This window comes from Streptomyces sp. HUAS 15-9 (assembly GCF_025642155.1).
Classification (GTDB): domain Bacteria; phylum Actinomycetota; class Actinomycetes; order Streptomycetales; family Streptomycetaceae; genus Streptomyces.
In genome coordinates this window covers 620177-674274 of the sequence record NZ_CP106798.1, presented here as the reverse complement: position 1 = coordinate 674274, position 54098 = coordinate 620177, and the positions used below count along the sequence as shown (strand labels likewise).

The 54098-nt window shown below is 69.8% G+C and carries 58 protein-coding genes and 1 pseudogene (2 of these 59 running past the window's edge); 26 read left to right on the top strand and 33 right to left on the bottom strand.

Annotated elements, in window-relative coordinates; genetic code table 11:
• A protein-coding gene (locus N8I87_RS03015) for a GAP family protein (RefSeq protein WP_263205164.1) crosses the window boundary here: on the bottom strand, nt 1-315 show its 5' portion. Its footprint begins 381 nt before the window's first position; only the first 315 of its 696 coding nucleotides appear in the window; it begins with the start codon at nt 313-315; the stop codon falls past the left edge of the window.
• A gap of 199 nt (nt 316-514) precedes the next feature.
• On the opposite strand from N8I87_RS03015, the gene N8I87_RS03010 reads away from it, so the two are divergent.
• From N8I87_RS03010 to N8I87_RS02985, 6 genes are all read left to right on the top strand, one after another.
• The gene (locus N8I87_RS03010; protein WP_263205163.1) at nt 515-1273 is read left to right on the top strand and encodes a hypothetical protein; all 759 of its coding nucleotides are present in this window, start codon (nt 515-517) and stop codon (nt 1271-1273) included.
• 161 nt (nt 1274-1434) lie between these two features.
• On the top strand, nt 1435-2331 hold the full coding sequence (locus N8I87_RS03005) for a serine hydrolase (RefSeq protein WP_411577188.1): 897 nt from the start codon (nt 1435-1437) through the stop codon (nt 2329-2331).
• Nucleotides 2332-2525: 194 nt separating this feature from the next.
• On the top strand, nt 2526-2957 hold the full coding sequence (locus N8I87_RS03000) for a tautomerase family protein (protein WP_263205161.1): 432 nt from the start codon (nt 2526-2528) through the stop codon (nt 2955-2957).
• The gene (locus tag N8I87_RS02995) at nt 2950-3960 is read left to right on the top strand and encodes a zinc-dependent alcohol dehydrogenase (protein WP_263205160.1); all 1011 of its coding nucleotides are present in this window, start codon (nt 2950-2952) and stop codon (nt 3958-3960) included. Before N8I87_RS03000 ends, N8I87_RS02995 begins: the two co-directional genes overlap by 8 nt.
• 417 nt (nt 3961-4377) lie before the next feature.
• Nucleotides 4378-4662: a PaaI family thioesterase gene (locus N8I87_RS02990; RefSeq protein WP_263205159.1), complete on the top strand. Its 285-nt coding sequence runs from the start codon at nt 4378-4380 to the stop codon at nt 4660-4662.
• A gap of 29 nt (nt 4663-4691) precedes the next feature.
• Entirely contained in the window at nt 4692-5384 is a 693-nt protein-coding gene (locus N8I87_RS02985) for a formylglycine-generating enzyme family protein (protein ID WP_263205158.1), read from the top strand.
• 12 nt (nt 5385-5396) lie between these two features.
• On the opposite strand, the gene N8I87_RS02980 is transcribed toward N8I87_RS02985, so the two are convergent.
• From N8I87_RS02980 to N8I87_RS02950, 7 genes are all read right to left on the bottom strand, one after another.
• The gene (locus N8I87_RS02980) at nt 5397-6674 is read right to left on the bottom strand and encodes an MFS transporter (RefSeq protein ID WP_263205157.1); all 1278 of its coding nucleotides are present in this window, start codon (nt 6672-6674) and stop codon (nt 5397-5399) included.
• Nucleotides 6675-6828: 154 nt separating this feature from the next.
• Complete coding sequence (locus N8I87_RS02975; RefSeq protein WP_263205156.1) at nt 6829-7605, bottom strand: polysaccharide deacetylase family protein; 777 nt, start codon at nt 7603-7605, stop codon at nt 6829-6831.
• 175 nt (nt 7606-7780) lie between these two features.
• On the bottom strand, nt 7781-8581 hold the full coding sequence (locus N8I87_RS02970; protein WP_263205155.1) for a TIGR03943 family putative permease subunit: 801 nt from the start codon (nt 8579-8581) through the stop codon (nt 7781-7783).
• The gene (locus tag N8I87_RS02965; RefSeq protein WP_263205153.1) at nt 8578-9609 is read right to left on the bottom strand and encodes a permease; all 1032 of its coding nucleotides are present in this window, start codon (nt 9607-9609) and stop codon (nt 8578-8580) included. Before N8I87_RS02965 ends, N8I87_RS02970 begins: the two co-directional genes overlap by 4 nt.
• An 84-nt stretch (nt 9610-9693) precedes the next feature.
• Nucleotides 9694-10536 (bottom strand): CAP domain-containing protein, encoded by an 843-nt coding sequence (locus tag N8I87_RS02960; RefSeq protein WP_263205151.1) that lies wholly within the window; start codon nt 10534-10536, stop codon nt 9694-9696.
• Between the two features lie 448 nt (nt 10537-10984).
• Nucleotides 10985-12190 (bottom strand): glycosyltransferase family 39 protein, encoded by a 1206-nt coding sequence (locus N8I87_RS02955; protein ID WP_263205149.1) that lies wholly within the window; start codon nt 12188-12190, stop codon nt 10985-10987.
• 197 nt (nt 12191-12387) lie between these two features.
• Complete coding sequence (locus tag N8I87_RS02950) at nt 12388-13050, bottom strand: BlaI/MecI/CopY family transcriptional regulator (RefSeq protein ID WP_263205148.1); 663 nt, start codon at nt 13048-13050, stop codon at nt 12388-12390.
• A gap of 841 nt (nt 13051-13891) precedes the next feature.
• Here N8I87_RS02950 and N8I87_RS02940 point away from each other — a divergent pair.
• Nucleotides 13892-14899, top strand: a complete 1008-nt coding sequence (locus tag N8I87_RS02940) for a phosphotransferase (protein WP_263205145.1) — start codon at nt 13892-13894, stop codon at nt 14897-14899.
• A gap of 35 nt (nt 14900-14934) precedes the next feature.
• Here N8I87_RS02940 and N8I87_RS02935 read toward each other — a convergent pair whose 3' ends face one another.
• Together N8I87_RS02935 and N8I87_RS02930 are read right to left on the bottom strand one after the other, a co-directional pair.
• Complete coding sequence (locus tag N8I87_RS02935; RefSeq protein WP_411577187.1) at nt 14935-16485, bottom strand: N,N-dimethylformamidase beta subunit family domain-containing protein; 1551 nt, start codon at nt 16483-16485, stop codon at nt 14935-14937.
• A gap of 151 nt (nt 16486-16636) precedes the next feature.
• Entirely contained in the window at nt 16637-17863 is a 1227-nt protein-coding gene (locus N8I87_RS02930) for an esterase/lipase family protein (RefSeq protein WP_263216285.1), read from the bottom strand.
• A gap of 596 nt (nt 17864-18459) precedes the next feature.
• Here N8I87_RS02930 and N8I87_RS02920 point away from each other — a divergent pair.
• Nucleotides 18460-18999: a CYTH domain-containing protein gene (locus N8I87_RS02920; protein ID WP_263205143.1), complete on the top strand. Its 540-nt coding sequence runs from the start codon at nt 18460-18462 to the stop codon at nt 18997-18999.
• 64 nt (nt 19000-19063) lie between these two features.
• Here the strand turns inward: N8I87_RS02920 and N8I87_RS02915 are convergent, their stop codons facing one another.
• Nucleotides 19064-19555: a peptidylprolyl isomerase gene (locus N8I87_RS02915; RefSeq protein WP_263205142.1), complete on the bottom strand. Its 492-nt coding sequence runs from the start codon at nt 19553-19555 to the stop codon at nt 19064-19066.
• 204 nt (nt 19556-19759) lie between these two features.
• On the opposite strand from N8I87_RS02915, the gene N8I87_RS02910 reads away from it, so the two are divergent.
• On the top strand, nt 19760-20851 hold the full coding sequence (locus N8I87_RS02910) for an acyltransferase family protein (RefSeq protein ID WP_411577186.1): 1092 nt from the start codon (nt 19760-19762) through the stop codon (nt 20849-20851).
• Nucleotides 20852-20861: 10 nt separating this feature from the next.
• On the opposite strand, the gene N8I87_RS02905 is transcribed toward N8I87_RS02910, so the two are convergent.
• Nucleotides 20862-21290 carry a TSUP family transporter gene (locus N8I87_RS02905; RefSeq protein WP_263205140.1) on the bottom strand — a complete coding sequence of 143 codons (429 nt, stop codon included), beginning with the start codon at nt 21288-21290 and terminating at the stop codon, nt 20862-20864.
• Complete coding sequence (locus N8I87_RS02900; RefSeq protein WP_263205139.1) at nt 21287-21766, bottom strand: sulfite exporter TauE/SafE family protein; 480 nt, start codon at nt 21764-21766, stop codon at nt 21287-21289. The genes N8I87_RS02905 and N8I87_RS02900 overlap by 4 nt, the downstream gene beginning before the upstream one ends.
• 186 nt (nt 21767-21952) lie before the next feature.
• Here N8I87_RS02900 and N8I87_RS02895 point away from each other — a divergent pair, with 186 nt between their 5' ends.
• The 4 genes from N8I87_RS02895 to N8I87_RS02880 all read left to right on the top strand — a co-directional run bounded on the left by N8I87_RS02895 (nt 21953) and on the right by N8I87_RS02880 (nt 26447).
• Nucleotides 21953-22867, top strand: a complete 915-nt coding sequence (locus N8I87_RS02895) for a cyclase family protein (protein WP_263205138.1) — start codon at nt 21953-21955, stop codon at nt 22865-22867.
• A gap of 189 nt (nt 22868-23056) precedes the next feature.
• Nucleotides 23057-23896: an SDR family oxidoreductase gene (locus N8I87_RS02890; RefSeq protein ID WP_263205137.1), complete on the top strand. Its 840-nt coding sequence runs from the start codon at nt 23057-23059 to the stop codon at nt 23894-23896.
• Between the two features lie 47 nt (nt 23897-23943).
• Nucleotides 23944-25407 (top strand): cytochrome ubiquinol oxidase subunit I, encoded by a 1464-nt coding sequence (locus N8I87_RS02885; RefSeq protein ID WP_263205136.1) that lies wholly within the window; start codon nt 23944-23946, stop codon nt 25405-25407.
• On the top strand, nt 25404-26447 hold the full coding sequence (locus tag N8I87_RS02880) for a cytochrome d ubiquinol oxidase subunit II (protein WP_263205134.1): 1044 nt from the start codon (nt 25404-25406) through the stop codon (nt 26445-26447). Before N8I87_RS02885 ends, N8I87_RS02880 begins: the two co-directional genes overlap by 4 nt.
• A 26-nt stretch (nt 26448-26473) precedes the next feature.
• Here N8I87_RS02880 and N8I87_RS02875 read toward each other — a convergent pair whose 3' ends face one another.
• The 3 genes from N8I87_RS02875 to N8I87_RS02865 form a co-directional block, all read right to left on the bottom strand.
• On the bottom strand, nt 26474-28309 hold the full coding sequence (locus N8I87_RS02875; RefSeq protein ID WP_263205133.1) for a glycoside hydrolase family 15 protein: 1836 nt from the start codon (nt 28307-28309) through the stop codon (nt 26474-26476).
• Between the two features lie 110 nt (nt 28310-28419).
• Complete coding sequence (locus tag N8I87_RS02870; protein ID WP_263205132.1) at nt 28420-29358, bottom strand: CorA family divalent cation transporter; 939 nt, start codon at nt 29356-29358, stop codon at nt 28420-28422.
• Nucleotides 29359-29569: 211 nt separating this feature from the next.
• Nucleotides 29570-31048 carry a glutamate-cysteine ligase family protein gene (locus N8I87_RS02865; RefSeq protein WP_263205130.1) on the bottom strand — a complete coding sequence of 493 codons (1479 nt, stop codon included), beginning with the start codon at nt 31046-31048 and terminating at the stop codon, nt 29570-29572.
• Between the two features lie 203 nt (nt 31049-31251).
• Between N8I87_RS02865 and N8I87_RS02860 the strand changes: the two genes are divergently transcribed.
• From N8I87_RS02860 to N8I87_RS02845, 4 genes are all read left to right on the top strand, one after another.
• Nucleotides 31252-32064: a maleylpyruvate isomerase family mycothiol-dependent enzyme gene (locus tag N8I87_RS02860; RefSeq protein ID WP_263205129.1), complete on the top strand. Its 813-nt coding sequence runs from the start codon at nt 31252-31254 to the stop codon at nt 32062-32064.
• A gap of 345 nt (nt 32065-32409) precedes the next feature.
• Nucleotides 32410-32871 (top strand): hypothetical protein, encoded by a 462-nt coding sequence (locus N8I87_RS02855; protein ID WP_263205128.1) that lies wholly within the window; start codon nt 32410-32412, stop codon nt 32869-32871.
• Between the two features lie 368 nt (nt 32872-33239).
• Nucleotides 33240-35114, top strand: coding sequence for an ABC transporter ATP-binding protein (locus N8I87_RS02850; RefSeq protein ID WP_263205127.1), 1875 nt, complete (start codon nt 33240-33242; stop codon nt 35112-35114).
• Nucleotides 35111-35959: a serine/threonine-protein kinase gene (locus N8I87_RS02845; protein WP_263205126.1), complete on the top strand. Its 849-nt coding sequence runs from the start codon at nt 35111-35113 to the stop codon at nt 35957-35959. The genes N8I87_RS02850 and N8I87_RS02845 overlap by 4 nt, the downstream gene beginning before the upstream one ends.
• A gap of 287 nt (nt 35960-36246) precedes the next feature.
• Here N8I87_RS02845 and N8I87_RS02840 read toward each other — a convergent pair whose 3' ends face one another.
• Nucleotides 36247-36999, bottom strand: coding sequence for a hypothetical protein (locus N8I87_RS02840; protein ID WP_263205125.1), 753 nt, complete (start codon nt 36997-36999; stop codon nt 36247-36249).
• Nucleotides 36989-37576, bottom strand: coding sequence for an RNA polymerase sigma factor (locus N8I87_RS02835; protein ID WP_263205124.1), 588 nt, complete (start codon nt 37574-37576; stop codon nt 36989-36991). Before N8I87_RS02835 ends, N8I87_RS02840 begins: the two co-directional genes overlap by 11 nt.
• A gap of 204 nt (nt 37577-37780) precedes the next feature.
• Here N8I87_RS02835 and N8I87_RS02830 point away from each other — a divergent pair, with 204 nt between their 5' ends.
• Complete coding sequence (locus tag N8I87_RS02830; RefSeq protein ID WP_263205123.1) at nt 37781-37990, top strand: ferredoxin; 210 nt, start codon at nt 37781-37783, stop codon at nt 37988-37990.
• Nucleotides 37980-38126 (top strand): annotated as a pseudogene (locus N8I87_RS44260) (FAD-dependent oxidoreductase); the annotation flags it as partial. The gene N8I87_RS02830 and the pseudogene N8I87_RS44260, both read left to right, overlap by 11 nt.
• 113 nt (nt 38127-38239) lie before the next feature.
• On the opposite strand, the gene N8I87_RS02825 reads toward N8I87_RS44260, so the two are convergent.
• The gene (locus N8I87_RS02825; protein WP_263205122.1) at nt 38240-40903 is read right to left on the bottom strand and encodes a type 1 periplasmic-binding domain-containing protein; all 2664 of its coding nucleotides are present in this window, start codon (nt 40901-40903) and stop codon (nt 38240-38242) included.
• Nucleotides 40904-41208: 305 nt separating this feature from the next.
• Nucleotides 41209-41448: a chaplin gene (locus tag N8I87_RS02820; protein WP_263205121.1), complete on the bottom strand. Its 240-nt coding sequence runs from the start codon at nt 41446-41448 to the stop codon at nt 41209-41211.
• 185 nt (nt 41449-41633) lie between these two features.
• On the opposite strand from N8I87_RS02820, the gene N8I87_RS02815 reads away from it, so the two are divergent.
• Both N8I87_RS02815 and N8I87_RS02810 read left to right on the top strand, forming a co-directional pair.
• Entirely contained in the window at nt 41634-42212 is a 579-nt protein-coding gene (locus N8I87_RS02815; RefSeq protein ID WP_263205120.1) for a TetR/AcrR family transcriptional regulator, read from the top strand.
• Between the two features lie 67 nt (nt 42213-42279).
• Nucleotides 42280-42951: an enoyl-CoA hydratase-related protein gene (locus N8I87_RS02810; protein WP_263205119.1), complete on the top strand. Its 672-nt coding sequence runs from the start codon at nt 42280-42282 to the stop codon at nt 42949-42951.
• 21 nt (nt 42952-42972) lie between these two features.
• On the opposite strand, the gene N8I87_RS02805 is transcribed toward N8I87_RS02810, so the two are convergent.
• The gene (locus N8I87_RS02805) at nt 42973-43128 is read right to left on the bottom strand and encodes a hypothetical protein (RefSeq protein WP_263205118.1); all 156 of its coding nucleotides are present in this window, start codon (nt 43126-43128) and stop codon (nt 42973-42975) included.
• A 12-nt stretch (nt 43129-43140) separates the two neighbouring features.
• Here N8I87_RS02805 and N8I87_RS02800 point away from each other — a divergent pair, with 12 nt between their 5' ends.
• Nucleotides 43141-44097, top strand: coding sequence for a DMT family transporter (locus N8I87_RS02800; RefSeq protein ID WP_263205117.1), 957 nt, complete (start codon nt 43141-43143; stop codon nt 44095-44097).
• On the opposite strand, the gene N8I87_RS02795 is transcribed toward N8I87_RS02800, so the two are convergent.
• From N8I87_RS02795 to N8I87_RS02785, 3 genes are all read right to left on the bottom strand, one after another.
• The gene (locus N8I87_RS02795) at nt 44075-44404 is read right to left on the bottom strand and encodes a DUF8825 domain-containing protein (RefSeq protein WP_263205116.1); all 330 of its coding nucleotides are present in this window, start codon (nt 44402-44404) and stop codon (nt 44075-44077) included. The two genes, N8I87_RS02800 and N8I87_RS02795, sit on opposite strands and share 23 nt — an antisense overlap.
• A gap of 69 nt (nt 44405-44473) precedes the next feature.
• A complete protein-coding gene (locus N8I87_RS02790; protein ID WP_263205115.1) occupies nt 44474-44899 on the bottom strand; it encodes a hypothetical protein in 426 nt (141 codons plus the stop codon).
• A gap of 166 nt (nt 44900-45065) precedes the next feature.
• A complete protein-coding gene (locus tag N8I87_RS02785; protein WP_263205114.1) occupies nt 45066-45197 on the bottom strand; it encodes a hypothetical protein in 132 nt (43 codons plus the stop codon).
• Between the two features lie 292 nt (nt 45198-45489).
• Here N8I87_RS02785 and N8I87_RS02780 point away from each other — a divergent pair, with 292 nt between their 5' ends.
• Nucleotides 45490-45993 carry a DinB family protein gene (locus tag N8I87_RS02780; protein ID WP_263205113.1) on the top strand — a complete coding sequence of 168 codons (504 nt, stop codon included), beginning with the start codon at nt 45490-45492 and terminating at the stop codon, nt 45991-45993.
• A 19-nt stretch (nt 45994-46012) separates the two neighbouring features.
• Here the strand turns inward: N8I87_RS02780 and N8I87_RS02775 are convergent, their stop codons facing one another.
• On the bottom strand, nt 46013-46804 hold the full coding sequence (locus N8I87_RS02775) for a maleylpyruvate isomerase N-terminal domain-containing protein (RefSeq protein WP_263205112.1): 792 nt from the start codon (nt 46802-46804) through the stop codon (nt 46013-46015).
• Nucleotides 46805-47021: 217 nt separating this feature from the next.
• Here N8I87_RS02775 and N8I87_RS02770 point away from each other — a divergent pair, with 217 nt between their 5' ends.
• On the top strand, nt 47022-47702 hold the full coding sequence (locus tag N8I87_RS02770; RefSeq protein WP_263205111.1) for a hypothetical protein: 681 nt from the start codon (nt 47022-47024) through the stop codon (nt 47700-47702).
• A 69-nt stretch (nt 47703-47771) separates the two neighbouring features.
• Here the strand turns inward: N8I87_RS02770 and N8I87_RS02765 are convergent, their stop codons facing one another.
• The 7 genes from N8I87_RS02765 to N8I87_RS02735 form a co-directional block, all read right to left on the bottom strand.
• Complete coding sequence (locus N8I87_RS02765; RefSeq protein WP_263205109.1) at nt 47772-49013, bottom strand: SpoIIE family protein phosphatase; 1242 nt, start codon at nt 49011-49013, stop codon at nt 47772-47774.
• Between the two features lie 175 nt (nt 49014-49188).
• Nucleotides 49189-49488, bottom strand: coding sequence for a putative quinol monooxygenase (locus N8I87_RS02760; RefSeq protein ID WP_263205108.1), 300 nt, complete (start codon nt 49486-49488; stop codon nt 49189-49191).
• Between the two features lie 77 nt (nt 49489-49565).
• Complete coding sequence (locus tag N8I87_RS02755; protein ID WP_263205107.1) at nt 49566-49985, bottom strand: VOC family protein; 420 nt, start codon at nt 49983-49985, stop codon at nt 49566-49568.
• On the bottom strand, nt 49982-50248 hold the full coding sequence (locus N8I87_RS02750; protein WP_263205106.1) for a hypothetical protein: 267 nt from the start codon (nt 50246-50248) through the stop codon (nt 49982-49984). Before N8I87_RS02750 ends, N8I87_RS02755 begins: the two co-directional genes overlap by 4 nt.
• A gap of 63 nt (nt 50249-50311) precedes the next feature.
• Nucleotides 50312-50518, bottom strand: coding sequence for a three-helix bundle dimerization domain-containing protein (locus N8I87_RS02745; protein ID WP_263205105.1), 207 nt, complete (start codon nt 50516-50518; stop codon nt 50312-50314).
• 146 nt (nt 50519-50664) lie between these two features.
• Nucleotides 50665-50949, bottom strand: coding sequence for a hypothetical protein (locus tag N8I87_RS02740; protein ID WP_263205104.1), 285 nt, complete (start codon nt 50947-50949; stop codon nt 50665-50667).
• 133 nt (nt 50950-51082) lie between these two features.
• A complete protein-coding gene (locus N8I87_RS02735; protein ID WP_263205103.1) occupies nt 51083-51694 on the bottom strand; it encodes a TetR/AcrR family transcriptional regulator in 612 nt (203 codons plus the stop codon).
• Between the two features lie 128 nt (nt 51695-51822).
• Here N8I87_RS02735 and N8I87_RS02730 point away from each other — a divergent pair, with 128 nt between their 5' ends.
• On the top strand, nt 51823-52281 hold the full coding sequence (locus N8I87_RS02730) for a cupin domain-containing protein (RefSeq protein WP_263205102.1): 459 nt from the start codon (nt 51823-51825) through the stop codon (nt 52279-52281).
• 68 nt (nt 52282-52349) lie between these two features.
• Entirely contained in the window at nt 52350-53159 is an 810-nt protein-coding gene (locus N8I87_RS02725) for an alpha/beta fold hydrolase (RefSeq protein WP_263205101.1), read from the top strand.
• A gap of 260 nt (nt 53160-53419) precedes the next feature.
• Here the strand turns inward: N8I87_RS02725 and lpdA are convergent, their stop codons facing one another.
• A protein-coding gene (gene lpdA, locus N8I87_RS02720; protein WP_263205100.1) for a dihydrolipoyl dehydrogenase crosses the window boundary here: on the bottom strand, nt 53420-54098 show its 3' end. Its footprint extends 719 nt past the window's final position; the window shows 679 of its 1398 coding nt (coding positions 720-1398); its start codon lies off the right edge, out of view — the gene reads right to left on this strand; its stop codon occupies nt 53420-53422.

The window sequence follows — 54098 nt, the reverse complement described above, 5'->3', positions numbered from 1 at the left end:
CGAGGTCCCATGGGCCCGTGCCCGAGCGGCTACGAACCTGCGGCGCCGGTGCTCGCCGTAGAGAACGAACGACACACCGATGGCCAGCTTGGCCGCGAGCGCGGCCGTGGAGGGCGGGGACCTGGGTGGAGGGGGCTGCCCGCCGGTCAGCGTCAGGACGATCCCGATGACGACGACCAGACATGCCAGCCAGCTCAGGATGAAGGCCAGGCCCTTCCACACGCCCCGCTCCGATGCCACGACCAGGACGAAGGCCATGAGGGGCAGAGGGTCGAGCGTGATGGCCAGGGCGATGAGAAGCAGATCGAGAACCATGGCGACCCCACGGTGTCGGACATCACGAGAGTAGGCAGGGACCGCCGGGATCACATCTCGCGGGGCTTCGGCGCTCATCACGAGCACCCGGGCCCGAGAACGCGACAGCCAAGACCAAGCAGGTGCCCGGCCCGGTCGGCCCGAGTATCAACGATCGGGTCGCGGCGAGCAGTTGGGGCGCCCCCGATATGCTGCGGGCATGATCGTCAACACGGCGCTCGCCGACATCCTCGACCGTGACGCCGCCGACAGGGAGCCGGACGCACTGCTCGCCGCTCTGGTCGACCACGGTGTGTTCGTCCCCGTTGGGGAGAACGGCTCGGTGCTGTTCCTGCGCAGTGAGGACGGCACACCCGCCATACCCGGTTATGTCAGCGAAGCATGTTGCGCCGAACGGCTGCCACAAGCCGCCGCAGCGATCCACTGCGACGCCCTGCGACTGCTCGACATCGCCGAGCGGACCGGCGTCGAGGCCCTGGCCGTTCATTCCGTGCGGGGCTGGGCCCGCGTACCGGTGCCGCTGGTGTACCGGACCCTCGCCGGGCGCGGTCAGCAGGCCGGCGGGGAGCGGCTCAAGCTCTCCTGGTCCACCCACCCGGTCGCGGTGGCCCTGCGGGATGCGCTGGCCCGACGGGTGCGTGAGTTTCCCGCGGTGCGCACGGTCTGGGTGTCGCGGGCGCGCCGGCTCGAGACCGGCGCGGAACACCTGATGCTGCACATCGCCGTGGACGAGCCCCTGCCGTCGTCTTCCGCGCAGCGCATGACGGAGATCCTGCTCGCCGAGGACGTGGTGCTGGGCGAGGACGACCCCAAGGTGGGCATGCTCGCGATCAACACCACCGGCCACGCCGAGTCGATTGCGGAGCTGGAGTCGATGGGGCTGGACACCGTGCGGTTCGACCGCGCCACCGGACGCGTCGACGTGATCTCACGCGAGTACGACGCGCCGCCGGCCTGAGCGGGAGCCGGTGTGACCCCAGCCACTCGGACAGCTGTGACTCTTCGCACAATTGCGTAGGAATCGGACTTGTCGTGGCGGCGGTCACGTCGCGACAAGGGCGTTTTGTTTAGCTTCGCAGTCCTGTGTCCCTCCCACACGAACTGCCGAGGCCCCTCACCATGCAGCATCGACAGTCCCTCCTGTCGCCCGCCCGGAGCCCTCGCGGCAGCCGCACCGCGGTCGGCGCCGGCGTTCTCACGGCTTGCGTGGCGACGCTCCTCTCGGCCGGCGCGCTCCACCCGACACCCGCGGCCGCTGCCCCGGCGGCGACGCGGCCCGACGCCGCGACGGCCGACTTTCTCGCACGGGTGAAGCCCCAGGGGGAGGAGCGGGTGAGCGCGGCGGTGCTCGACCTGGACGGGACCGGCCGGGAAGCCACGGTGTACGGCGACGACACCCCGTACGACACCGCGAGCATCGTGAAGGTCGACATCCTCGCCACAGCACTGCTCCAGGGCCAGGACGCCAAGCGCGGCCTGACCGAGAAGGAGCGCTCCGAGGCCGAGGTGATGATCGAGCGCAGTGACAACGACGCGGCGAACCGCCTGTGGCGGTCCATCGGCCGGGCGGGGGGCCTGGACGCGGCGAACAAGCGACTGGGGCTGAGCGAGACGAAGGGCGGTCCGGACGCCAAGTGGGGGCTCACCCGCACCACGGCGAGGGACCAGATACGGCTGCTGCGCGCGGTGTACGACACCGGCACGGCCGCACGCGCGGCCGCCACCCCGCTCGAAGAGGCGTCCCGGTCGTACATCCGCACGCTGATGAGCCACGTCGTCGACGAGCAGTCATGGGGCGTCTCGGCGGCTGCCGGCTCCGAGTGGGCGTTGAAGAACGGCTGGCTGCAGCGCAACACGACCGAGCTGTGGGACGTCAACAGCGTCGGACGGATCACGGCGGGCGGACACCACTACCTCGTCGCCGTCCTCTCGGACGGCAGCAAGTCGATGAAGGACGGCGTCGCACTCGTGGAACGTGCGGTCCGGGCGGCGGTCTCCTCGACGGCCGCCCACTGAGCGAGGCCGGCCCCCGGCGAGGAGCGGCGGCTGCCGCGCCCTGAATGCCGACGTTCACCGGGCCGCCGTGAGCCGACCGGCAATGCCCGCACCATCCCCACCCCTGGCTATAACGATCGTCATAGTCTAACGTGGTCCTCGTCTATGACGACCGTCATAACCGCGTCGGTCGTCACCCGAAGCGAGGTATTGCCATGCCCATGATCCGGCTCACCAGCCCGGCCGGTGCGCTGACCGAACAAGGCCGCCGCAGTGTCCAGCGGGACCTCGCCGCCGTGCTCCTGCGCTGGGAGGGAGCGCCCGACACGGCCTTCTTCCGGGCCCAGGCGTGGAGCTACCTCGTCGAGCTGCCCGAGGGCGCGCAGGTCACCGCGGAGGACGACGCGCCGCGGTTCCTCGTGGACGTCACGGTGCCGCAAGGGGCTCTGTCCGAGCGACGCAGGGCGGGACTCGTCGAAGAGGTGACCCACACCGTGCTGAACGCCGCCGGGCTCGGCCCGGACGAGGCACTGCGCGTATGGGTGCTGGTGTACGAGCAGGCCGACGGCACCTGGGGCGCGGGCGGATCCATCATCCGCCACGCGGACCTGGTCGCCCTCGCGAAGGGCCGGCGCGACGATGCGTGAACTGACCTATGTCGGACGGCACCGTGTCGAGTGGCGCGAGGCGCCCGACCCCGAGCTCCAGTCCGGACAGGAGGCGATCGTCGCCCCGGTCGCCGCGACCCCCTGCGACGTGGACTCGTCCATCCTGGCCGGACACGGCTTCATCGACCCGCCCTTCGCCCTCGGCCACGAGTGCGTGGCGAAGGTCGTGGAGACCGGTGACGCGGTGACCGCAGTGGCCCCCGGCGATCTGGTCGTCGTGCCCTGGTCCATCAACTGCGGCACCTGCGACACCTGCCGCGCCGGACTGACCGCGCACTGCACCTCGGTGCCGCACATGGCCATGTACGGCGCACCCATCGGCGGCAGTTGGGGCGGACTCTTCTCCGACCTCGTCCGCGTACCGTGGGCGGACGCCATGCTGGTGCCGCTGCCGAGCGGCCTCGATCCGGTCGCCATGGCCTCCGCCGGCGACAACTGGTCCCTGTCCTGGCGGCTGACCGCCCCGCACCTGAAGGCCCGCCCCGGAGCCCGCGTCCTGGTCGTCGCCCGTGGAAGCATCGGCCTGTACGTGTGCGACATCGCCCGCGCGCTGGGTGCCTCCGACGTCCTGTACGTCGACCCCGACCCGGACCACCGCGAGATCGCCGAGAGCTACGGCGCCCGTACCGCCGAGGCCGTCGAACCCGCCCACCGCGGCTTCGACCTCGCCGTCGAGGCCACCGGCCGCGTCGACCAGCTCGCCCTCGCCCTCAAGTCCCTGATGCCGGAAGGCTTCTGCGAGTCCGCCGGCAACCACTTCCGCCCCGGCGAACTGCCCCTGCTCGACATGTACCTCACCGGCGTCACCCTGCGCATCGCCCGCGACAACGTACGCGCACACATCCCCGACGCCCTCGAACTCGCCGGCTCCGGCACGGTCGACCCCGCCCGGGTCGTCTCCCATGTCATCGACTGGGAACAACTCCCCGACGCCCTCCCGGAGAAGCACCTGAAGCCCGTCTTCGTACGCACCGACGACTGACCGGCCGCGCCCGGTCTTTGCCCGCCGAGCCCCGACGAGAAAGCCGATGAGCACCCCCGTGACCGACCCGATCACGACGAACGCCCCGCACCGCACGACCGGAGGAAGAGGACCTCGCACTCCGGCGGGCGGCGATCGCCGCACTCGGCCACGAACTGCGGGCGCTGGTCGACATCACCGTGCGTACGGCCGCACCGGCCAAGACCCTGCACCGCGTCGCGGACGAAGTCCGGCGTCTCGAAGGGCAGTTGTCCGGAGACCGACGCACACGCGCGGAGATTCCTGCCGTGGACGGGTTTCCCGGCGGAATACGCATGTACAGCCCCGTCACCGGGGCGGGCAGCCCGCTCGCCCCGCCCATGCCGGTGCACCCTGGGCATCGCACACGAAGGCCCGCCGGGCTACGGCCATGGCGGTATGAGTGCCATGCTGCTCGACGAACTGATGGCCTGCGCCGCTGCCGGTACGCCCGCCATGACCATCTCCCTCGACGTGAACTACCAACGTCCCGTACCGCTGTTGACACCGCTGAGCGTCGTCGCCCGCGTCGCGCGGACCGACGGCCGGAAGATCTTCGTGGACGGCTCGATCACCACGGAGACGGATCCACCCTCCACCGTGGTCACCGCGAGCGGCGTCTTCGTGTCACCCGACCCCGACCGCGCGGGCGCCCTCTTCCCGAGCCTGTGCGAAGGATCGTGAGAACACCCCGCAGGTAAGATCGTCTCTCCATGAACGCGACAGCCGAGCACAGGATGATCGCCGTTCCGCCGGGGCAGGTCATGCTGTCGGACCGGCGGACGCGGCGCAGTTGGCCGGTCGACGTCCCGGCGTACGAGATCGGCGCGTACCCCGTCACTCAGGAGCTGTACGCACGGATCACCGATCGTCGGCCGAGCACCTCCGAAGGGGACAGGCTGCCCGTCGAGGGCGTCTCCTGGTGGGACGCGGTGCGGTTCTGCAACGCGCTGTCCCAACGGGAAGGTCTCACCCCGGCGTACCACTTGCCACCCGACGACGAGGACATCGAGTGGGACGCGTCCGCCGACGGGTACCGGCTGCTGACCGAGGCGGAGTGGGAGCACGCCTGCCGCGCCGGTACGGCGGGACCGCGTTACGGCCCCCTCGACGACATCGCCTGGTACCGCGGCAACTCGCACGAGCGGATCCACGAGGTGGGCCGCAAGGGCCCCAATCCATGGGGCCTCCACGACATGCTCGGTGACGTATGGGAGTGGTGCTGGGACATCTACGACGCCCAGGTCTACGGCAGTTACCGAGTACTGCGCGGCGGTGGCTGGTTCGACGAGCACTGGAGCTGCAGAGCCTCCGTGCGGCGCCGCAGCCACCCCACCTTCCGCGTGGACGACGTCGGGTTCCGCGTGGCGCGTACCAGGCTGAGGGCGGGGGACATGCGGTCCTGACGTGGGTGCCGCTCAGTGGGCCGCGTCCCTGGTCTCGATCGCGACGGTGGCCTCGTGCGGCGCGGTCGTGCCTGCCGGCGGTGCCTGGCGTACGGCCCGGTTGGCGGTGGTGAGGACCGCCAGGACCAGCAGCCATGCCCCGCACAGCCACACAAGGGGCTTGGCGCCCACGGCGGTGATCAGCGCGCCGCCGGTGAGCATGCCGAGCGACAGGGCGCCCGTGGTGAGCGTCGAGACCGCAGCCGTGGTCCGGCCCCGCAACTCATCAGGGGTGATGGCGAGTTGGTGAGTGGACATGGCCACCGTGTACACCGGAGCGACCAACGACTCGGCCGCCGCGACCGCCGCCAGTGTCAGCGGATCGGGTGCGAGCGCGTACAGCGGGAACATCAGCGCCTCCAGCCAGAGCATCACCACAGCGATCAGCCCGAGCGGGAACCGCCGTGTGGCCCGGCCCGAGACCAGTGCCCCCGCCATCGCTCCGAGTGCCGCTCCGCCGAAGACGACGCCGATCCACAGGGGTGAGGCGCCGAGTTGCCGGGCGAGGGTGATGATCAACAGATACCCGGCGCCGTAACGCACCTTGTCGGCCGCCGACACCACGGTGAGGAACCGGATGACGGGTTGGCGCCACAGCCAACCGAGCCCTTCACGGATCTCGGTGGTGACCCGGGCCTTCGTCCGCGCCGCCTGCCGGTCCACCTGGAACCGGGCACGCATCAGGCGCAGCGAAGCGGCGGACACCGCGAAGGACACGGCGTTGACGGCGTACGGCACGGTTCGCCCGAGCGCGTAGAGCACGCCGGCGAGCGGGGCGCCGAAGATACCCACCGCGCCGGTGGCGGACTGCGAGCGGCCGAGTGCGGCGGACAACTGCCGAGGACCGACCACATTGGGCAGCGCGGCGGTGTACGCCACCTGGAACAGCGTGGTCAGGATTCCGGCGAGCACCGCCGTCGCGTACAACTGGGGCATCGTCAGTGTGTCCGACCACAGCGCGACGGCGACGCCGGCGGTGAGGACGGTCCGGCCCAACTCGCACCAGATCATGGTGACCTTACGGTCCCACCGGTCGACGAGGGCGCCGGCGACCAGTCCGAACACCAGATAGGACATCGTGCCGAGGCCCAGGACGAGCCCGGCCCGGCCGGCCGACCCGGTGAGGGCCAGCACGGTCAGCGGCAGGGCCATGGACTGGGCCTGGTCGCCGATGGAGGAGATCAGCTGGCCGCTCAGCAGCAGCGAGAAGTCCCGGTTCCGGAACAGGCCGGAACCGCGCGGAGTTTTCATGGGAGTTACGCTCCGTAACAGCTCTAGGACACAAGGGTGGCGTCGAAGCTGGTGTCCGAGCTAAGAGACACGGGGCGTGCTGAACATGTGCGGACCGTACCCGGGGCAGGGTCCGCACGGCAATCGGTCATGCGCTCAACGATCGGTCATGCGCTCAACGGACCGGGAAACCGAAGGAGTAGCCCTGCTGCTTCAGCCACGGCAGTACCTCGCGCAGGGCCGCCACGGTCTGCGAGCGGTCGCCGCCCGCGTCGTGGAAGAGGACGGTCGGGCCGTTGGATATCTCGCTCTTGACGGTGGAGACGATGGCGGCCGCGCCGGGACGCTCGAAGTCCTTGGAGTCCACGTTCCAGCCGAGCGGGCGCATGCCGTGGGAGGCCGCGAGCTTCCGGCTGTATGGGGTGAAGGCACCGCCCGGGGCACGGTAGTAGAGCGGCCGTACACCGCCCGACGCCTTGGTGATCATGCGCTCGGCGTCCGTGATCTGCTGCGACTGATAGGCGTCGGACTTCTTGTCCATGGTGGTGTCGTGGGACACCGTGTGATCGCACAGTCGGTGCCCGGCCGCCACCACCGCCTTGACCATGTCCGGGTGGGCCTTGGCCTGGGTGCCCACCATGCAGAACGTGGCCTTCACGCCGTTTTCCTTCAGCACTTGCAGCATCTGCGGCGTCCAGACCGGGTCCGGACCGTCGTCGATGGTGATGTTGACGCCCTGGGCGCCGCGGTCCGAGGCATGGGCGATCTCCACCGACACCGGCGCCGCGGCGCGGCCCTGCGAAGAGGGGTTCGCCGAGCCGCCTGCTTCCGCGTGCCCGCCGACGGAGCCGGCCTGCGCGGTCCATACCGAGGTGGCCGCGGCCAGCGCGGTCACTCCGACCGCTGCCCCGAGCACCCGGCCGTACCATCCCCGCCCGCCATGCCGCGCCATGTCCGCCTCGTTCCTTGCCGTGCCGATGGGATCCCGATCACCTGTCAGGACGGAGGAGGCCGACGATGGGATCCCGCTGTTACAGATCACGGACAAATCCGCGGACGTTCCGCGACAGACCCCCGGAACTTGCTTGGCCGGCAAGGCGAATGGCCGACCCGACCATGGTCGTGGGTCAGACGGCAGGGAAGGGAAGGTTGTCCGTGTAGCCGTTCGCCGGCCGGGTGATCTTCTTGACGGTACGGGCGTCGAGGGCGACCGGCGCCGACTTCGTGCCCAGCGTCCCGCCCGGGTGCCATGTTCCGGTGACGCTCACCCATGTGTTGGGGGGCAGGGCGGGCCCCCCGTAGATCCGTATCTTGATGGACTGCGCGTCCGCCGCACAGCAGGTGAGGATGATCCGGGTCAGGTACCAACTGCCGGCCTGTTTGCCGGGGGTGACGAAACCGGTCATCTGGATGCTGCGCCCCTTGATGGCCCGCTTGCGGTCCTGCTGCACGCGCGTGGTGAAGTCCGTGAGGGTCATCGGGAGCGGCGAGGCCGTGGGCAGCGGGTCGAAGTGCGCCTGTTCCGATACGGCCTTGGGGGCCTGGCGGGCGGCGGTGTAGGCGCCCAGGGCCGGTGGGGCGTAGAAGAGCAGGCTCAGCGCGGGCAGCAGCAACAGCCAGGCGACGCGGGGCACGGCGGAGTGGTCGTGCCCGTGACCGCTGTCGCCGTGGGCGTGGTCGTCAGGTGTGTGGTTGTCGTGGGTGTGGTCCTGGTGGGGTGTGTCTTCGTCGCTTCGGCCCCCTCGGAGCTGTCGGAGCTGCGACCACGCCTCCGCGACGCCGAGTATCAGCAGCACCGTGCCCGATGCGACCAGCATCGGTCGCATGCCTTCCTTGACGTACCTCAGGCACAGGTCGGTGAAGAGCGAGATGTGCAGCAGGCCGAGACCGCTGAGGACGAGCAGGATCGCCTGGATGGGCCGCTTCACAGCAGGATGCCTCCGATCAGCGCGCTGCACAGGATGGCGACGGCGGTCGTCGCGGCGGAGAAGCGGACCGCGAAGGCGCGGCCGAAGGTGCCCGCCTGCAGGGCGATCAGCTTCAGGTCGACCATCGGGCCCACCACCATGAACGTCAGCCGGGCGAGCGGCGAGAAGCCGGTGAGGGAGGACGCGACGAACGCGTCGGCCTCGGAGCACACCGCGAGCAGGATGGCGAGCGCGGCCAGGAACAGCACCGACAGCCAGGGCGACGAGGAGAACGTGTCGAGCACGGAGGGCGGCACGGCCACGTTGAAGGTGGCCGCCGCCATGGCCCCGATGACCAGGAACCCGCCCGCGTGCAGGAAGTCGTGCTGGAACGCGCGCCGGAACTCGCTCCAGCGGCTGTGCCCGGCGTGGTGCCCGGTGTGCCGTACGGCCGGCTTGAGCCACTCTGCGCGGCCGAGCCAGAGCCACAGCCAGCCCATGACGGTGGCGGTGGCGAGCGAGGCCAGCAGCCGGGCCAGCACCATGGCGGGACGTCCGGGGAAGGCGATGGCCGTGGCGGTCAGCACGACGGGGTTGATCGCGGGCGCGGAGAGCAGGAACGCGAAGGCGGCGGCCGGGGTGACACCCCGGCCGATCAGACTGTTGGCGACGGGCACCGACGCGCATTCACAGCCTGGCAGGACGACCCCGGCGGCACCGGCGACGGGAACGGCGAGCACGGGCCGCCTGGGCAGGACGCGGTGGAACACCCGCGCCGGGACGAAGGCGTTGATGGCTCCGGACAGGGCCGTCCCGAGGAGCAGGAAGGGCAGCGCCTGGACGGTCACGGACAGACAGACGGTCTGCCATGCCTGGAGGGCAGGTTTGCTGATCGACTGGCCGAGGAGGACGAGCGCCGTGCCGGGAAGGACGGCCGCCGCCACCAACAAGAGAGGCCAGAATCGGGGCAATTCGCCCGCCGGCGCCTCCTCGGCTTCGGGGCGGCCCGCGGCGGCCGTCTCCTCCGCCAGTTCTTCTGTTGTCTGCACGCCGGCTCCGTACGTCGGATGATCAGACCGAACATAGTGGAAGCCGGGTGTCCTCGGGAAACCGACCAGGGCCGGGGACGGCGCTTATCGCGCCGTTCCGAAGTCCTGGGTCCAGAAGCTGTTGGGCTGTGCGAGACCGACGCCGATCTCCTTGAACGAGCAGTTGAGGATGTTGGCCTTGTGGCCGGGGCTGGCCATCCAGCCGGCCATGACCGACTCGGGAGTCGAGTAGCCGTATGCGACGTTCTCGCCGTAGGCGCTCCAGGTGTAGCCGGCACGGGTGATCCGGTCGCCGGGGGAGGAGCCGTCGGACCCGGTGTGCGACATGTTCTGGTGGGCGGCCATGTCGGCGCTGTGCGCCTGCGCGGCCTTGCTGAGGGTCGCGTTGAGCGTCAGCGCCGAGCAGCCCACCTTGGCGCGCTCGGCGTTCACGAGCTGCACGATGCGGGCGACGACCCCGGACGCGGTGGCGGTGGGCTTCGGGGCGCTCGGCGCGGCGGGGGTCGCGGGGGCGGCGGTGGTGGCCCTGGGGGCGCTGGGAGCGGTGGTGACCTTGGCCTTGGGGACCGTGGTCCTGGGGGCCGTGGTCTTCGCCGTGGGGGAGGGCGCGGCGGTGACCTTCACCCTGTGCGAGGGCGCGGTGGCCTTCGGCTTCGGCGGGGTGGTCTTCGCGGGGGCGCTGGGCGTCCTGGCGGGTGCCGGCGTGGCCTGGCCGTTGTGGTCCTGGTAGTCGTTCCAGGGGCGACCCCAGTCGGCGTTGTTCCACCAACCCTTGGCTTCGGTCTCCCGATGGCTGTGGCGTTGGGGTCTCCCGCCGTCGTTCCAGTCGGTGCAGGCCATGGCGACGGACGGTACGCCCACGGCCCCCATGGCAACGGCAGTGATGACTATTCGCCGGTATTGAGTGCTTTTGCGATGCTTACCCATGTGTGACCTCACCCGGTAATCGCCGAGCGCTCCTTGTGCGGCTGGCTCTGTACAGAACCCGCCACTGAACTGCGGCGATGCCCTGCGGATCGTCATTCTTAGGAGCCCTTCACATGGAGCGCAAAGGGCCCCTGTACTACGTCGCCTCGTAGCTTCGGCGATCCTTGTCGCGGGGTGGGGGCGTGCTGGACCGGACCCCGCGATCACCGTGAATCCATGACGCGTCGTCAGAAAGCCTCTGTGTCCGCAGAGCGGGCGAAAGTGCCGTGCGGACGGAATGCCGCGAATCCAGACATGATGTTCGCCCAGGCCAAGACGGACAAATCCCATATGTCGGCGGAGCGCCGTCTACTATCCGACCCGCACAGTTCCCGGACAACCTGTGATGGATGTCACGGAACCACGGCAAATGGCGCGATCACCGACCGCGCGCCCGCTGTGTCCCCGCTCAGAGCGGAGAGTGCGCGACGGTCGTCAGGTAAGCCCCGTACAGCAGGGACACCGCGGTCAGCGTGCCCCCCACCAGCAGGGCCTGCGCGGGTCGCACACGCCATGCCCGGACCAGCGCACGCGCGCAGGGAATGAGCAACGGGAACGCCGGGACCAGGAAACGCGGCTTCGACGAGAACGAACCCGAGGCACCCAGGACGAGCAGGACGAGGACGCCGGCGAAGACCACCAGCGCCAGCGGCGCACGGTCCAGGCACAGCAGACAGAACAGCAGAACACTGATGACGACGATCACCAGGGCCGTGGGGTAGACGAAGCGCCCGCCGTGCAGGAACAGCGCCTTGAGGAAGCGAAGGGATTCGACCCCGAAGTCGAAGCGCGAGGTCCACGCGTCCTGCACATGGAAGTAGCCCCGCAGGAGATCGCCGGTCTGCTCGCCCACCCACAGCACATAGCCGATCCAGCCCAGCGGACCCAGGACCACGGCGACCCACACACCGGGACGGACACGGCCGCGCCGTCTGATCGCTTCGTGCACACCCGCGGCGGCCACGGCCACGGCGACCGCGAAGCCGCTGGGGCGCGACAGGCCCGCGAGGGCGGCGAGGGCTCCGGCCCACAGCCAGCGTTCCCTCAGTACGCAGTACAGCGACCAGGCGGCGAGGGCGGAGAAGACGGACTCGGTGTAGGCGATGCCCAGCACGACCGAGTGCGGCAGTACGGCCCACAGGGCGACGAGCGCGATGGCGACCCCACGTCCGTAGAGCCGGTGGCCGATCACGTAGATGCCCCATGCGGCCACGGCCGCGGCGGTCCAGGCGACCAGCAGCGCGGCCTCTCCCGGTGTGAGCGGCAGGACCGTCAGCACGGCCCTGATGAGTCCGGGGTAGAGCGGAAAGAAGGCCCAGTCGGTCTGCACCGCGCCCGACGGCGTGATCCAGATGCGGGTCCCGTAGCCGTGCGCGGCGATGTGCAGGTACCAGTCCGAGTCCCAGGAGTGAGCCAGGCTCTTCACCAGTGGGCGATGAGTCAGATGGTTCATCGCGACCATCACCGCGACCCCGGCGAGACGGATGGCCATGAACAGCACCAGGGCCTGGAGCAGGCCGTGGGGTGCGTCAGGCCATGGGCGCCGGGTCGTGGAGCGGCGCCCGGACCTGTCCTGGGCGGCGGGACCGGACCGGGGAACGGAAGACGTGCTCACCCTCCGACCTTGGGCATACACCGCCAAAGGTGCAATCGGGAATCGCGCTTCTTTCCCTACTCATACCGGAATGCAGGGATGCATGGATGGGGCGTCTTGTGCGCAGGCGGGAAGGGGCGAACGTACGACCGTACGACGGTACGTTCGCCCTCTTCCCCCACTGCGTCCGACCCTGTATCGGCCGCCCTGCCGTCGGCTCAGCTCTCGATGGCCTCGGAAGGCTTCTCGGCCTCCGAAGCCGGGCTCTTCTCCGACGCTTCGCTCGCCGTGTAGAAGACCGACGTGCCCTGCTTGGAGCGCTGGGCGTGGTTCTTGGCCACCAGACCCTCCAGCGTCGTCCGCACGACGGTGGTCTTGATGCTCCGCTCGGGATGTGCCTGATCCAGTGCGGTGGTGACTTCCGCGGCGGAGCGGGGCTCGCTCTGCTCGGAGAGGTGGCGGCGGACCAACTCGACCAGGGTCGCCTTGGCCGACTGCGCGGGCGCGGCCGCCTTGGCGGCCGGCTTCTTCTTGTCGGCCTGCTTCCGGGGTGCTGTGCGACCCGCCGCACCGGGGGACTTGCGCGCCCGCGCCGGCTTGCTCGGCGCGGACTCGGCAGCGGACTTCTGCCGGGGAGAAGGCACAACGGCACTGTCGGGCGCCGTGTCGGTCACCGTCGGAGCGGCGGCCTCGACACCGAGCGCCTGGTGCATGCTCGCCAGCACCGTGTGGTCGTGCTGCAGAACTGCCAACTGCTCCTGAAGCGCGGCGATTTCCGTGCCGATGCGCTCCTGCTCCTTCATGTTGCGCTCGAGGTCACCTGTGACCTGCGCAATGTACTGCGACGCCAGCTCGGTGACGGGGACCGTACTCTCGGACATGCTGTTCACCCTTCTTCGGTTCCCGGTTGTGTACCAGGACCTACCGCGGCGGCCGCCGGACGTGAAGGCACTGCCTCGGCTGGTGCTCCCGGGTGCCGGGCCGCATCTGTGGTCAGACACCCTGCCTTGAGACATGGTACGGAGCAAGTTGTTGCTCCCGTGATCCTTCCTGACTCAATCGGTGGCACAGCACCGAACATGCCATCGCTGCATGCGTTGCCTCTGCGACCATGTTGCCAACTCAACTTGTTTGAAAGCTAGTTGTCCGCGAGTTGCGCCGAAAGCCCCTGTCGGACTCCCAGGTCGGCCGATTCAGACGACAGAGGCTCTCAACGGATCGGTGGGAACAATTGCTGCCTGGTCGAAGAGTTGCTCCAACGCCTCATGCCCATGGCACCTGTGGAACTCGGCTTCGGAGGCCGTTGTCGGAAGGGCCCACAGGACGCGGGCATGTCCCTTCGGGCGGTCATGACGAACTCGAGCCCGTGCGTGTCCATGTTCACCGCTGCCCAGCATCCGGCAGTCACATAGGTCCACCCGCCACCGCGGGGACCGGGCCCCACGACCAGAACACGCAGGTCAGGCACCGCCATTCGCCGATCGGACCCGAGGTCGCAGTGAACGACCTCCACACCATGCCCCTCGAAGAACACCCGCACATGTGACTCAACCGCCTCGACGGCCCGCCTACTCACATCACTCACCGCGCGATCATGCCAGACCGTGTCCCTCGGGGATCTCCCGGTCGGGCCGCTGAACCACGGTGCGGGCGAGTTCGCGCAAGGGCTTCGTGAGGAGAAATGCGGTGGTCACGGGTTGCGGGTGATGCTGAGATGGCGCGATGCGACATGAGTCATCAGTGGTCGTGGACCGGGGCCAGTACCAGGACGCGGTGACACCCTGGGAAGAGGAGTCCTGGCGGGACGCGGCCCTCGGCTGGGTGGAGAGCGAGTCGGCCGCACGCGGCCTGCGTGTGACCGGCGACTGGAGGGTGCGGCTGCGGCCCTGGTCCGTCCTGGTGCGGGTATCCGTCCAGGGGCGTGACGCCGTCTGGTTCAAGGCGAACCCGTCGGCCAGCGCCTTCGAGGGCCCGCTCACAGCGGCGTTGGCGCGATGGGTCCCGGAACATGTACTGGAACCGCTCGCCGTCGACGCCGCTCGCGGATGGTCACTGCTGCCCGACGGAGGCGAGCTCTTCAGGAGCGTCCTCGAGCGGGAGCCGGTCAAGCCCAGCACCTGGGAAGCGCTCCTCGGCCAGTACGCGGACATGCAGCACGCCCTGATCCCCCACACGCAGGAGATCGAACAACTGGGTGTTCCCAGCGCACGTACCGCCGCCCTGCCCGATGTCTTCGACCAACTGGTCGCGGAGAACTCAACACTGCGGCCGGACGACCGCAGAAGACTCGATGACCTCAGGCCGCGCCTGGCGGACTGGTGCACGGAGCTGGCGGCCCTCGGCATCGAGGACTCCCTGGACCACTCCGACCTGCACGACGGCCAGCTGTTCCACCCACGACCGGACCGCTTCACCTTCTTCGACTGGGGCGACGCCGCCGTCTCCCATCCCTTCTGCAGCCTGCTGGTCCCTGCCCGGACGGCCTGCGAGCGATACGGGCACGATGTACTGCCGCGCCTGCGAGACGCCTATCTGGAACCGTGGACGGGCACCGGCCGAACGACCGCGGACCTACGCCGTGCGGTGAGCCTCGCCTGGCGGCTCGGTGCACTCGGCCGGGCCTGCTCCTGGGGCCGCCTGTTTCCCGCCGCGTCGGACGCCTCAGACGCCCTCGGAGCCGAGGAATGCGTCCGCTGGCTGCTGGAGCTGTCCAACGACCCGCCGATCTAGCAGGCGCATATAGAGGTGACCATCCGTGGACATCATCAAATCGCGTACAGATCAGCCGCGTTGGGACTGGGCGCCGGACGGTGTCGGGCGGCAGGACCCTCGGCGAAGGCGCGTAGGAGATTCTCCGTCGTGCGGGCGACGAAGGTCCGGGTGCGGGCGTCGATGCCATGGTCGTGGCCGAGTTCACCGGTGCCCGCCACCAGTGCCTCCACCCAGCGCATGGTGCCGGACGCGAACACACCCGCTCCGCTGGGGACGGTGTAGTACGCCGAGTCACTGTGGCTCGGGCGGCCCGCGCACACGAGCGGAGAGTGGGCGGTGATCTCCAGAAGCCACGGAGTGCCGACGCCGGGTACGACTCGGTCGTACTCGACGCCCACCAGGTGCGGAAAGGCGTCACCGGCGCGCACTCCCGTGCCCTCGTGGAGCCAGTGACCGGCGGAGTGGACGACATAGGGCGCGTCCACCGGATAGCCCTCGTAGAGCACTCCGGTGAGGGATGATTCGGGATCCGGGGCCGGCACGGTACGGAAGTCCGTGGTGACGAGGGCCGGTTGCGCGGGATAGCAGGGGTCGGCACGGTAGGCGGACTTGTAGCAGACCACCGTGCGGTCGTCCGCGCCCTGGCCGGGCTCGAGGCGGATCCTTCGGAAACATGTGTTGGCACCGAGGAACGCGACATTGGTGCCCGCGTCACGTGCCCGTGTGACATGTGCGCGCTGCTGGGGTGTCCAGTACTCGTCGTGCCCGAGGCATACGACGGCGGCGGCGCCGTCCAGCACCGCCGGATCGGCATGGATGTCGAGGCCGGTGCTGTAGGCGAGCGGTATGCCCAGCCGCTCCGCCAGCACGACCGCGGCCCACTCGTACACGCGGAACTTCTCGGCCCCGTCCATGTCGTAGGGCCGGTCGAAGCTCACCGCCAGGGACCGGGTCTCGTACGACCCCGTCGTACCGGCATAGAGACTTGACCCGCCCCACCGGTTGTAGGCCTGCCAGGTGGCCGGGGCGTGCAGCAGTACCGTGCGCCCCGTTCCCCGTACCGAGCGCACGATCAGAGGCACATAGCGCTGGTGCCCGGTGGCCGCCTCCAGCCGGAGCACATACGCGCCCTCCGGCCAACTCGCGGTGTCGAGGGCCAGGGTGCGCCGCCAGTTCGCGTACACCGTGCGGGTCTCGGGCGCGATCCGCGGGGCCTGCTGGACGCGGCCGCGTATCGGGGGCGAGGTCCACACACGCCGGGCCAGCGCACCGCCGTACCAGCCCACGCGGAACGCCGACACCCGGAATGAGGCCGCCGTCGTCGACACGAACAGCCCGAACTCCTGCCCCGGTGTCACACTCACCCGATCGGCGTACCCCGCTATCGCGTCGGGTGGGCCCAGGGACGCGATCCGCCAATCGGGGGTACCGCGGGCGTCTCGTTCCGCCTCCGGCAGGTGGACGTCGCCGGCGCCGTGTGGGCGACGGCCGGGCACATGGTCGCAGGCGGCCGCGCCGAGGCCCATGCCCGCGCACAGACACAGGAGCCGTCGGCGCGATATGCCGGGCTCGGCGCCGTGTGCCGGGTTCTGTGCTGGAGCCACGCCGCCTCCTCAGCCACCCCCAAACCGCCGCTCCCAGCGTTGCGACAGCTGTGCACCCCCGCAACCGGGGGCGAGGGAAGCGGTGCTGCCGTGAGACGGAGCGCTTCCCGGGGCGGGCCGGACGGCCGGTCCGACCGGCCCGCGCGGGGGTTCAGTCGGGCAGCCGGTCCAGCAGCCACCCGCACAGTTCCTCGGTGATGGCGGTGTGCGCCGTCGTCGTCGAGGAGCAGATGAAGTCGTCGACCTCGCTCTCCGACGGGTCAAGGCTGTCGATGTCCGCGTACAGGTCCTTCTGCTGGTCGATGTCGCGGATCGCGACCGCGCTGACGGAGGGCACGAAGCAGATCTCCTCGTGGCGCCGATCGACCTGGGCGCCGAACTTCTTCAGCATGTCGGCGAGGATCCCGTAGGAGCGGAGGGTGCCGCCGGGGGCTCCGTCCAACTCGGGGAAGCCGCTCGTCTTCACTGCTTTCTCGGCAGGGGGGAACCGCCGCTTCAGCTCGGCGACGACGACGTCCTTGCCCTGCGCCTGGCTGTAGAAGGTGGTGCCGGGGTAGATCCTGTCGACCTTGAGCGCGGTCTCGCCCGGCGGGATCGCCGGGCCCGTGCCGTCGCCGCGGCCGTTGGCGAGCGCGAGGACACGGGGGATGCGCGGCCAGTTGCCGAACCCCTCCAGCATCCTGAGGAATTCCTTGCGCTCCGGCGCGATCCCGCTCTGGCCGGTCATCGGGTCGTAGTGCCGCCAGAGCATCTGCCGGGCGGCCGGGCTGTTCATCTGCCGGGCGAAGTCGTTGGGGACCGGGATGAAGTGCGAGAACGCCTGGAGGCCGATCGGCACGACGCCGCCGCGGTGCGGGCTGTCGTACGAGAAGTACATCCGGGTGCGATGGTCCATGCGCTGCCTCTCGAGCTTGGCGAGCGCGAAGCGGGTGATCAGGCCGCCCATGCTGAACCCGCCCACCGTCAGCGACGCGTCGCCCAGTTGCTCGGCCTGGGTCCGCAGGATCGCGGCGATCGCGGTCTCGGCGTTGGTCATGATCGAGGCGGTGCGCTCGTCGAAGCCCACGAGAATGACGTCATGGCCGCGGCGGCGCAGCTCGCTCAGGAAGGGATGGTCACGGTCGAGGCCGGCGTACAGCCACTTCAGGTCGCTCCTGCCGAGGTTGAACCCGTCGGCCATGATCACCGGTCGTGTGACGGCGCGGTTGCGCTCGCCGTAGAAGACGTGCGCGAAGCCGTGCGGCAGCTGCCACTGTTCGTCCGGCTCCGGGACCGGATACGGCAGCGGGACCGGCGGCGCGGAGCTCAGCGGATCGGCGAGCGTGAACGCTCCGACGCTCTGCTCCGCCTTCTCGTCCTGTTGGTCGGACACAGCCATCTCCTTCCGAATTCGTGCATGGCGCAGCAGCCCGTCGGAAGGGGCTGGATGACTGCGGAGGCGCGAAGACCGAACATCATCAGCACATCGGCCACAGGCCCGGCCATGCGCCGCTCGGATCCTCATTCGAATGGAGGCAACGGGGAGACAGGCGCTCGGCTCCTGCACCATCACCCGCTTGATACCGATCAGCACCCGGTAGCGTGGCCGCGCGGCGAACTCCGTCATCTCCCAGACTGCCGGGCGACCTACCTCCGCACACAGGTGCAGCACCCGTCCCTCGCCCACCCAGAGCCCTACGTGGGCGCCGTAGGCGTCGTCGGTGGCGTTGAACAACAGCAGATCGAGCGGCTGTGCAACCGACACCCGCACCGTGGCTTGCGTATCGGCCCACAGCTCACTCGATCGCAGAGCCGGGGGAGCGAAACCGAAGTGCCGCAGAACCTCGTACGCGAACAGTTGGCAGTTGGCGCCCGTCGTCAACCCGGGACGAGCAGCCACCGAAGCAGAACCCGGAAAGCGGGAACCGCGGTAGGGCACGGTCCAGAAGACAGCGGGGAGTTGGTCGAGCAGTGGGTCCATCAACACATCATGGAATGGTTCGCGCCGGTAAGTACGCGCGGGTCGAGAGGGAGCGACGGTTTCTGCTGGCCGGTCCGCCGGACGCGGCAGCGGTGACGGTCACCCGCGTGATCAGCGACCGGTATCTGGAGGGCACGCGGTTGAGATTGCGGCGCGCCGAATTCGCCGACGGCCGCTGCGAGATCAAGCTCACTCAGAAGGTCCCGGTCTCCCGGCCGGGCGCGGTCCAGGGCCTGATCACCCATATGTATCTGACACCGGCCGAATACGACGTGCTCTCCCCCCTGCCCGCCCGGGTCCTGTCCAAGTCCCGTCTCAGCGTGCCCCCCTTGGGCATCGACGTCTTCGACGGCGACCTCCGGGGTTTGGTGCTCGCCGAGGCCGAGTTCGGCAGTGACGAGGACGCACTCCGCTTCGTGCCGCCGGACACGTGCCGGGTGGAGGTGACCGACGACGACCGCTTCACCGGCGGGCGCCTCGTGCGGGCCTCACGCCAGGAGCTGCTCGGATGGCTCGCGGAGTACGGGCTTCAGCCCGAAGACACCCAACCGTAAAGGCGTGTAGGTCCCCTCCGCGACGGGCGGCGCCGTGTGTGGCGCCGCCCTTCGCCGTGGGTGGTCAGACCGTGCCGCTGGCCGCGATCTTGACCGAAGCCTTCGGGCGGCCGCTCTGGCTGCCGAGCTTCTCGATCCGGTCGACGATGTCCGTGCCCTCGACGACCTCGCCGAAGACCACGTGCTTGCCGTCCAGCCAGCTCGTCACGACCGTGGTGATGAAGAACTGCGAGCCGTTGGTGTTCGGGCCCGCGTTCGCCATGCTCAGCAGGTACGGGCGGTCGTGCTTGAGGGTGAAGTTCTCGTCCGCGAACTTCTCACCGTAGATGCTCTTGCCGCCGGTGCCGTTGCCCGCGGTGAAGTCGCCGCCCTGCAGCATGAACTCGGGGATGACCCGGTGGAAACCGGAACCGGCGTAGCCGAAGCCGTGCTGACCCGTGGCCAGCTCCCGGAAGTTCTTGGTGGTCCGGGGCACCACTTCGTCGAAGAGGTTGAACACGATCCGGCCGGCCGGCTGGTCGTCGATGGTGATGTCGAAGTACACGTTGTCGCTCATGGAGATCAACATATCGCCAAGCCGTGAACCCGTCCGCACAGGCTCGGCGTGTGGCCCGGGTCACGGTCGTGGCGGCCGATGTTTACGCGGCGTCCTACGGGTGAGTCGCGCCTGAAGAACTTCGCCAACGCGAGTTTCGCCACCGCCGCCGGCAACTGCGTAATGAGGTGTTCTGGTCTGTCCGGGTACCGCCAGGAAGGAACCGTGAACGAGGCGCTGCCGTCACGCAGTGCCGGGGAGGCACGGGTCCCGTCGCCCGGACCCACGCGCGACGCGTTCTTCGACAATGCGAAATACCTCGCGATCGTGCTGGTGGCGATGGGCCACGCCTGGGAGCCGCTGCGCGACGGCAGCCGGACCGCCGGCGCGCTCTACATGTTCGTCTACGCCTTCCACATGCCGGCGTTCATCGTCATCTCCGGTTACTTCTCGCGCGGCTTCGACGCGAGCCCCGCGCGGATCAAGCGCCTGATCACCGGCGTTGCCGTCCCGTACGTGGTCTTCGAGACGGCGTACACCTGCTTCACACGGTGGACCGACGGCGCCCCCGACCGCGAGATCAGTCTGCTGGACCCCTTGTATCTGACGTGGTTCCTGGCCGCGCTGTTCATCTGGCGGCTGACCACACCGATCTGGAAGCTCGTGCGGTGGCCGCTGCCCCTCGCGCTCGTCCTCGCCATGCTGGGCACCCTCGCGCCGTCCATCGGCAACGACCTCGACCTCCAGCGTGTCCTGCAGTTCCTGCCGTACTTCGTCCTGGGCCTGTGCCTGAAGGCCGAGCACTTCCGGCTCGTGCGCCGTTGGTCGGTGCGCATCGTGGCCGTACCCGTCCTCACCTGCGCGCTCGCCGTGTCGTACTGGCTGGTGCCGCGGATGACCCAGGCCTGGTTCTACCACCGGGACAGCGCGGCGGAACTCGCGGCGCCCGACTGGTACGGGCCCGTCATGACACTGGCCTCCTTCGGCTGTTCCGTGGTCCTCGTGGCCTGCTTCCTGGCATGGGTGCCGGGGCGCCGCATGTGGTTCACCGCGCTCGGCACGGGAACGCTCTGCGGCTATCTGCTGCACGGGTTCCTCGCTCAGGGATCGAAGTTCTGGGGCTGGTACGACCCGGCGTGGGTGCACCGGCCGCTGGGTGAGGTCATGGTCACCGTCGTGGCCGGGGCGGTGGTGACCGTCCTGTGCACACCGCCCGTGCGGCGCGTGTTCCGGTTCACGATGGAGCCGGAGCTGGAATCGGTGTTCAGGCGCGAGGCCACGGGGGCGGCCCGAGTCCCCGGTGTGGCGGTCCGTTGACGGTTCCTGTTCACACGGCGGCTCGCTCGGTCTGCCGTTCCTCGGTCGTGCTTGTCGTGCATGCCGGCGTGCCACGCATCGTTGCGAAGGCGCCGAGGGCCGTCATGGCGAGGCAGGCGAGCACGATGACGGTGGACGACGCCCGCAGTATCGCCAGCCCGGATCCGGTCAGCAGCACCACCGGGGCCCGGCGCACCGCCGAGCCGGTGACCCGGCTCGATACGAGGGCGCCCAGGACCACACCTGGAATCGCGCCGATCAGGAGGGTCGCCGCGAGCCCGAGGTCCGCGTCCCCGGCCAGCAGGTGTCCGAGGGCCGCGGCGGCGACCATGGGGACGGCCTGCACCAGGTCCGTGCCCACGAGGTGGTTGGCCTTGAGGCGGGGGTGGGCCAGCATCAGCATCACGATGATCAGGGAGCCCGAGCCGACCGAGGTCATCCCCACGATGAGCCGCCCACGACGCCGATCAGGAGGGTTGCCACGGGTCGTACCGGTGCGTGGGCGTCCTCGATCTCCGTGGCTGCGCGGCGGCGGTCCAGCCAGATCCGGACGAGCATGCCGGCGACGGCGAGCATGAGCGCCGTACCGACGACGTACTCGACGCGTTGCTGGAGCACGTCACCGTCGCCGAGCGCCCGCAGCAGGAAGACACCGCCGAACGCGGCCGGTACGGCGCTCGGCAGCAGCCGGCGCACGATGTCCCAGCGGACCGTGCCGGCCCGCTGGTGCACCAGGGCGCCGAACGGCTTCATGAACACCGACGCGGCCAGGTCGCTGCCGATGGCCGCGGTGGGGTTCACCCCGAACAGCATGACCATGAGCGGTGTCATGAGGGCGCCGCCGCCCATACCGGTGAGTCCCACCGCGAAGCCCACCAGGGCACCCGCGAGGATGATCGGGCCGTTGAGATCCATGCCGCGGACCGTACGCAGTTTTCCTGTGGGAATCGTATGGAATGAGGTCCGGGCTGCGACCGCGCAAGCAGCGTGCTGCAATGGGCCGGGGTGCCATGGGCGGATCGGCCGCCATCCGACAGCGAGGAGGGCAGTATGCCTCCCTGTGCCGCCTCCGCCGCCTCCGGGGTCCCGTCCGCTCCACACATGAGTGAAGCGGCGTTCCGGGCGCTGTACGAGCGGTTGAGCGCCGACACACGGCTCGTCAGCGGCCCGCCGGGCGGGTCCCTGCGGCATCTGACGCCCGAGCGCGTGCGGGCGGCGGCGGCCGAGGTCCGTTCGGGGCGCACGGTGTCGCTCGCCGCCCCCATGGAGACACACCGCGGACCGGACAGCCCCGAGCCCGCGGACCACCGTATGACCGGGCCGGCCGCCGGCGACCTCGACGCGCCCGGCCTGCACTTCGCCCGCGACCGGCTGGCGATGAACGTCCACGGAGACGCGGACAGCCATCTGGACGCGCTGTGCCATGTGATCGTCGACGGTGAACTCTTCGGCGGGGTCTCGGCCCACACCCTGACTCCGGACGGGGCCGGCGCGCTGTCCGTGGATCTCGTCCGCAACGGCATCGTCGGGCGGGGTGTGCTCCTGGACGTGCCCAGGCTGCGCAAAGTCCCCTGGCTGGAACCCGGCGACCACGTGACGCGGGAGGACCTGACCGCTGCCGAGGAGGCACAGGGCGTCCGGGTCGGGCCGGGAGACCTGCTGTTCGTCCGGGTCGGTCACCGGCTCAGACGGCTGGAGCTGGGGGCGTGGAACGTGACCGAGGCACGCGCGGGTCTCCATCCGACGGCCGTACGGTTCCTGGCCGACCGCGAGGTCGCGGTGCTGGGCGGGGACGGGAACAACGACACCGCCCCCAGCGCCGTCGACGGGATCGCTTTTCCCGTGCACGTACTGGCGATCCACGCGCTGGGGATCTATCTGATGGACTACCTCCAGTTCGAGGAGTTGGCCCCGGCCTGTGAGAGCGCCGGCCGCTGGTCCTTCCTCTGCGCGATCGCTCCCTTGCGGCTGCCCGGGGGCACGGGTTCCCCGGTGAATCCGATCGCCGTCCTGTGACCCGGACCGGCGCGCGGGCGAGCGCCGACGCGCGGCAGGGGTCCGGGTGGGCGAAGATGATCAGCCGGGCGGCGTAACAGCAAGGCGTCACGCGCGCCGCTCGGCCGCGACGGTGATTCCGTGTCCTTCGACCTGCGCGGGCGGTGGTACTGCCGACCCGGGGTCACGCAGCGAAGGAGGCTGTCGATCGTGAGTTCCACCGAGGGCACGTCGCGGAGCGTGATCCCCGCCAATCTGCTCAAGGGCCAGAAGGCGCTGGTCACAGGTGCCAACTCGGGCATCGGCAAGGCGACCGCCATCGGACTGGGCCGGGCCGGATGCGATGTCGTCGTCAACTACGTGGCCGGCCGCGAGGATGCCGAGCAGGTTGTCGACGAGATCAGGGCGATGGGTGTGAAGGCGGCCGCCTACGAGGCGGACGTGTCCCAGGAGGACCAGGTCGTCGCCATGACGGACCGCATGGTCGAGGAGTTCGGGACCATCGACATCCTCGTCGCCAACGCCGGGCTGCAACGGGACGCCCCGATCACGGAGATGACCCTCGCCCAGTGGCGGAAGGTCCTGGACGTCAATCTCACCGGGCAGTTCCTGTGCGCCCGCGAGGCGACCAAGGAGTTCCTGCGCCGCGGTGTGGTCCCCGAGGTGTCGCGCTCGGCGGGCAAGATCATCTGTATGAGCTCGGTGCACCAGATCATTCCGTGGGCCGGGCACGTCAACTACGCCAGCTCCAAGGGCGGCGTACTGATGATGATGCAGACCCTGGCCCAGGAACTCGCGCCGAAGAAGATCCGCGTCAACGCGATCGCGCCCGGGGCCATCAAGACACCGATCAACCGCCAGGCCTGGGAGACTCCGGAGGCCGAACGCGACCTCCTGCAGCTCATCCCCTACGACCGTGTCGGTGAGCCCGAGGACATCGCCCATGCCGCCGTCGGCCTCGCCTCCGACCTCATGGACTACGTCGTGGGAGCCACTCTCTACGTGGACGGCGGCATGACCCTCTTCCCGGGCTTCGCCACCGGCGGCTGACCGACCCCCACCTCCCTGCCGGCCCCCGGGGGACACCTGTGCACATCATGATTCACCTGCTGGCGGACCCGCCACCCCAGATGCTGCCGGCCAGATCGCAGATGGCGTTCACGCTCGCCGCGCACATCATCCTGGTGCCCCTGGGCGTGGCGCTGCCGCTCATCACCCTCATCATGCACGGCTACGGCCTGCGCCGTGACGACCCCACCGCTCTGCTGCTGGCCCGGCGCTGGTCGGCGGTCATGGCGGTGCAGTTCGCCATCGGTATCGTCACCGGGACCGTGCTGTCCTTCGAGTTCGGGCTGCTGTGGCCGGGCATGATGGGCCGGTGGGGCGATGTCTTCGGCCTCGGGTTCGGCATCGAGGCCTGGGCCTTCTTCCTCGAGGCCGTCCTCATCGCCATCTACCTCTACGGCTGGCGCAGGCTTCCCGCCCGCACCCACTTCCTGCTCGCACTGCCCCTGCCGGCCGCCGCCCTGCTCGGTGCCTTCGGCATTCTGGCGGCCAACTCCTGGATGAACACACCGCGGGGCTTCGTCCTCGACTCCGCGGGCAATCCCACCGGCGTGGACATCCGCAAGGCCGTCTTCACACCCATCTTCGGACCGGAGTACTGGCACTTCGTGGTCGCCATGCTGATGACCGCGGGCTATGTCGTGGCGGGCGTCTACGCCACCGGCTGGCTGCGCGGGCGCCGCGACCGATACCACCGGCTCGGATTCACCATCCCCTTCACCCTCGCCGCGGTGTGCACACCGGTCCAGTTCATGCTGGGCGACTCCATCGCCCGGCAGGTCTTCCACAAGCAGCCGGTGAAGTTCGCCGCGATGGAGATCGTCTGGAAGACCGACACGCATGTGCCGGAGTACCTGTTCGGCCGGCTGCACCCCGACGGCACCATCTCCGGCGGCATCAAAGTTCCCCAACTCGACTCCATCCTCGCCGGCTTCCGCCCGGACACCCAGGTGACCGGACTGACCTCGGTGCCGGCCGATGCCCGGCCCACCGCCGCCCAGGCCACCATCACGCACTTCGCCTTCGACACCATGGTCGGCATCGGCTCCCTGCTGCTTCTGCTCGCGCTCTGGTACGGCCTGGTGTGGCTGCGCCGCCGCCGGCTGCCCGCCTCCGTCTGGTTCTACCGGGCCGCGGCATGCGCGGGCGTGGCCTCCGTCGTCGCGGTGGAGTGCGGCTGGGTCACCACCGAGGTGGGCCGCCAGCCGTGGATCGTCTACCAGTACATGCGGGTCGCCGACGCGGTCACGGCGACGCGTGCCCCCGCGCTGTGGACCATGTTCGGCCTGGTCATCCTCGTCTATGTGTTCGTGTTCGGCTCCTTCCTCGTCGTACTGCTCAAGATGCGCACCCGCTGGCGGCTCGCCGACGCTTCGGACACGGCGGGGCGGGGCGCACCGGAGACGGACAACCCCTACGGGCCCCGCTCCGCCCTCGTGGGCAGCGGCCCCGCACCGGGGCCGGGAGCGTCCGCCGGCTCGGAGGACCGGTCATGACCGCCGCCGGTGTGGTCGCTCTGGTCCTGCTGCTCGGGATCGCCGCCTACGCCTGCGCCGGCGGCACCGACTACGGGGCCGGCTTCTGGGATCTGACCGCGGGCGGAGCCGAGCGAGGCAGACGCCCCCGGTGGCTGATCGACCACGCCATGGCGCCCGTGTGGGAGGTCAACAACGTCTGGCTGATCTTCGTCCTGGTCATCATGTGGACCGGTTTCCCGGTCTTCTTCCGTACGGTGTTCGTCGCGATGTGGCTGCCCCTGGCGCTCGCCGTCGTGGGCATCGTGCTGCGCGGCGCGGGCTTCGCCCTGCGCAAGCCGGCCCGACGGCTGGCCGGACGACGCCTGTACGGCGCCGTGTTCGCGATCGCCTCCCTCCTCACGCCGTTCTTCCTGGGCGCCGCCGTGGGCGGGATCGCCTCCGGCCGGGTCTCCCCGGGCACCGCGGCTTCGGTGGCCAACTGGGCCAACCCCACCTCCCTGCTGTTCGGGCTGCTCGCCATCGCCATGACGGCGTTCCTCGGCGCGGCGTTCCTGGCCGGAGACGCCCGCCGCTTCGGCGCACCGGACCTCGATGGCTATTTCCGGCGGCGGGCGCTCTTCGCCCTCGCCGCCGTCGCCGTACTGACGGTGGTCATGCTGTTCGTCACCCATGGCGACGCGCCCCATGTGTGGCACGGCCTCACCCACGGAGTCGGGCTCGCCCTGGTCGTCCTGGCGGCTGTCGCCGCACTCGCAACGGGTTGGTCGCTGCTGGGTACCGCCGAGGCCCGGTGGTCCCGCAGCGCGGCCGTCGTCGCGGTGGCGGCGGGGGTCTTCGCATGGGGCGTGGCGCAGCGGCCGTATCTCATCCCCGTCTCGCTGACCGTCACAGACGGCGCGGGGGCCACGACCACACTGCGCTGGCTGATGCTGGTCACCGTCGTGGCCGTGGTGCTGGTGTTCCCCGCCGTCGCCTGCCTGTACTGGCTGGACACCCATGGCGCTCTCGAACCCCTCACCGACGCCGATCTGCGCGGCCGTGCGGGTGACGACGCCTGACACAGCGGGTCAAGGACCCGCATCGCCTAACGCCGGGCGTTGAGGGCACTGTCGAGGGTGATGGCCGCGTCGATGAATGCCAAGTGCGTGAAGGCCTGGGGGAAGTTGCCCAGTTGGCGGCCGGTCGGGTCGATCTCCTCGGAGTACAGGCCCAGATGGTTGGCGTACCCGAGCATCTTCTCCAGCACCAGCCGGGCGTGGTCCAGGCGGCCAGCGCGCGCCAGCGCGTCGACGTACAGGAACGTGCACAGCGAGAAGGTGCCCTCGGAGCCCCGCAGTCCGTCGGGTGAGGCCTCCGGGTTGTACCGGTAGACCAGACTGTCGCTGACCAGTTCCTGTTCCATCGCGTCCATGGTCGTGGCCCACGCGGGGTCCCCGGGCGTGAGGAAGCCGACGGTCGGCATGCGCAGCAGCGAGGAGTCCAGGACTTCGCTTCCGTAGTGCTGGACGAAGGCCGCCCGCTCGTAGTTCCAGCCCTTCCTCCAGACCTGGTCGTAGATCTGGTCCCGGGCGGTGCTCCAGCGGCCGGTCGCCGCCGGTCTGCCGTTGTCCTGCGCGAGCCGCAGTGCGCGGTCGAACGCGACCCAGGACATCACCCGCCCGTAGGTGAAGTTCTGGCGGCCGCCGCGCGTCTCCCACACGCCCTCTTCGGCCTGGTCCCAGTTGTCGGCGAGCCAGTCGAGGACGGTGCGCATGGAGTTCCAGCCCCGGTGCCCGAGGTGGAAGCCGTGCCGGTGCGCGAAGGAGATGCTGTCCAGCGCCTCCCCGTAGATGTCCAGTTGCAGCTGTGTCGCCGCGCCGTTGCCGATGCGCACCGGGGCGGATCCCGCGTAGCCCTCCCAGTGGTCCAGGATCTCCTCGTCGAGGTCGGCCGAGCCGTCGACCCGGTACATGATGTTCAGCGGTCCGGTGCCGCTGTCGCAGCCCGCCTTGTCCTGGGCCCGGTCGGCCAGCCAGTCGATGAAGGCCCTCGCCTCGTCGACGAACCCCATGCCCAGCAGGGCGTACACGGAGAAGGCGGCGTCCCGGATCCAGGTGAACCGGTAGTCCCAGTTGCGTTCGCCGCCCAACTGCTCCGGCAGCGCGGCCGTGGGCGCGGCCACCAGTCCGCCGCTGGGCGCGTACGTCATCAGTTTCAGCGTCACGGCCGAGCGCTCCAGCATCTCCCGCCACCGGCCGGTGTACCGCGACTGGCTGAGCCATGTCCGCCAGAACCGGATGGTGTTCTCGAAGAGCTGCTGGAACTCCGCCACCCGGATCTCCCGGGGCGGGCCGTCGGCGGCCGACTCGATGATGAAGCCGCGCTGCCGGCCCGCCTGCAGGGTCAGGGACAGGTGCAGGTCGTTCTCCCCGCCGACCGTCGTGGGCAGTCGCGGGTCGTCCGGTTCGCGGACCGTGTGCACGGTCAGCTCCAGACCGTCCGACGCGAAGACCGCCCCGTGGCCGGCGAGTTCGACCTTGTGGGGCCGGCGGCCGTAGTCGAACCGCGGGACGATGTCGACCTCGAAGGTCATGCTGCCGCGCACACAACGCACCATGCGGACCAGGCGGTGACGGGGGGTGACCGTCGTTCCGGTCACCGGCATGAAGTCCACGACCTCGCCCGCGCCCGCCTCGGTCATGAACCGGGTCACCAGCACGGCGGTTTCGGGCAGATACAGCTGCTTGGTGGCGTAGGTGGCGTGCGCGGGACGTACCGTGCAGTGCCCGCCCCTGCGCCTGTCCAGCAGAGCGCCGAACACGCTGGGTGAGTCGATGCGCGGGCAGCAGAACCAGTCGACCGTTCCGTCGGTGGTCACCAGAGCCGCGGTCTGCAGATCCCCGATCAGGCCGTGGTTCTCGATCATCGGGTAGTCGTCCATACGGCGCCCCTTCCGGCATGCGACGGTGCCCGGATGCATGACCCCCACCCGTTCAGGCTAAGCCGGGCGGGCGCTTCGGGCCCGTCGGAGCAGGCGCGCAGGGGCCCGGCTCAGCGGTCTTCCGCTCCCTCGTCGTCCCGGAGCCGGCGCCAGATTCTGGTGCGGTGCAGGACGTAGAGGGCCACGAACACGACGGCGACCTGCAGACCGACAGCCAGCAGCCAGAACACGGCGGAGCTCTCCAATCCGTCGGTCATGTACATGAAGTTCATGCCGAAGTACCCGGTCAGGAAGGTCAGGGGCAGGAAGATCGTCGAGACGATGGCCAGGCGGTTGATCACGCCGTTCTGCTCGCCCGAGACCAGGGAGGAGTAGCTGGCGAAGGCGCGACGGCTGGCGTCCTGGAGGGACTCGATGTCCGCGAGAGCCAGCCTGCCCGCGTGCTGGAACTGACGGGCGAGGCGCTGACGCTCCGCCGGGAAGGTGCCGCTCAGTATGCGTCGGGTGAGGATCTCGTCCGTCACCTGGAGGTAGGGGAGCAGGGAGTGATGCAGCAGGGCGGAGTGCCGGCGCAGTTGCGACAGGCGGTAGACCTGGTCGGGACGCCGTCGCTCGAACATCTCGTCCTCGAGCTCTTCCACCAGCAGCAGGTCCGACACCGCGGCCCGGCGAAAGGTCTCCAAGGCCTCCTGGAGCAGCAGGAACAGCATGGCCACGGCATCGGAGGGCCTTTCGAACCTCAGCTGCACGGCGAGGTTGTCCAGCGGCCCGGGCGCCCCCCGGTGAACCGTGATCAGATGCCGGTCGGTCACCAGGGCATGGAAATGCGTGACCTGTATGCCCACGACGACGGGCACGACGAGGCCTGCCATGTCCCCGAGGAAGTCGGCCCGCGCACGTTCGCCGGCCCTGCCGAACCAGTGGATGTTCTCGGCCTCCAGGCCGAGTTGGTGGGCGACGGGCTGTTCGTCGGTCACCTCCCCGTCCGGCAGCTCGATGTCGACGAGCAGGAAGTCGGGCAGGGCGAGTCGCGCACGTGCCTCCGCCATGTCGGTGCGAGTGACGATCCCTTCCGGCATCGAAACCACCGATACGATCATCGCCCCTCACTGTCGTCACAGGACGTTGTCACAGGACCCGTCCGTATCAGCCTGCGCAGGCTTCGCCGCCCGCGCATGCCGACGCGGGCAGACGCCCCGACCGGTGCCGCGGACGAGTGAGGGCGCAAGCCCGTCCGAGGCTCGGTCGAGCAGCCATGGCTCAGTCGGCCGGCCATGTGTGGGCCGGGGCGTTGAGGTGCATGTAGTCGATGTACAGCTGCGTCATCCGGCGCAGCGCCTCGTGGTGGCCGCTGTGCGTGGACTCGTCGATGCGGTGGAACATCTCCTTCTGCCACACGGCTCCGTTGCGGGCGGTGACACATCGCTGCTCGATGACACCGAGGAGCGGTTCCCGCCAGGCCGCGTCCATGCCGGAGTGCTCCAGCCCCCGGTGCGCGAGCGGCAGCAGGCGCCGCAGGACGAGTTCGGGTACCGGCACCTCGCCCATGCCGGGCCAGTACAGCAGTGCCTCGATGCCGTTGCGCGCCGCCGTGTGCAGATTGTCCTCGGCGGCGGAGAAGGACATCCGTGACCACACGGGCCGGTCCTCCTCCACCAGGGCGCGGGTGAGCCCGTAGTAGAAGGCGCCGTTGGCGAGGGTGTCGGCGACGGTCGGGCCGGCGGGCAGCACCCGGTTCTCCACCCTGACGTGGGGTTTGTCATGGGAGACGGCGTAGACCGGGCGGTTCCAGCGGTAGATCGTGCCGTTGTGCAGGGTCAGTTCGGCCAGTTCCGGGATGTCGCCGCGGTCCAGCGTCTGTGTGGGGTCCTGGTCGTCGCACAGGGGCAGCAGCGCGGGGAAGTAGCGCAGGTTCTCCTCGAAGAGGTCGAAGACGCTGTTGATCCACCGCTCTCCGAACCACACCCGGGGCCGTACCCCCTGCACCTTGATCTCCTGCGGGCGGGTGTCGGTGGCCTGCTCGAACAGCGGGATACGGGTTTCGTGCCACAGCTCCTTGCCGAACAGGAACGGGGCATTGGCCGCCAGCGCGACCTGGACCCCGGCGATGGCCTGTGCCGCGTTCCAGTAGTCCGCGAACTCGTCGGGGGACACCTGGAGGTGGAACTGGGTGCTGGTGCACGCGGCCTCCGGACTGATCGTGTCCGCGTACGTCCGCAGCCGGTCGACACCGTCCACCTCGAGGAGCAGATCCTCACCCCGGGCCGCGAAGACCTGGTCGTTGATCAGGCGGTAGCGCGGGTTCTCCGACAGCGCGGCCTCGCCGATGTCCTCCTCCCGCAGGGTGGGAAGGATGCCGACCATGATCAGATGCGCGTCGACCGACCTGGCGCGCTCCTCCGCGTGATTCAGCGCGTCGCGGATCTCCGATTCCCAGGCGTCGGGACCGCCCGCCGTCAGACGGCGCGGCGGAACATTGATCTCCAGATTGAACCGGCCCAGCTCCGTGGACCAGGCGGGGTCCGCGATCGCCTCGAGCACATCGCTGTTGCGCATCGCCGGCTCTGCCCGGTCGTTGACCAGGTTCAGCTCGATCTCCAGCCCCACCTGGGGCCGCTCCGCCTCGAACCGCTCATCGCGCAGCATCTGCGCGAACGCGTCGAGGCAGTCGTGCATCTTGATCCGGTACCGGCGCCGGTCCTCGCGGGTGAAGACCATCGCCGGGACGTCGCGTCCCATCGGCCCTCCCGGGTTCCCCTCCTCGGACACCTCTCATCCCCAGCGTCGCACCACCGGGCGCCCCTGACCACGCGGGCCGGGCGCGGGGCGGGTACGGCGTGCGGGGACTGCGGGCATGGCCCCCGGACTTGCCTTCGAGCGCACTCCAGCATCCACACTGATCGCGACGGTATCCGCACTTGGGGAAGGAATGGCGGCAGCAGATGGAGACGACGAACGGGGCGGGGCACCCTCTGCCGTACGACACCTACCGCGAGGCGATCGAACAGGAGACGCTGCGCTTCGCCGACATCACCACAGGCGTGGACCCGGCGACGATCGTGCCCTCCTGCCCCGACTGGACCCTGGCCGACCTGACCCGGCACGTGGGCTCGCTCCAGCGCTGGTTCAGCCAACTGCTGACCCGACTGGTGCAGGAGCCGCCCCGCAGCCGTGAGCTGGAACTGGGGCTGCCGGAAGCCGCGCGGGAGTATCCCGACTGGGTGGCAGGGGGCGTGCCCGCCGTGGCGGCGGTGCTGCGCGACACGGACCCCCAGGCGCCGATGTGGGCCTGGGGCGAGGACCAGCACGCGCGGTTCTGGGCCCGGCGGATGCTCTTCGAAACCCTGGTGCACCGGGTCGACGCGGAGCGTGCCGTGGGCCGTGACTCCGACATCGACCCCGCGCTCGCGGCGGACGGGGTCGACGAGTTCCTGGTCAACCTGCCCTATGCCGGTCTCTTCGCCCCGGCCGTGACGAAGCTGCACGGCAGCGGCGAGACGATCGCCTTCCAGTGCTCGGACCACATGGGTGGAGCCGGTGAGGAGTGGCGCGTACGGCTGGACCCCGACGGCTTCCGACTGCTGCCGCGGACAGGTGCCGACGACGCGCCTTCCGAGGCGCAGTCGGTGGTGCGCGGGCGGGCGGCGGATCTCCTGTTGCTGCTGTACGGGCGGCGGTCGTACCAGGACGGCGCCTTCGAGCTGTCGGGAGACACCGCGCCGCTCGACGTGTGGTTCGCCCACACGGCCTTCTGACCCACGTTCCGTTCGGCCCACTTGCGGTCGAACCGCGAACTCCGGGTTCCGCGCGGCCAGTTCGGTGCGCGCCAACCGGCCGGCCTGCGCGGCGTCTTACCAGGAGATCGCCGACGTGTACGACCAACTCGTCACGGCCTAGCCCTCTTTGGCGCAGGAACACCGCATACGGGCCGACCGGCACCGTGGTACCTCCCAGGAGGCCCGCACCTGTGCCGATCCGGCGCGGGGCACGGACGGCCGACCCGCGCAAGAGGTTTGTAGCAGGGGTCGGAAGGTGCAATCCAACTGGGGCACTTTCTCGTATGGGTTCACAGGGCAAACCTCTGAACATCTGGAGTCGCGATGTACTCCACCAACGGTGCCGAAGTCGCTCTGAGGGGAGTGGGCGTGTGCTGCGCCGTCGGCAACACGGTGCTGCACACGCTCCTCGTCCCCGATCATCTTGAGGAGATGTTCTACATCGGCGTCCTGTTCGCCGCGGGCAGCGCGATCATGCTCGCCGTGGCGTTGGCGCTGGTCGTCATGAAACGTCCCCTGATCGCCTGGCTGACCGGGACACTCGTCAGCCTCGGCATGATCGTCGGCTTTGCGCTGTCGCGCACCGTCGGCCTGCCGTCCGGCTATTACGAACCCGGTTGGGAGCCCCCGTACGGCCCCTTGTCCCTGCTCGTCGAAGGGCTCTTCGCCTTCGCCTTCCTCGCCTGGTACGGCGACAGGGCCGCACACGGTGTCGCGCCCGGACTGCCCTCCAGGGCGGAGCGTGAGCCGGTTTCGGCGGGACCCGGCGCATCCAGGCGCTGGTGACACCAGTACCCGGTGTGTGCATGGGGTCTACCGAGGGCGAAATATGCGGCTTTTCTCCGCTGATGCCATCCAATTCCCGTCCTACACCGTATGTGATACGAGGGATTTTTCGACAGGAGGAACAGCATGGCGATCTTCAGCAAGCTCTTCCCGGCCAGTCACCGCGACCACGGTGACAGCAGCGGCCACGGTGACCACAGGAGGGACTCGGAATCGGGGCACGGGCACGGCGACAGGAACCGTGACCACGGGGGTCGTGGAGATCACGAGGGTGACCACTCCGATCACCACAGGTGAAAGCAGGCTGAGCGGGCCGGTGACCGGGGGAGCCGGTCCGTTCCGCCGTCGGTCTGCGACGGAGCCGTGCCATGGTGGCTGTCCCCCGGAGTGTTCTGCGGCGCCTGCTGGCGGTGGGCGGGGACGCCGATGCCGCGAGCACCGTGGTCGCGGCCGCGCCGCCGTTGCCGCCGCGTGAGGTGTTCCGGCGTTTCTGGCCCTATACCCGCGGCCGTCGGCTCTGGCTGGTGCCCCTTGTTCTCTTCAGCCTGATCGGGCCCCTCGCCGACGCCGCCGAACTCTGGCTGTTCAAGATCGTGGTGGACGATGTGCTCGTACCACGCGATCTGCGGCCCTTCATCTGGATCGCGCCCACCTATCTGGGGCTCATCGTCGCCTCCGGCGCTCTCAGGTTCGCCGACGACGTGACCTCCACCTGGGTGGGTGAGCGGTTCCTGCTGGCCGTGCGCGCCGACGTCTTCCGGCACGTCCAGGGGCTGTCGCTCGGATTCTTCGAACGGCGGCGGCTGGGGGACCTGCTCTCGCGTGTCACCGGTGACGTGGACGCCGTCGAGACATTCCTGCTCTCGGGCGTGGCGGACGGCCTGTACTACCTGGTCCGGCTGGGTGTCTTCGTCGGCCTGCTGTTCTACCTGCGCTGGGACCTGACACTCCTCGCGCTGTTCATCGTGCCGCTGTTCTGGCGCGCCGCCCGGCACTTCTCCCGGCTGATCAAGGAGGCGTCCCGGGAGCGCAGACGCCGCAGCGGTTCGCTGAGCGCGGTCGCCGAGGAGTCGCTGGGCAATGTGACCCTGGTGCAGGCGTACAACCGGCAGGACTGGGAGGAGCGCCGCTTCGAGCGGGAGAGCCTCGGCAGGTTCCACGCGACGATGGCCTCGGCGCGGATCCACGCCGTCTACGGTTCGCTCGTCGAGGTCATCGAGGTGGCCGGAGGACTCGCCGTCATGGGCCTCGGCACCTGGAAACTGGCCCAGGGCCAGCTCACCCTCGGCGGGCTGCTGGTCTTCCTCGCCCTGATCGGGAAGCTGTACAGCCCGATCCGCGGCCTGTCCCGGCTGGGCAACACCTTCTACGCCGCGTCGGCCTCGGCGGAACGGATCATCGAGCTCCTCGACCAGCGGCCGCAGGTCGTCGAGGCCGCCGACGCGCGGCGGATCGGCCGTGCGCGGGGCGACATCGAGCTCGACGGCGTGTCCTTCCGCTACCCCGGCACCGCACGCCGCGCCCTCTCGGAGGTGTCCCTGCACGTCGCTCCGGGAGAGGTCCTGGCGCTGGTCGGGGCCAGCGGAGCCGGCAAGTCCACGGTCGCCAAACTGCTGCTGCGGTTCTACGACCCCGACCGGGGCGCGGTCCGTCTCGACGGGAAGGATCTGCGCACCCTGCTCCTGTCCGACGTACGGGAGAGCGTCGCGGTGGTCCTGCAGGAGACGTTCGTCTTCCACGGCACGGTGCGGGACAACATCGCCTACGGCCGTCCCGGGGCGAGCGAGGCCGAGATCGTCGCGGCGGCGCGTGCCGCGGACGCCCATGAGTTCATCGAGCTGCTCCCGGACGGCTACGACACCGTCGTCGGCCAGCGCGGCCGGACCCTGTCGGGCGGGCAGCGCCAGCGCCTGGCGATCGCGCGCGCGATGATCAGAAACGCGCCCGTCCTGGTCCTGGACGAACCGACCACCGCCCTCGACGCACGGTCCGGCCTCAGGATCATGGACCCGCTGCGCCGCCTCATGGCCGGGCGCACGACCGTCGTCATCTCCCACGACCTGCTCACCGTCCGCGACGCCACCCGGATCGTGGTGCTCGACGGCGGACGGGTCGTCGAGTCGGGGACCCACGACGAGCTGCTCGCCCGGGACGGCACCTACGCCCGGCTGCACCGGATGAGCCCCGCGGCCGGCCGCCTCGACCGGACGGGGCCCGCCCAGCCCGGGACGGTGCTGTCATGAACAGCGCGGAGGCGGAACTCGCCCCGCCGATGGCGCCCGGCACCCGTCCGGTTCCCGGTTACCAGGTCCTGGGCCATCTGACGCGTACGAGCTGGCTGGACGTGTACGACTCCTGGAGCGAGGAGCGGGACTGCCGCTGCGTGCTCAAGACACTGCGGCCGGACCGGCGCGGCGACACGCGGTTGCACGACCGGCTGCTGCGTGAGGGCCGGTGGCTGCGCGACTTCAGCCATCCGCACCTGGTCCGGGCATACGAGACCTTCTCCCTGCCGGAGCCGCTCGTCGTCCTGGAGACACTGACCGGGGAGACGCTGGCACACATGATCCACCGGTTGCGGCGCCGGCCGTCCGCCGCGGACGTGGCGCTCCTCGGCGTGCAGCTGTGTTCCGCGGTCCACTATCTGCACGCCCAGGGCCTGCTGCATCTGGACCTCAAGCCGTCCAACGTCGTGGTGGAACGCGGGCACGCCAAGGTGTTCGACCTCAGCGTGGCCCGGCCGCCCGGCCCCGCCCCCGCCGGACTCGGCACGCGCTGCTACCGCGCACCGGAACAGGAGCACGTCGGGGAGCTGTCGACACCGGCCGACGTGTGGGGCATCGGCATCACGCTGTACGAGGTGGCCGCGGGTGACGTGACGTTCGTCCGTGCCGGAGCCGGTGAGTCAGCCGTGGAGAGGTGCGAGGTGCCGCCCATCGCGTCACGGCGACGTCTGCCCCGCGCTCTCGCCGCGGCGATCGACGGCTGTCTGCGGGCGGACCCGTCGGCCCGGCTCACGCTCCCCGAACTGGCCGGGGCCCTCGGCGCGACACCCCCTGGCGAGGGTCCCCGCACCGCCCGAGCCTGACGGCATGCCACGGTGCCCCGACGGGGGGCCGTCCCCCGCGCAACGCCGCCGGGTCACCGACCGCCTGGTCGTTCGGGCCGGCCTGGCTCAGGGGGCATCGAGATCACGCTGTACGAGGTGGCCGCGGGTGACGTGACGTTCGTCCGTGCCGGAGCCGGTGAGTCCGCCGAGGAGAGGTGCGAGGTGCCGCCCATCGCGTCACGGCGACGTCTGCCCCGCGCTCTCGCCGCGGCGATCGACGGCTGTCTGCGGGCGGACCGGCAGCCGGCTCACGCTCCCCGAACCCCCTACTCGTTCGGGCCGGCCTGGCTCAGGGGTGCCCTCGCGAGCACGGTGCCGTCCGGCGTGGTCACCCGGGCGCCGGAGAGTGCCGAAGGGTCGACGGGTGCGGGGGCGCCCCAGGAGCCGCTGCCGTCGCGAATGGAGAAGGCGCCGACGGGAACCGTGCTGCCGTCCTTGCGCTCCAGGAAGCAGACGACCTTGCCGTCGTAGCTGGTGCCGGCATGCGGCAGGTCCAGGGTCATATAGACCCAGCCCTTGGGATCGGCATGGGCATAGACCTCGCCGACCATCTTCCCCTTGGCGCCGACCGAGGTCAGATCGCCGGACAGCATGTCCGCGACCGGCTCGGCGGAGGTGGCGGGGCCGGCCACGACGTTCTCGATGGCCGAGCCGACCGCCCAGCCGCTGAACCCGATCGCGACGACAGCCGCGGCCGTGGCGGAGACGAGGCGCATCCGTGCCCGTCCAGGCCGGCCCTTGCGCGGCACCGGGGCCTCCCGGGCGTGCCCCTCATGCACCGGCGTCACCTGCGTCAGGGACTGCGCCACCCGCGTCTCGAACCCGACCGGCGGTTCGCTTCCCGGCAGCAGCCCGATGAGCCCGTCGCCCACGAGGGTCAGCTGCTCGATGTACTCCCGACAGTCCGCGCACGCGTCCAGATGGGCGACGGCCCCGGCCCGCTCACGGCCGGGCAGCACGCCCAGTGCCAGCTCGGGACCGACTTCCCGAAGCTTCTCGCAGGTCACATCACTTGACATGGTCGCCTCGTTTCGGAGACGCGAGCGTGGACCGCAGCTTGCCCATCGCCGTCCTGATGCGCGTCTTGGCGGTGCCCAGCGGGATCTTCTCCGAGTCGGCGATCTGCTGGGCGGTCATGCCGTAGATGCCCGCCATCACCAGGGCACGGCCCTGTTCGGGCGGCAGCTCCGCCACGGCTTCCCGCAGCCGTGAGGACGCCTCGTCGGCCAGCGCGTGCTGCTCCGGCGTATCGCTGACAACGCCGAGGATCGACTCGAGATCCTCCGGCGCCACCGGCTCCGGCTGCCGCGAGCGGACGGCGTCGATGGCGAGGTTGTGGGCGATCGCCGTGAGCCAGGTCCGTACCGAGCCGCGCCGTGCGTCGTATATCTGCGCGTGGCGCCAGGCGCGCTCGAACGTCTGCTGGGCGATGTCCTCGGCGAGCTGCGGATCCCCGGTGACGGCGATGGCCACACCGAAGACCGTGTGCTGGAACCTCCGGACGAAGGTGACGGCGAGCTCCGGATCTCCGGTGGCCAGCCCGGACAGCAGAGCCTCATCCGGGAGGCGGCCCACGGGGAACCGAAATCTCGACATACCCGTATATACGGTTCGCCCCCGCCGGGAGATTGCTCCGCCGTTGCGGAAACGGAAGGCCATATTCCGATTCTCTCTCCGTCTTCCCTCCGCCGGGATCGCAGCTCGCCAGGGGCGGTGGCCGAAGTGACAGAGGGGGCGCCTGGTGCGACACCGGCATAGAAAAAGGGAAGGGGGCCGGTACGACTCAGGGAGTTGCCAGCCATGCAGATCGTTGTGGACCTCACGCGCTGCCAGGGCTGTGCGCAGTGCGTCTTCCTCGCACCGGACGTGTTCGCGCTGCATGGCGAAGAAGGGCTGCTGTACGCCCCGGCCGTCCCGGACGACCAGACCGAGCGCGTGCGCCAGGCGGCGGCCGCCTGCCCGGTCCAGGCCATCCTCGCCGGCGAGGAGGTGACCGCCGGTGGCCGGTGATCTGCGGGACGGCCGCATCGTCGTCGTCGGTGCGTCGCTGGCCGGGCTGAGGGCCGCCGAAACGCTGCGCGAGGAAGGCTTCACCGGCTCACTGACCGTGGTGGGGGACGAGCCCCATCCGCCCTGTCCCCCACCTGAGCACGGCCCGCCTGGTCCAGGACCCGCCGCCCTGTCGCCAGAACGCCATGCTGCGCGGGCCCCGCCATCTGCCGGTCCAGTTCTGACCGGGGACGGCGCTGGTGTGCGGGGTCAGTCGTGGTCCCGGAGGCAGGGGAAGGTCCGGCCTTCGGTGCCCCACCGGGCGGGATTGCGGCGGTCGGGCAGGAGTCCGCAGCTGAGCAGTGTGTCGGTGGTGCCGTCCGGCTGCCGGATCTCGCGGATGAACACCGCCTTGTCGGGGGGATATTTGTTGCGCCCGTCCAGTTGGAGAACTCCGGACGCGCCCGGGTACTGGGACACACCGTGGGCGGTCAGCCAGAGATAGATGTCATTGGGTTCGATGTCGGAGTCTGGGGACGTGGGCAGTACGTTCTCGATGACCTGGGTGACGATTCCCACGGTGTCGTATCCGCCCGCCGCATCGGCGTCGGCACCACGGTCACCGAAGACCTTGGCGAAGTGCCGGGCGAACTGGGCGTAGGGGTCCCGGGAATCCCGCGTGGGCGCGTTCGCCGTCTCGTAGAAGATCGTCATGTACGGGTACGCCTGCGCCGTCTTCCGCGGGTCGTTCTGGAAGTCGATGGGGGCGCTCTCCGCGATCAGCGGGATCGTGCCCTGCGCGGGCTGGCACTGTCCGCCCGCGCTCTGCATGGCGTTCAGGAGGCTCGGCAGCACTCCGGAACGGCCGAGGTAGACGACGATGCCCTGGGTCGCCGTGACCTTGTTGCACACGTCGGTCGCGATGGTGGCCGGTGTAGTGGCGCCGGGCTTTTCGCTGTAGGTGACTTCGTCGACCGTGCCGTACGGCCGGTAGGCATCGACGAACAGGTTCTTCAGGTCCGTGCTGAAGTACGTGTCGGTCGGGTCGTACACGACCACGGCGTGCGGTGTGCCGGCGGTGAAGGACCGGACCGCGGGGGAGTGACGGATGAAGTCGGCCAGGATCGGTGCGACCCGTGTGTTCGGCGCGGAGATCTGGAAGTAGCGCTGCGGAGAATCGGGGCCGACCATGGCGCTGCCGGTCACCAGGTTGGCGATGACGGGGATTCCCGCCTGGTCGAGCTCGCGAGCCGCGCCGAGGGACTCGGGTCGGCTCTGCGTGAGCCCGACGACGGCGGCGATGTGGTCCCGCTTCTCACGCTCGATGATCATCCTGCTGACGTCCGGGGCGTTCGGCGCCGACGTGTCGTGCGATCCGTAGCGGAAGTACTGGCCGGTGTTGGCGATCAGCAGGCGGATCGGCATCTTGTTCTGCCGGTCCTCGCTGTTCAGCTTGTGCTGCTGGGCGATCGCCCCGCGCAGGATCTGCAGCCCGATGGGCGGGTCGTCGTAGACCCCGTCCTGGAGGCTCAGCGGTGCCAGGAAGACCAGGGTGCGATACGGCCCTTCGGCGATCTGCGCGTTCTGTTCGGCGACCTGCCGCTCCAGCTCCCTGAGCTCCCTCCCACGCTCGCCCTGGACCGCCAGATCGCACTCGCTCCCGTCGGTGACGCCGACGCGCTCACCGGTCGCGACCGTCACGCACGAGGGCGGCGCGGACGGTGACGGGGACGGTGGTGGCCAGATGTAGGGCGGGGCGATGACGAAGAGGGCGATCAGCCCGGCCAGGAACGGCACCGTGCTCGGGCGGAGCCAGTCGAGGCCGCTGTCCTTGCGGGCGTTGACACCGGGATGGGTCTTCAGCCCGTTCTCCGCCGAGCGTTCCGCGTCGTCGTCCTCGGCGGGCAGCGTGACGAGGCGTACCGGCTCGGCGCTGCCCTCGTTGAGGCAGGTGAAGATCTTGTCCGCGATGCCGTTCGGCCGGGTCAGGTCGGCACCGAGGGGTACGGCGTAGTCCGGTGGCGCCCCCGCGCTCGCGGCCAGAACGAACAGCGGCGAGGAGGCCTCGTCGCGAGCGAGTTCTTCGAACGTGCCGAGAAGCGCGCGCCCTGGTCCGTTCACATCGTCGATCTCGGGAATCAGGACCACGAAGGCCCACCGGCGGCGGGCCCAGCGATGGCTCAGGGGAGTCCGGCGCCGGGTGGCCCTGCGCAGATCGCTGAGCAGGGCGCGCAGCAGGATCCGGCGTACGCGCGGGTCCTCCCGGTCCAGCTCGCTCTCCCGGCAGAACGCGAGGGCGGCGTCCAGAAAGCACGAGGCGTGGAGTTCGTCGGCGACCCAGCGCAGGCCCCAGTGTCGTAGCCGGAACCGGTAGAAGGCCTTGGGAATGCCGACGACCAGTGCCGCCACCAGTCCTTGGATCCAGCCGGTCAGGAAATGCTGTCCGAGGAATCCCGCGATCTTCGAGCCGAAACCCAGCACCCGGCGCCGCTCGAGCAGTGCGGCATGCAGCCCGTCGAGAATGGGTTTCTGCCGGGCCCGTACATCTCCCGTGCCACGCTCCAGATCCAGTACGGCCCGGCAGGTATGGAAAGCCGACAGCTTCAGGTTCCCCGAGGGCATGGTCAGTTCGCACCGCAGTGCCACCCGGTCCACCGCCTCGATGAACCCGCCGCTCGACTCGGCGTCGTCCACCACGGCGTGCGGCACCTGGAAAAGGGAGTTGCCCCGGCCTCGCGTCAGCCGGTGCTCATACTCCCGGACCAGATGGGCCGTTGCCCGGACGTCGCCGCCGTCCTGTCTGACCAGCACCAGAGCCGGTACGTTCGCCGCCCTGGACCGTCGGGCCACGAAGGTGTCGATCTGCCGTATCAGGCGGTCCGACCATTTGGGATGGATGGGCGTCGTCCCGGAGTCGGGCACAGCATTGCGCACGCGTGGCCTCCATGGGGAGAGGAAAGGAAGGCCAACATGCCATGGAGGGCGGGCGTGAAATCACGCTATTTCCTTCAATGAATTCCAATGAACGCTTCGGATCGCTCCCGGATCGGACGACGGCGACGCCGTGACTCAGGAAGCCGCTTGCCCCTGGCCGAAAATGCCAGCCACCCCGGTTCGGCGACTGCGGACTGCGGTGACTCCGGCGGACGAACGAGGCCCCGAACCCGTCGCGGGTCCGGGGCCTCGGTGCCGACCTGCGGCCTCCCGCGCCGGTCCGGCGGGAGGTCTGTTCGGCCGTGCTAGCCGTTGGTGCAGGTATTGGCGGAAGTCGGGTTCATGAACGCGAGGATGTCGAGGGTGTTGCCGCACAGGTTGACCGGGATGTCGATGGGAATCTGGATCACGTTCCCGGAGAGAACGCCCGGGCTGTCGCTGGCGGCGCCGACGGGACCGGGGTCGGCGGCGAAGGCGGCCGTGGTGCCCGTGAGAGCGAGGGCGCCCGTGAGGACGGCGGTCACGGCGGCGGTGCGGATGCGCATGTGGTCTCCCTTGTCGAAGGTGGGGGTGCATCCATCACATGCGGTGCTCCACCGGGCGCGCACGTGCTGTTAGGCCGGACGGGGTCTTGCATGTTCTATGCCATACAACATAAGTTACCGACGGGTAATCACTCGGAAGGGGCGTCTGCGAGGTGAGTCCGCGAAAGAGCGACAGCCGGGAGCGCATGGTTCTCAGTGCCGCTGCCCTGTTGCGCGAATACGGCGCAGGCGCGACCAGCATCGACCGGGTCCTCGCACACAGTGGTGCCCCGCGTGGCTCGGTGTATCACCACTTCCCGGGCGGGCGTGTGCAGTTGATCGACGAGGCCGTGGCGCTCGCCGGTGACTTCATCACGGGTGTCATCGACGCCGCCACGCAGGCCGAGGATCCGCTGAAGGCGGTCGACGCCTTCTTCGCGCTGTGGCGCCACCGGCTCGTGGAGAGTGACTTCAGGGCCGGCTGCCCGATCGTGGCGGTGGCCGTGGAGACCAACGACGAGGCCCCGCAACTCGCCCGCGCCGCCGGCGAGGTGTTCGCCCGCTGGCAGGAGGCGCTGGCCGCCCTGTTCGTCCGCCACGGCCTGAGCGAAGAGCGCGGCCGGCGGCTGGCGGCGTTCGTCATCGCCGCGGTCGAAGGCGCGGTGATCATGTGCCGGGCCGAGCGAAGCACCGCTCCGTTGGACGCGGCCGCCGCCGAGATCGACGACCTGCTGGTCCACGCCCTGCGGGACCGGCCCGACACGGACCGCGGTCCGCGACCGTGACCGCCGCCCGGGCCATTTCGACCCCACTGACCCGTCGTACCGACCCCACCCGACCCGAGGAGCCACCATGCCCGCACTCGACCGCCAGGACAGCGTCTACATCCTCGACCTCGGAGAGGGCGAGAACCGTTTCCATCCCGACTGGATCGCCGCCGTCAACGACGCCCTGGACGAGGTGGAGAAGGCGGAGGGGCCGCGCGCCCTGGTGACCGCCGCCACGGGCAAGTTCTTCTCCAACGGCCTTGATCTGGAATGGCTGTTCGCCCACAGCGACGAGTACCAGGAATACGTCGTGTCCGTGCACGAGCTCTTCGCCCGGTTCCTGTCGCTGCCGGTGATCACCGTGGCCGCGCTGCAGGGACACACCTTCGCCGCCGGGGCGATGCTCTCCCTGGCCAACGACTTCCGTGTGATGCGCGCCGACCGCGGATTCTGGTGTCTGCCCGAGGTCGACATCAGCATCCCCTTCACCCCGGGCATGTCCGCGCTCATCCAGGCCCGGCTGGCCCCGCAGACCGCCCATGAGGCCATGGTCACGGGCCGTCGCTACGGCGGCCAGGACGCGGCGGCCGCCGGCATCGTCGACCGCGCCGTCGCCGAGGACGCCGTGCGGACGGCCGCCGTCGAGACGGCTCAGGCCCAGTCGGGCAAGGCGGGCGACACCCTCGGCACCATCAAGGCCCGCATGTACGCCCCCGTACTCGCCGTCCTGCGCGACACGAGCAACCCCCTCGGCTGACGCCCGTGGCGGCCACCTGCATCAGGTGGCCGACGGGAACGCGGCCGAGGGAAATGCGAAGAAGGCGAGTGCCGCAAGGACCGCCACACATGCGGCCACCGCCAGAGCGCCCGGAAGCGACCAGGTTGCGATGGGCCCGGCGAGCGCCGCTCCCATCGCGAACCCGGTGATCTTCAAGCTGGCTCCCGGTTGACTCCCGCGCGCCCGGCCACCGCGGCCCCGCGCCCCTCACGCACCGGTCTCCTCGGGGGCCCCGCGCCCATCCTCGCCTCAGCCGTACTCTGGGGCACGACCGGGACCGTCAGTTCCCTGGCACCGTCCGGCGCGGCTCCGGCGGCCATCGGCTGCGCCGGTCTCACCCTCGGCGGCATCCTGCTGTTCCTGACCTCGCGCAGCGCCCGTTCCCTGCCCGCCGCCTGCACACGTGCCGAGCGATGGCTGATCGTCCTGGGCGCACTGGCGGTGGCCGGCTATCCGGTGACCTTCTACCCGGCAGTGGCGCGTACCGGCGTGGCCGTGGCCACCGTGATCGCGTTGGGCAGCGCGCCGGTCTTCGCCGGGCTGCTGTCCTGGATCACCGGGCAGGCCCGACCGACCGCCCGCTGGACCGGCGCGACTGCTGCCGCCGTGGTGGGCTGCACGCTCCTCGTCCTCGGCCCCGAACTGGCCGGGGAAGGTACGCCGGTGGACCTGACGGGAGTCCTGCTCGCGGTGTGCGCGGGGCTGTCGTACGCCGTCTACTCGCTGATCGGCGGCAGGCTCATCGCGCGCCGTCACACGTCCGATGCGGTGATGGGCGCCCTGTTCGGCGCGGCCGGGCTGCTCGTCCTCCCGGTCGTCGTGTTCACCGACGTGCGCTGGCTCGCCACCCCGCGCGGCGCGGCGGTGGCCGTGTACCTCGCCGTCTTCACCGTCTGCCTCGCCTACCGGCTCTTCGGACACGGACTGCGCCACACCCCCGCGTCGGTGGCCACGTCGCTGACCCTGGCCGAGCCCGCGGTCGCGGCGGTCCTGGGCGTCACCGTCCTGGGTGAGCGTCTTTTGGCCGTCTCCTGGTCCGGGCTGGCCGTCCTCGCGTTGGGCCTGGTCCTCCTGGCGGCCGAGCCCGCTGGTCCTGCCGGTCCTAGGCGTCCTGGGCGTGCTTGAGTGCGTCGCGGGCGGCCGGGCGTTCGGCGGGCTCGAGCGTGCCCCAGTAGGTGTGGGTGACGATCGTGACGGCGAGTTCCTGCTCCCGCTCGCGTAGTGCGGCGACCTGCGACTGCTCCTCGGGGGTCCAGCCGGGGGAGTCGGGGTAGGCGGGGGAGCCGTCGCGCCAGTAGCCCTCCGGGCGCTCCCAGGCCTCGATGGGCTCCACGGAATACGGCAGCCGCGCGATCAGGCAGGCTAGATCGCCGCGCACCTGTTCGAGATCGTTCTGTGCTTTGCGTAGATCGTCAGGAAAGTCGTATTTCACACACCAACACTAGTTCGGCTTTCCGGTCGCAGCCTCTGCGGCGCGTGCGGCAGAGTCCTCAGTGGCCGGTCAGGCGCCGTCGATACGGTCGAGCAGTGCCCGGGCCTCGGCGGTGCGGCGGTGAGCCGGGCCGAAGGCGGCCAGAGAGGCGTCGTGGGCGGCCGCGGCCCGGATGCGGGCCTCGGTGTCACGGCCCAGCCCCAGCAGGGCCGTGGCCAGGGTCAGCTCGACGGCGCCGGTCTCCGGACGGTGCTGTTCCTGGGGCCGGTGGCGGCGCAGCCCGTCGGCGCGCTCCGCTTCGGCGAGCGCCTCCTCGTGGCGGGCCTGACCGTTGAGGCTTCGCACCAGGCCGAGCCGCAGGACCAGGCTGAACCGATCCGGGGTGTCATGGGCGGCGAGGGCCTCACGAGCGAGCGCCTCGGCCTCCTCGTGGCGGTCCTGCGCGTCGAGGGCGTAGATCTGTCCGTTGCGGGCGGCCGCCGCTACGAACGGCATCTCCGGCCCCGTGCCGCGGGCCGCGACACGGGCGACGGCCGCGCACTCCGCCTCGCATTCGGCGTGCCGGGCGAGAGCGGTCGGCGTCTGGGCGCGGTCCGAGCGCAGTTTCAGGGTCTGCGGGTGTTCGGCGCCGAAGATCCTGCCGAAGACGGGCAGCAGAGCGTCACGTCGCGATCGCGGCGAGGTTCAGCGCCAGTGGTGCGTACATGTCGTCGCGCAGCCGGGATCGGGCCTCGGCCACGGCGCGGGCCTCGGTCTCCGCCTCGGCGTAGCGCCCGGCTTGGTACACGGCCATGACAGCGTGCTGGCCGATGCGGACGTGCGGGACCTTGCCGGACAGGGCGGACCAGGTGGCCTCACCGACGAAGTGCCTGGGCCAAAGGGGAGCTCGTCGTCTGCCCTGCGTTGTTGCGACCGCGTGACCGGGAGAATTTCATGCGCGGAGCATGCGGATGCCGCGCACGCCTGTTCGAGGAGGGGGAGTTGACCGTAACCGGCGCTACGGCTGCTCAGCAATCCACCGGCAAGACCGACGTGTTCGGAAATCCTCTCGACGCGGCGGCGCCCGCCGGGAGATGCTCCGGGAGATGACACGCACCGATACGCCTCCCGCCTGGGACGAGCGCACTCAGCTGACCACCTTCCTCGACTACGTCCGCGCCACCGCGCGCGCGAAGTGCGAGGACCTCTCCGAAGAGGACGCCCGCAAGGCGCTCCTGCCCGGCTCGCCGCTGATGACCATGAGCGGTCTGATCAACCATCTGCGCTGGGTCGAGTACTACTGGTTCCAGGTCGTCTTTCTCGGCGAAGAGGACAAGGGCCCCTGGACCGACGAGGACCCCGACCGTGAGATGCGCATAGCCGTCGACTTCCCGCCGTCGCAACTGCTCGACGAGTACGCCGAACAGTCCGTGCGGTACAACGAGTTGGTCGCCGCGCACGACCTGGACACCAAGGCCCGGAGGAAGCGGCACGACGGCAGCGCCGTCGACCTGCGCTGGATCCTGCTGCATCTCGTGGAGGAGACGGCCCGCCACAACGGCCACCTCGACATCCTGCGCGAGATGGCCGACGGGCGGACGGGCGACTAGATCCGGTTCACCGCGTGCGTCAGTAGCCGGGGAAGACGCGGCGCAGCAGATCCAGATCGGCGGCGGCCGTCGTGGCCACGCCGTCGGGTGTGTACCGGGCGGGGAGCCGGCCGGCGACCAGCCGCAGCCATGCCTCGGCGGGCAGGACCAGTGTGCCGTCGGCTCGCTCGGGCATGTCGAAGTCCACGCTGATCGGCGTCCGCAGCCGCAGGACGAAGTCGGAAGCGGGCTCGGTCGTCGTGACGCGCAGGGCCGCATGTCGGCCCTCGAGCACTTCGGCCTTGCCGGTCCAGGCGAGCAGGTCCGGTTCTCCGTGCAGGAGCGCCGCGGCGGCGTCGGTGGGCAGTGCGGCCTGCTCGTCGAAGGCGACGCGGATGTCCCAGGAATGCAGCGTCAACTCGCTCAGGCGAAGCCGCGCCGCCGTCGCCACGTCGACGGGGGCGGGCAGAAAGCCCAAGTCGATCCGGAGTTTGTCGCGGGTGCCGGCGTCCAGGGATTCGTACAGTGCGGTCAGTGATTGATCCACCTCGAGAAAGCCGTCGGCGCGCTCCCGCCGCGTCATGGCGTTCCACTTGTCCCAGACGGAGTGGTTGAAGTCGGAGCCGGGGTTCGCCGCGCCCTCGAGGGCGGCTTCGACCCCGGCCCGCGCGATCTCGGCACCGCTGCCGAGGTGGCTGAGCACCTGCGAGACGTCCCACTCGGCCGCGCCCGACGGCCGGGCCAGGTCCTCGTCGCTGAATCCGGACACCGACGAGGCGAGAGCGTCGTGTCCCGTGCGCAGTACGGCGATGACCGTGTCGGCGTTGCCCATTCCTGCTCCACGAATGATCGATTCGGATGGGGATCGGATAGCGTCATCACGCTACGGCCACCAAGGCGCGCCGCGCCGAGGTATGCGTACTTCGTGTGGAGGACTGCGCGGGCGTTCGCAAGCGCTCGGCCTCGGCGGCCAGGCCTATCCCCGCGCCCTCATGGGCAGGGATGTTCACGCCCGGCCGGTTGGACCGGCCGAGGGGTGGGGGCAGGGCATGGGCATCTTCGGGCGCAGACGGAGACCGGACTCGCCGCGGGACGCATGGCCGCCGGCGACGCTGCCGGAAGGGCTGCGGAACCTGCCGCTGCCGAGCCATGGCGACAACGGGGATCGCTGGATATTCGAGATCGACGGGGAGTACGCCTCGGAAACCTGGGCACCGCTGGAGTCCATACGACGCTGGTGGCTGGTGGACAGGGAAGGCAATGTGGTGGGGGAGTTTGTGGAGAACCCCGAGTACGGCCCTCCGCGGGACGATCTGAGCCACGCCACCGACCCCGACGGCCCGCTGAACTGGCTCCCCGATCCGGAAGCGACGGTGCGGGGGTGGCTGGCGGTCGCGCTCGACCGCGTCGCGCAGGGCATCGAGGTGCACTGGCTCAAGGTCAAGGACACCCCACTGGTCCTCGCCGGGCATGACGCCTCCGACTTCACACTGCCCGACCTGGACAGCCCGCCGCCACGGCGCATCGGCGCGGCCGTACCGGTCGGTCTGGGCGCTCGACGGGCTGGTCACTCACCCACCGTGCTCTGGGGTCTGCTGCTCTGGGTGATGGTCTCGGACGACCCGGCCGCCGCCCCCAGACAGAACGTCTGGTTCTGCCCCGAACTCGACACCGACCATGCCGAGGACAGACTGCGCGTGGTCCTCCAGGACCCGGACATTCGGTTCTGACACCACCGAGCCGACCGTCGCAGACCAGCGGCTGACCGGCTTCAGCGAGTGCCCGGGCCGCAGGCCCGGCTACAGGCGGGTGACGATCAGGGCGATGTCGTCGGTACCGCCGCTGCTCACACCGAGGCGGGCGAGCAGGGTGTCCGCCAGATGGTCGGGGGTGAGGCGGGCGTTGTCGCCGAGGATGTCGGTCATGCGCCGCAGGCCGGTGTCGATGTCCTCGTCGCGGCGTTCGATGAGGCCGTCGGTGTAGAGCACGAGCGTGTCACCGGGCTTGTAGGGCACGGCGGCCTGCGGGCGGGGGACATGGAGGGGGCGGGCTCCCAGGGGAGGGTCGGTGGCCTGGTCGAGGAGGACGAACGTGCCGTCGGCGTGCACGAGGACGGGTGGGAGATGACCCGCGCTGCTGTAGGTGATGTGCTGATGACGGGTGTTGATGACGGCTTTGACGGCGGTCGTGGCCAGTGCTCCCTCCACCGAGCGGGCATACAGGCCCAGCACCTCCATCGCCTGGGCGGGCTCGCTGAGCGCGCGGACGGCGGCGGACAGCGCGCTGCGCAGCATGCCCATCGTGGCCGCCGCCTCCAGCCCGTGGCCGACCACGTCCCCGACCGCCAGGGAGAACGCGTCCTGCGACATGTCCACCACGTCGTACCAGTCGCCGCACACGTTCAGCCCCTCGGAGGCGGGCAGATAACGCACGACGACATCGGGGTGCCGGGCCAGATCGGGGGAGTGCAGCATCGCTTCCTGGAGTGTGACGGCGACCTGGCGTTCCCGGGCGTGGGCCCGGCGCAGCTCCTCGTTCAGCTGCTGGAGCTCCTGGGCCCGCGCGTACAGTTCGGCCTCCATGGCTTCCCGCTCGCTGAGCGTCTGGCCCGACCGCGGGGGGAACGGGTGGGCCAGCACGAACTCGGTGACGTCCTCCACCCGGTGAATGATCCATGCCACCTGTCCGTCCGGCCCGAGTACGGGAGTGTTGATCGGCGACCACCAGCGCTCCTCGAACGCTCCTGGCCGGCCGGCCGCGGGGATGTCGTACTTCTGTACGGCCATCGGGTCCACCTCGCGCGAGTGCAGTACACGGTGGAGCGAGGCGTTGAGGTTGCGCATCCCGTCGGCATCGGGGTCTTCTGGATTGTCCGGGAAGGCGTCGAAGAGGTATTGCCCGACAAGGTCGTCCCGGGTGCGCCCCGTCACGCGGCAGTAGGCCTCGTTGACGTCGACGATCACCAGGCCGGGGTCCAGCACGACGTGCGGGCTGGGCGTGGCCGCGAACAGCGCCCGGTAGTCGATCGGCGGCGTGGTCACCCGCACTCTCCGTTTCGGCTCTGGTGGATCGTCTCCGTCAGGTGCCAACTATGCGCGCTGCCGTCCGCCGCGTCCTGCCTGGCCAGGCGTCGGAGTGTCGGCGCTTCTTCTGGCGTGTGCATGACAACTCCGGCGGCGGAAGGGCCTTCCCCGGTCGCGCCGGTGCGGTGGCCGCTCAGGGGAGCTTGTCGGCCAGAATGTCGACGGGCTTGATGTCGGGCGCCTCGGCGAGCATCTCCGGGGCGACTTCCATCAGCGCGGCGGCGATCCTGCCCTGCAGATGGCTCTGACGGCCCTGCTCGTCGTCGAAGGCGTCGAAAATGCCGAAGGTGGTGGGGCCCTGGCGGAACGCGAACCACGTGACGGTGTCCGACTCCTGCCGCGCGAGCTGCTCCGCCTCGCGCAGCAGTCGTTCGACCTGGTCCGCGTAGTCCGGCTTGGCCTCGATGTGTGCCAGCAGACCGAGTTGCGTCATGGTGCACTCCCGTAGGTGGCTTTCGGCATGCTTCACACAGCCTCTCGGGGCGGTGGGCCGTCGGCAACCGGAGGCCCTCAGTTTCGTTCGGTCGGGTTGATCGCGACGAGTTCGACCTCGAAGCCGTCGTCGTTCTCCAGGTAGGCGGCGTAGTGCTGTCCGCCGCCGGCGTATGGATGCCGCTCGGGGAACATCAGCTGCCAGCCATGCTCAGTGGCGTCGGCAGCCAGCTTCTCGACCGCGGTGGCGTCTTCGACGTGGAAGGCCAAGTGGTTCAGTCCCGGGCGGCAGCGATCGTGCCGTTCGGCTGTGAGGGCCGGGGACTGCTCGATGACCAGATAGGTCGGCCCGAGCATCCAACTGCGACCGCCGTCCCAGCTCTGGTGGACGGCGTAACCCAGCGCCTGAAGCAGCCAGCCGAACGAGGCGAGTGCACGCTGAAGGTCGGGCACCCACAGCTCGACGTGATGCAGCGTGCCGTGCGTGGGCCGGCTCATGCGGTCGCCTGGGCGGACTCGGCGGGCTCAATGGGATGCGTGGTGCGCAGTGGGATGCAGCGCACCCCCCACGCACCAGCAGGCGTGAACGTTGTGCCGTCGGCTCGCGTCACGCTGAGGTTCCCGCCGTCGAACAGGATCAGATCGCCGGCCATCAGGAAGAGCGGATCGGCCAGTTCGCAGAAGTGGCCGCCATCCGTCTCGAACGTATCGACCAGCACCAGTCGCGGAACTGGGGTGACTCCGTCGGTGATCAAACGCACGACAGGATCGTTCCACGAGGGTGAGAGGTGCCGCGACCGATTTCGGAGCGGTCGGCGAGCCCTTCAGCCGGAGGACTCGAGGAGCCTCGCCCTCGCCTTGCGCTCGACCAGCACGGGGACGAATTCGCGAACAGGTCGTTCGGTGAATGACGCGTGCGCATCGGCTACCGCCGCCTCGATCTCGGCAAGGCTGTGTGTCGCGCTGAAGGCACTCTTCAGACGCTCCACGATGTCATGGACGGCGTCCTCTTCACGCGTTTTGTCAACCACTGTGCCCCCTGCCCGCGCGAGAGTCCCAGTGGGGACCGAGGGGGTCCCCTTGTATGGCTTCCTCGTGGCCCTCCTCGGCAATCGTCGAATCATGTGTCGTCCGCCACGTGAAGCACGTCAGTGAGGGCGGACCGCGGCCTCCTGCGCTACGCGAAGGCCACTACTTGGCCCGACATGACCTGGGGAGGGTTGGGGAGCAGCGGTGCGAGGTGGTCCCGTACGAAGACCGCCGCCTTCTTGATGGACTCATGCGCCCCCTCCTCGTTCTCGAAGACGCTGGTCGAGATCATCACTCCGTTCCCGGCGTCGACCCAGTAGTAGGCCAGGAGGCCGGGGATCTGACGGATGAGCGGCACGAAACCCTCGCTCACCCGACGCCCCGCTTCGGCCGGATCGGTCACTCCTTCGTACCGTCTGACGGCTGCGTACACGGCTGGTCTCCTCACGAGTCCGGGATCTCACGGCGGAGACGCTGTACCTCGGCGACATGCGATCTATTCGCGCGTCGTCCGTCAGTCACTGGAAGGGGCCAGCCGCCGGTCCGCGCGGCTGAGCTCTGGCCGACTACCTCTGGCCGAGTGAGCGGACCGCGGCCGCCGTGAGCGTCGTCGCCGTTCGTACGGCGCTGTCGATCGCCGCGTCGGGGTCGAGTCCGCACAGGTCGGTGAGGGTGAAGAGCGCCTCGGCGCTCACGGTCACCGCGAGGTCCCGCTTGAGCTGTGCGAAGGCTTCCGAGTCCGTTGCGCCGAGGGTGCCTTCGAGTGGCAGGAGCGCGTGGTCGATCAGTCCGAAGCGGATGCCGGGGCGGGTCGTTGCGGCATCGGGGCGGGTGATGGTGGCCGAGATCATCGCCCGTACCGCTCCCTCGCGGGCGATGATGCCGCGGAGCAGGAACTCGCAGGCGAAGGCGATCCGCTCGACGGGGTCGGTGGAGTCGTCGACCGGCGCGAGCGCCTCGGCGGGGGGTGGCCACGCGCCGGCCAGGGCCTCGCTGATCAGTGAGGAGAGGTCGGGGAAGTACCGGTAGGCGGTGGCCTCGGAGACCAGGGCCGTGCGGGCGATCAGAGGCATGCTCACCTCGGTGCCCGTGCCGATGAGTTCGCGGGCGGCCGCCACGATCGCCGTGCGGGTGCGCTGTTTCTGGTTGGTGCGGCCGGTGCCCGCCTGCGCCGTCATCTTGGGACCTCTCCTTCTGTAGGTTCACCCTCATCCTAGCATTCAACCCTTATCGTGAGAGTCAACTTGCATAACGATACTCAACCTTACTATTCTCATGAGAGTCAGCTCTCACGAAGGAGGCAGTGATGAGTGAGGTTTCCGTGGTCGGCCCGGACGACGGCGAGACGATCCAGCTGGGCCCGACACAGATGCGCATCCTCGAGGACGGCAGTACCACCGGGCACCGCCTCGGGATCGGCGAGATCACCCTCGCCCCGCACACCCAGGGGCCACCGCAGCACCGACACACCCAGCACGACGAGGGCTTCTACGTCGTCTCCGGCACCGTGCACTTCACCGTCGGGGACACGACCCATGTGGCCCCGGCGGGCACGCTCGTGATGATCCCGCCCGGTGCTCCGCACACCTTCGCCAACCTCGGTGACGAGCCTGCCGTGATGCTCAACACCTTCACTCCCGACCTGTATGTGCAGTACTTCCGGGACCTGCGGGACATGATCGCCGGCGGCCAGGAGCTGACCCCGGAGTCGACCGTCGCGGTGATGAGCCGTTACGCCACCGTTCCCACGACCGACTACGCCTGACGGCCCCGGCCCACCTGCCCCTTCCCCTTGACGTGGCCCGTCGCGGCCGCCCACTTCAGGAGCCTCCTATGACCAGCAGCAGCCACACTCTCACCCTCGACCAGGGCGCCCTCGACGTCACCGTGGACCTCCAGGGCCGGCAGGGGCACCCCTTCCTGCTCCTGCACGGAGGCGGCGGTCCGCAGACCGTCACCCCGTTCGCCCAACTCCTGGCCGAGCAGCGTCCGGCCAGGGTGTTCACCCCCGTCCATCCCGGCTTCGACGGCACCGACCGTCCCGACTGGCTGACCGACGTCACGACCCTGGCCCAGGTCTACGCACGGCTGCTCGACACGCTCGACCTGCGGGACGTCGCCGTCGTCGGCAACTCCGTCGGCGGCTGGATCGCCGCCGAACTGGCGGCGCTGGGCAGCGACCGGATCAGCAGCGTCACCCTCGTCAACGCCGTCGGTATCGACGTCCCCGGCCACCCGATCGCGGACGCCTTCTCCCTGACTCCCGTCGAGCTGTCCCGGCTTTCCTTCCACGACCCCTCGAAGTTCCGCTTCGACCCCAGCACACTCTCCGAGGCGCAGCGCGCGGTCATGGCCGTCAACCGTGCCACGCTGCGCGTCTATTCGGGCGCGAACGCCATGGCCGACCCCACCCTGCCCGACCGACTGGCCAAGATCGCCCACCCGACCCTCGTCGCGTGGGGCGCGAGCGACCAGGTCGTGGACGCCGAGTACGGACGCGCGTACGCGCTGGGCATCCCCGATGCGGAGTTCCGTCTGCTGCAGGGCACCGGCCACATGCCCCAGACCGAGACGCCCGAGCAATTCCTCCCCGTGGTCTGGGACTTCGCCGACGCCCATGCCACCGACAGGCCGCGGCCCTGACTCCGGAAGGGCCGCCCGGCGACTTCGAAACGCCGTGACCGGTGCCGGTTCGTCCCGAACGGCGTCGGCAGGTTGAGGAAATCGCGGAACTCCCCCCACCCGTAGGTGCTGACCAGCCACTTGTAGTCGTCGGGGAGTCGCACGCCGGGTTCGCGCTCGACGGCGGCCCAGTCGCCGTGGGCGTCGACGGGGGCGGTCGGTGGTGCGATGAGCCGCACCATGCTTTCGTTCCGCGACATGCGAGCAGAGTAGGGGGTGAGTCAGAGGTTGATCATGTGCCCCGCGAGGCCGTGCAGAGCGTCCTGGACGGCTTCGCTCAGCGTCGGATGCGCGTGGACGTTCCTGATCAGCTCGGTCACTGTCAGGTCCCACTTCTGAGCCAGGGTCAGTTCCGGCAGGAGCTCGGTCACGTCCGGGCCGATCAGATGGGCACCGAGCAGTTCGCCGTAGCGGGCGTCGGAGACCAGCTTCACGAATCCGACGGTGTCGCCGAATCCGTGCGCCTTGGCGTTGGCGGTGAACGGGAACTTCGCCACGCGCACGTCGAAGCCTTCGGCGCGGGCCTCGCTCTCGGTCCAGCCGAAGCCGGCGACCTGGGGCTGGCAGAACGTGGCCCGTGGGACCATGCGGTAGTCCAGTTCCATGGTCTCGGCGCCGGCGACGCTCTCGGCGGCGACGACGCCCATCGCCTCGGCGGTGTGCGCCAGCATCAGCTTCGCCGTGACATCGCCGATCGCGTAGATGTGCGGCCGGCTGGTACGGCAGTGTCCGTCGACGTCGATGGCGCCCCGCTCGGTGAGTCGTACCCCCGTGCTGGACAGGCCGTAGCCGGCGGTACGCGGTTGGAAGCCGGTGGCCTGCAGTGCCTTCTCCGCCTCCAGGACCTGGGGGACACCGCCCTGCTCGACCACGACCCGGACGCGGTCCTCGGTCTCTTCG

Excerpts from the sequence above, each read along its gene's own strand:
- N8I87_RS03010 (WP_263205163.1), top strand. The coding sequence starts at position 515 with ATGATCGTCAACACGGCGCTCGCCGACATCCTCGACCGTGACGCCGCC.
- N8I87_RS03005 (WP_411577188.1), top strand. The coding sequence starts at position 1,435 with ATGCAGCATCGACAGTCCCTCCTGTCGCCCGCCCGGAGCCCTCGCGGC.
- N8I87_RS03000 (WP_263205161.1), top strand. The coding sequence starts at position 2,526 with ATGCCCATGATCCGGCTCACCAGCCCGGCCGGTGCGCTGACCGAACAA.
- N8I87_RS02995 (WP_263205160.1), top strand. The coding sequence starts at position 2,950 with ATGCGTGAACTGACCTATGTCGGACGGCACCGTGTCGAGTGGCGCGAG.
- N8I87_RS02990 (WP_263205159.1), top strand. The coding sequence starts at position 4,378 with ATGAGTGCCATGCTGCTCGACGAACTGATGGCCTGCGCCGCTGCCGGT.
- N8I87_RS02985 (WP_263205158.1), top strand. The coding sequence starts at position 4,692 with ATGAACGCGACAGCCGAGCACAGGATGATCGCCGTTCCGCCGGGGCAG.
- N8I87_RS02980 (WP_263205157.1), bottom strand. The coding sequence starts at position 6,674 with ATGAAAACTCCGCGCGGTTCCGGCCTGTTCCGGAACCGGGACTTCTCG.
- N8I87_RS02975 (WP_263205156.1), bottom strand. The coding sequence starts at position 7,605 with ATGGCGCGGCATGGCGGGCGGGGATGGTACGGCCGGGTGCTCGGGGCA.
- N8I87_RS02960 (WP_263205151.1), bottom strand. The coding sequence starts at position 10,536 with ATGGGTAAGCATCGCAAAAGCACTCAATACCGGCGAATAGTCATCACT.
- N8I87_RS02950 (WP_263205148.1), bottom strand. The coding sequence starts at position 13,050 with ATGTCCGAGAGTACGGTCCCCGTCACCGAGCTGGCGTCGCAGTACATT.
- N8I87_RS02940 (WP_263205145.1), top strand. The coding sequence starts at position 13,892 with ATGCGACATGAGTCATCAGTGGTCGTGGACCGGGGCCAGTACCAGGAC.
- N8I87_RS02930 (WP_263216285.1), bottom strand. The coding sequence starts at position 17,863 with ATGGCTGTGTCCGACCAACAGGACGAGAAGGCGGAGCAGAGCGTCGGA.
- N8I87_RS02920 (WP_263205143.1), top strand. The coding sequence starts at position 18,460 with ATGGTTCGCGCCGGTAAGTACGCGCGGGTCGAGAGGGAGCGACGGTTT.
- N8I87_RS02915 (WP_263205142.1), bottom strand. The coding sequence starts at position 19,555 with ATGAGCGACAACGTGTACTTCGACATCACCATCGACGACCAGCCGGCC.
- N8I87_RS02905 (WP_263205140.1), bottom strand. The coding sequence starts at position 21,290 with ATGACCTCGGTCGGCTCGGGCTCCCTGATCATCGTGATGCTGATGCTG.
- N8I87_RS02900 (WP_263205139.1), bottom strand. The coding sequence starts at position 21,766 with ATGGATCTCAACGGCCCGATCATCCTCGCGGGTGCCCTGGTGGGCTTC.
- N8I87_RS02895 (WP_263205138.1), top strand. The coding sequence starts at position 21,953 with ATGAGTGAAGCGGCGTTCCGGGCGCTGTACGAGCGGTTGAGCGCCGAC.
- N8I87_RS02885 (WP_263205136.1), top strand. The coding sequence starts at position 23,944 with ATGATTCACCTGCTGGCGGACCCGCCACCCCAGATGCTGCCGGCCAGA.
- N8I87_RS02880 (WP_263205134.1), top strand. The coding sequence starts at position 25,404 with ATGACCGCCGCCGGTGTGGTCGCTCTGGTCCTGCTGCTCGGGATCGCC.
- N8I87_RS02875 (WP_263205133.1), bottom strand. The coding sequence starts at position 28,309 with ATGGACGACTACCCGATGATCGAGAACCACGGCCTGATCGGGGATCTG.
- N8I87_RS02870 (WP_263205132.1), bottom strand. The coding sequence starts at position 29,358 with ATGGCGGAGGCACGTGCGCGACTCGCCCTGCCCGACTTCCTGCTCGTC.
- N8I87_RS02865 (WP_263205130.1), bottom strand. The coding sequence starts at position 31,048 with ATGGGACGCGACGTCCCGGCGATGGTCTTCACCCGCGAGGACCGGCGC.
- N8I87_RS02860 (WP_263205129.1), top strand. The coding sequence starts at position 31,252 with ATGGAGACGACGAACGGGGCGGGGCACCCTCTGCCGTACGACACCTAC.
- N8I87_RS02855 (WP_263205128.1), top strand. The coding sequence starts at position 32,410 with ATGTACTCCACCAACGGTGCCGAAGTCGCTCTGAGGGGAGTGGGCGTG.
- N8I87_RS02850 (WP_263205127.1), top strand. The coding sequence starts at position 33,240 with ATGGTGGCTGTCCCCCGGAGTGTTCTGCGGCGCCTGCTGGCGGTGGGC.
- N8I87_RS02845 (WP_263205126.1), top strand. The coding sequence starts at position 35,111 with ATGAACAGCGCGGAGGCGGAACTCGCCCCGCCGATGGCGCCCGGCACC.
- N8I87_RS02840 (WP_263205125.1), bottom strand. The coding sequence starts at position 36,999 with ATGTCAAGTGATGTGACCTGCGAGAAGCTTCGGGAAGTCGGTCCCGAG.
- N8I87_RS02835 (WP_263205124.1), bottom strand. The coding sequence starts at position 37,576 with ATGTCGAGATTTCGGTTCCCCGTGGGCCGCCTCCCGGATGAGGCTCTG.
- N8I87_RS02830 (WP_263205123.1), top strand. The coding sequence starts at position 37,781 with ATGCAGATCGTTGTGGACCTCACGCGCTGCCAGGGCTGTGCGCAGTGC.
- N8I87_RS02820 (WP_263205121.1), bottom strand. The coding sequence starts at position 41,448 with ATGCGCATCCGCACCGCCGCCGTGACCGCCGTCCTCACGGGCGCCCTC.
- N8I87_RS02815 (WP_263205120.1), top strand. The coding sequence starts at position 41,634 with ATGGTTCTCAGTGCCGCTGCCCTGTTGCGCGAATACGGCGCAGGCGCG.
- N8I87_RS02810 (WP_263205119.1), top strand. The coding sequence starts at position 42,280 with ATGCCCGCACTCGACCGCCAGGACAGCGTCTACATCCTCGACCTCGGA.
- N8I87_RS02790 (WP_263205115.1), bottom strand. The coding sequence starts at position 44,899 with ATGCCGTTCGTAGCGGCGGCCGCCCGCAACGGACAGATCTACGCCCTC.
- N8I87_RS02785 (WP_263205114.1), bottom strand. The coding sequence starts at position 45,197 with ATGGCCGTGTACCAAGCCGGGCGCTACGCCGAGGCGGAGACCGAGGCC.
- N8I87_RS02780 (WP_263205113.1), top strand. The coding sequence starts at position 45,490 with ATGACACGCACCGATACGCCTCCCGCCTGGGACGAGCGCACTCAGCTG.
- N8I87_RS02775 (WP_263205112.1), bottom strand. The coding sequence starts at position 46,804 with ATGGGCAACGCCGACACGGTCATCGCCGTACTGCGCACGGGACACGAC.
- N8I87_RS02770 (WP_263205111.1), top strand. The coding sequence starts at position 47,022 with ATGGGCATCTTCGGGCGCAGACGGAGACCGGACTCGCCGCGGGACGCA.
- N8I87_RS02760 (WP_263205108.1), bottom strand. The coding sequence starts at position 49,488 with ATGACGCAACTCGGTCTGCTGGCACACATCGAGGCCAAGCCGGACTAC.
- N8I87_RS02755 (WP_263205107.1), bottom strand. The coding sequence starts at position 49,985 with ATGAGCCGGCCCACGCACGGCACGCTGCATCACGTCGAGCTGTGGGTG.
- N8I87_RS02735 (WP_263205103.1), bottom strand. The coding sequence starts at position 51,694 with ATGACGGCGCAGGCGGGCACCGGCCGCACCAACCAGAAACAGCGCACC.
- N8I87_RS02730 (WP_263205102.1), top strand. The coding sequence starts at position 51,823 with ATGAGTGAGGTTTCCGTGGTCGGCCCGGACGACGGCGAGACGATCCAG.
- N8I87_RS02725 (WP_263205101.1), top strand. The coding sequence starts at position 52,350 with ATGACCAGCAGCAGCCACACTCTCACCCTCGACCAGGGCGCCCTCGAC.